The organism is Promicromonospora sp. NPDC090134 (assembly GCF_044746965.1).
GTDB lineage: Bacteria > Actinomycetota > Actinomycetes > Actinomycetales > Cellulomonadaceae > Promicromonospora.
Map to the genome: position 1 here is coordinate 54299 of NZ_JBIVCZ010000014.1, position 55337 is coordinate 109635.

At 72.6% G+C, this 55337-nt stretch carries 55 protein-coding genes and 1 tRNA gene (2 of these 56 running past the window's edge); 24 read left to right on the top strand and 32 right to left on the bottom strand.

The window, feature by feature from the left end; genetic code table 11:
- The 4 genes from ACIPN7_RS27490 to ACIPN7_RS27505 all read left to right on the top strand — a co-directional run.
- A protein-coding gene (locus ACIPN7_RS27490; RefSeq protein WP_400549988.1) for a hypothetical protein crosses the window boundary here: on the top strand, window positions 1-72 show its 3' end. It extends 1245 nt beyond the left edge of the window; the window shows 72 of its 1317 coding nt (coding positions 1246-1317); its start codon lies beyond the left edge, outside the window; it ends in the stop codon at window positions 70-72.
- Window positions 73-232: 160 nt separating this feature from the next.
- Window positions 233-1378, top strand: a complete 1146-nt coding sequence (locus ACIPN7_RS27495; protein ID WP_400549990.1) for a glycosyltransferase family 4 protein — start codon at window positions 233-235, stop codon at window positions 1376-1378.
- 1 nt (window position 1379) lies between these two features.
- Window positions 1380-2585 carry a glycosyltransferase gene (locus tag ACIPN7_RS27500; protein WP_400549992.1) on the top strand — a complete coding sequence of 402 codons (1206 nt, stop codon included), beginning with the start codon at window positions 1380-1382 and terminating at the stop codon, window positions 2583-2585.
- Window position 2586: 1 nt separating this feature from the next.
- Window positions 2587-3480, top strand: a complete 894-nt coding sequence (locus tag ACIPN7_RS27505) for an SGNH/GDSL hydrolase family protein (protein ID WP_400549994.1) — start codon at window positions 2587-2589, stop codon at window positions 3478-3480.
- Here ACIPN7_RS27505 and ACIPN7_RS27510 read toward each other — a convergent pair.
- Window positions 3425-4360 (bottom strand): NAD(P)-dependent oxidoreductase, encoded by a 936-nt coding sequence (locus tag ACIPN7_RS27510; RefSeq protein ID WP_400549995.1) that lies wholly within the window; start codon window positions 4358-4360, stop codon window positions 3425-3427. The two genes, ACIPN7_RS27505 and ACIPN7_RS27510, sit on opposite strands and share 56 nt — an antisense overlap.
- Window positions 4357-5247: an NAD(P)-dependent oxidoreductase gene (locus ACIPN7_RS27515; RefSeq protein WP_400549997.1), complete on the bottom strand. Its 891-nt coding sequence runs from the start codon at window positions 5245-5247 to the stop codon at window positions 4357-4359. Before ACIPN7_RS27515 ends, ACIPN7_RS27510 begins: the two co-directional genes overlap by 4 nt.
- A 124-nt stretch (window positions 5248-5371) precedes the next feature.
- Between ACIPN7_RS27515 and ACIPN7_RS27520 the strand changes: the two genes are divergently transcribed.
- Window positions 5372-5752 (top strand): helix-turn-helix domain-containing protein, encoded by a 381-nt coding sequence (locus ACIPN7_RS27520; protein ID WP_357481569.1) that lies wholly within the window; start codon window positions 5372-5374, stop codon window positions 5750-5752.
- Here ACIPN7_RS27520 and ACIPN7_RS27525 read toward each other — a convergent pair.
- Window positions 5749-6639 carry a helix-turn-helix transcriptional regulator gene (locus ACIPN7_RS27525; protein WP_400549999.1) on the bottom strand — a complete coding sequence of 297 codons (891 nt, stop codon included), beginning with the start codon at window positions 6637-6639 and terminating at the stop codon, window positions 5749-5751. The genes ACIPN7_RS27520 and ACIPN7_RS27525 overlap by 4 nt on opposite strands.
- Before the next feature lie 103 nt (window positions 6640-6742).
- Between ACIPN7_RS27525 and ACIPN7_RS27530 the strand changes: the two genes are divergently transcribed.
- A complete protein-coding gene (locus ACIPN7_RS27530; protein WP_400550001.1) occupies window positions 6743-7663 on the top strand; it encodes an oxidoreductase in 921 nt (306 codons plus the stop codon).
- Window positions 7664-7707: 44 nt separating this feature from the next.
- On the opposite strand, the gene ACIPN7_RS27535 is transcribed toward ACIPN7_RS27530, so the two are convergent.
- A complete protein-coding gene (locus ACIPN7_RS27535; RefSeq protein WP_400550003.1) occupies window positions 7708-8115 on the bottom strand; it encodes a carboxymuconolactone decarboxylase family protein in 408 nt (135 codons plus the stop codon).
- Between the two features lie 281 nt (window positions 8116-8396).
- Between ACIPN7_RS27535 and ACIPN7_RS27540 the strand changes: the two genes are divergently transcribed.
- From ACIPN7_RS27540 to ACIPN7_RS27555, 4 genes are read left to right on the top strand one after another with little or no spacing between them, the layout of a single operon-like run.
- Entirely contained in the window at window positions 8397-8858 is a 462-nt protein-coding gene (locus tag ACIPN7_RS27540) for a hypothetical protein (protein WP_400550006.1), read from the top strand.
- Entirely contained in the window at window positions 8855-9064 is a 210-nt protein-coding gene (locus ACIPN7_RS27545) for a hypothetical protein (RefSeq protein WP_400550008.1), read from the top strand. The genes ACIPN7_RS27540 and ACIPN7_RS27545 overlap by 4 nt, the downstream gene beginning before the upstream one ends.
- 9 nt (window positions 9065-9073) lie before the next feature.
- Entirely contained in the window at window positions 9074-9439 is a 366-nt protein-coding gene (locus tag ACIPN7_RS27550) for a hypothetical protein (protein ID WP_400550009.1), read from the top strand.
- Between the two features lie 59 nt (window positions 9440-9498).
- The gene (locus tag ACIPN7_RS27555) at window positions 9499-9690 is read left to right on the top strand and encodes a hypothetical protein (protein ID WP_400550010.1); all 192 of its coding nucleotides are present in this window, start codon (window positions 9499-9501) and stop codon (window positions 9688-9690) included.
- A gap of 17 nt (window positions 9691-9707) precedes the next feature.
- Here ACIPN7_RS27555 and ACIPN7_RS27560 read toward each other — a convergent pair whose 3' ends face one another.
- From ACIPN7_RS27560 to ACIPN7_RS27570, 3 genes are all read right to left on the bottom strand, one after another.
- Window positions 9708-10631, bottom strand: coding sequence for an LD-carboxypeptidase (locus ACIPN7_RS27560; protein ID WP_400550012.1), 924 nt, complete (start codon window positions 10629-10631; stop codon window positions 9708-9710).
- A gap of 36 nt (window positions 10632-10667) precedes the next feature.
- Window positions 10668-11102, bottom strand: coding sequence for a VOC family protein (locus ACIPN7_RS27565; RefSeq protein ID WP_400550014.1), 435 nt, complete (start codon window positions 11100-11102; stop codon window positions 10668-10670).
- A gap of 881 nt (window positions 11103-11983) precedes the next feature.
- Window positions 11984-12616, bottom strand: coding sequence for a hypothetical protein (locus ACIPN7_RS27570; RefSeq protein ID WP_400550017.1), 633 nt, complete (start codon window positions 12614-12616; stop codon window positions 11984-11986).
- A 65-nt stretch (window positions 12617-12681) separates the two neighbouring features.
- Between ACIPN7_RS27570 and ACIPN7_RS27575 the strand changes: the two genes are divergently transcribed.
- Both ACIPN7_RS27575 and ACIPN7_RS27580 read left to right on the top strand, forming a co-directional pair.
- On the top strand, window positions 12682-13086 hold the full coding sequence (locus tag ACIPN7_RS27575) for a hypothetical protein (protein ID WP_400550020.1): 405 nt from the start codon (window positions 12682-12684) through the stop codon (window positions 13084-13086).
- A 111-nt stretch (window positions 13087-13197) separates the two neighbouring features.
- A complete protein-coding gene (locus ACIPN7_RS27580) occupies window positions 13198-13698 on the top strand; it encodes a tyrosine-type recombinase/integrase (protein ID WP_400550022.1) in 501 nt (166 codons plus the stop codon).
- Between the two features lie 69 nt (window positions 13699-13767).
- Here the strand turns inward: ACIPN7_RS27580 and ACIPN7_RS27585 are convergent.
- Window positions 13768-13854, bottom strand: a tRNA-Ser gene (locus ACIPN7_RS27585).
- A 222-nt stretch (window positions 13855-14076) separates the two neighbouring features.
- Here ACIPN7_RS27585 and ACIPN7_RS27590 point away from each other — a divergent pair.
- The 4 genes from ACIPN7_RS27590 (at window position 14077) to ACIPN7_RS27605 (ending at window position 18158) form a co-directional block, all read left to right on the top strand.
- Window positions 14077-14700, top strand: coding sequence for a DUF4956 domain-containing protein (locus tag ACIPN7_RS27590; protein ID WP_400550024.1), 624 nt, complete (start codon window positions 14077-14079; stop codon window positions 14698-14700).
- The gene (locus tag ACIPN7_RS27595) at window positions 14697-15512 is read left to right on the top strand and encodes a polyphosphate polymerase domain-containing protein (RefSeq protein WP_400550026.1); all 816 of its coding nucleotides are present in this window, start codon (window positions 14697-14699) and stop codon (window positions 15510-15512) included. Before ACIPN7_RS27590 ends, ACIPN7_RS27595 begins: the two co-directional genes overlap by 4 nt.
- The gene (locus ACIPN7_RS27600) at window positions 15509-17110 is read left to right on the top strand and encodes a carbohydrate-binding domain-containing protein (RefSeq protein ID WP_400550027.1); all 1602 of its coding nucleotides are present in this window, start codon (window positions 15509-15511) and stop codon (window positions 17108-17110) included. Before ACIPN7_RS27595 ends, ACIPN7_RS27600 begins: the two co-directional genes overlap by 4 nt.
- Window positions 17111-17201: 91 nt before the next feature.
- Window positions 17202-18158 (top strand): transglutaminase domain-containing protein, encoded by a 957-nt coding sequence (locus tag ACIPN7_RS27605; protein WP_400550029.1) that lies wholly within the window; start codon window positions 17202-17204, stop codon window positions 18156-18158.
- On the opposite strand, the gene ACIPN7_RS27610 is transcribed toward ACIPN7_RS27605, so the two are convergent.
- Together ACIPN7_RS27610 and ACIPN7_RS27615 are read right to left on the bottom strand one after the other, a co-directional pair.
- Window positions 18155-19039: a Sir2 family NAD-dependent protein deacetylase gene (locus ACIPN7_RS27610; protein WP_400550031.1), complete on the bottom strand. Its 885-nt coding sequence runs from the start codon at window positions 19037-19039 to the stop codon at window positions 18155-18157. The two genes, ACIPN7_RS27605 and ACIPN7_RS27610, sit on opposite strands and share 4 nt — an antisense overlap.
- An 86-nt stretch (window positions 19040-19125) precedes the next feature.
- Window positions 19126-19560, bottom strand: a complete 435-nt coding sequence (locus ACIPN7_RS27615; RefSeq protein WP_400550127.1) for a nucleoside deaminase — start codon at window positions 19558-19560, stop codon at window positions 19126-19128.
- A gap of 178 nt (window positions 19561-19738) precedes the next feature.
- On the opposite strand from ACIPN7_RS27615, the gene upp reads away from it, so the two are divergent.
- On the top strand, window positions 19739-20374 hold the full coding sequence (gene upp, locus ACIPN7_RS27620; RefSeq protein WP_026366119.1) for a uracil phosphoribosyltransferase: 636 nt from the start codon (window positions 19739-19741) through the stop codon (window positions 20372-20374).
- A gap of 36 nt (window positions 20375-20410) precedes the next feature.
- On the opposite strand, the gene ACIPN7_RS27625 is transcribed toward upp, so the two are convergent.
- Window positions 20411-23878 (bottom strand): sigma-70 family RNA polymerase sigma factor, encoded by a 3468-nt coding sequence (locus ACIPN7_RS27625; RefSeq protein WP_400550034.1) that lies wholly within the window; start codon window positions 23876-23878, stop codon window positions 20411-20413.
- Between the two features lie 271 nt (window positions 23879-24149).
- Here ACIPN7_RS27625 and ACIPN7_RS27630 point away from each other — a divergent pair, with 271 nt between their 5' ends.
- Window positions 24150-24917 (top strand): hypothetical protein, encoded by a 768-nt coding sequence (locus ACIPN7_RS27630; RefSeq protein WP_285107839.1) that lies wholly within the window; start codon window positions 24150-24152, stop codon window positions 24915-24917.
- An 11-nt stretch (window positions 24918-24928) separates the two neighbouring features.
- Here ACIPN7_RS27630 and ACIPN7_RS27635 read toward each other — a convergent pair whose 3' ends face one another.
- The 5 genes from ACIPN7_RS27635 to dnaK all read right to left on the bottom strand — a co-directional run bounded on the left by ACIPN7_RS27635 (window position 24929) and on the right by dnaK (window position 29558).
- Window positions 24929-25237 carry a DUF1540 domain-containing protein gene (locus ACIPN7_RS27635; RefSeq protein WP_400550036.1) on the bottom strand — a complete coding sequence of 103 codons (309 nt, stop codon included), beginning with the start codon at window positions 25235-25237 and terminating at the stop codon, window positions 24929-24931.
- A gap of 163 nt (window positions 25238-25400) precedes the next feature.
- Complete coding sequence (locus ACIPN7_RS27640) at window positions 25401-25853, bottom strand: heat shock protein transcriptional repressor HspR (protein ID WP_400550038.1); 453 nt, start codon at window positions 25851-25853, stop codon at window positions 25401-25403.
- Between the two features lie 89 nt (window positions 25854-25942).
- On the bottom strand, window positions 25943-26947 hold the full coding sequence (locus ACIPN7_RS27645) for a DnaJ C-terminal domain-containing protein (RefSeq protein WP_400550040.1): 1005 nt from the start codon (window positions 26945-26947) through the stop codon (window positions 25943-25945).
- A gap of 77 nt (window positions 26948-27024) precedes the next feature.
- Window positions 27025-27696: a nucleotide exchange factor GrpE gene (gene grpE / locus ACIPN7_RS27650; RefSeq protein WP_400550042.1), complete on the bottom strand. Its 672-nt coding sequence runs from the start codon at window positions 27694-27696 to the stop codon at window positions 27025-27027.
- Window positions 27693-29558: a molecular chaperone DnaK gene (gene dnaK / locus ACIPN7_RS27655; protein ID WP_400550044.1), complete on the bottom strand. Its 1866-nt coding sequence runs from the start codon at window positions 29556-29558 to the stop codon at window positions 27693-27695. The genes grpE and dnaK overlap by 4 nt, the downstream gene beginning before the upstream one ends.
- Window positions 29559-29707: 149 nt before the next feature.
- Here dnaK and ACIPN7_RS27660 point away from each other — a divergent pair, with 149 nt between their 5' ends.
- Both ACIPN7_RS27660 and ACIPN7_RS27665 read left to right on the top strand, forming a co-directional pair.
- Entirely contained in the window at window positions 29708-30250 is a 543-nt protein-coding gene (locus tag ACIPN7_RS27660) for a GNAT family N-acetyltransferase (protein ID WP_400550046.1), read from the top strand.
- Between the two features lie 197 nt (window positions 30251-30447).
- Window positions 30448-30720, top strand: a complete 273-nt coding sequence (locus ACIPN7_RS27665; protein ID WP_026366117.1) for a hypothetical protein — start codon at window positions 30448-30450, stop codon at window positions 30718-30720.
- A gap of 1 nt (window position 30721) precedes the next feature.
- Here the strand turns inward: ACIPN7_RS27665 and ACIPN7_RS27670 are convergent, their stop codons facing one another.
- The 9 genes from ACIPN7_RS27670 to ACIPN7_RS27710 all read right to left on the bottom strand — a co-directional run bounded on the left by ACIPN7_RS27670 (window position 30722) and on the right by ACIPN7_RS27710 (window position 43257).
- Complete coding sequence (locus tag ACIPN7_RS27670) at window positions 30722-31861, bottom strand: dipeptidase (protein WP_400550048.1); 1140 nt, start codon at window positions 31859-31861, stop codon at window positions 30722-30724.
- A 10-nt stretch (window positions 31862-31871) separates the two neighbouring features.
- Entirely contained in the window at window positions 31872-32267 is a 396-nt protein-coding gene (locus ACIPN7_RS27675) for a hypothetical protein (protein ID WP_400550050.1), read from the bottom strand.
- A gap of 117 nt (window positions 32268-32384) precedes the next feature.
- On the bottom strand, window positions 32385-35438 hold the full coding sequence (locus tag ACIPN7_RS27680; protein ID WP_400550052.1) for a S8 family serine peptidase: 3054 nt from the start codon (window positions 35436-35438) through the stop codon (window positions 32385-32387).
- A 157-nt stretch (window positions 35439-35595) separates the two neighbouring features.
- Window positions 35596-35952, bottom strand: a complete 357-nt coding sequence (locus ACIPN7_RS27685; protein WP_285107820.1) for an RNA-binding S4 domain-containing protein — start codon at window positions 35950-35952, stop codon at window positions 35596-35598.
- Between the two features lie 26 nt (window positions 35953-35978).
- Complete coding sequence (locus ACIPN7_RS27690) at window positions 35979-37565, bottom strand: glycoside hydrolase family 43 protein (protein WP_400550055.1); 1587 nt, start codon at window positions 37563-37565, stop codon at window positions 35979-35981.
- On the bottom strand, window positions 37562-39991 hold the full coding sequence (locus ACIPN7_RS27695) for a beta-glucosidase (RefSeq protein ID WP_400550057.1): 2430 nt from the start codon (window positions 39989-39991) through the stop codon (window positions 37562-37564). Before ACIPN7_RS27695 ends, ACIPN7_RS27690 begins: the two co-directional genes overlap by 4 nt.
- A 67-nt stretch (window positions 39992-40058) precedes the next feature.
- Window positions 40059-40931 (bottom strand): carbohydrate ABC transporter permease, encoded by an 873-nt coding sequence (locus ACIPN7_RS27700; protein WP_400550060.1) that lies wholly within the window; start codon window positions 40929-40931, stop codon window positions 40059-40061.
- Window positions 40931-41953: a carbohydrate ABC transporter permease gene (locus tag ACIPN7_RS27705; protein WP_400550062.1), complete on the bottom strand. Its 1023-nt coding sequence runs from the start codon at window positions 41951-41953 to the stop codon at window positions 40931-40933. Before ACIPN7_RS27705 ends, ACIPN7_RS27700 begins: the two co-directional genes overlap by 1 nt.
- An 8-nt stretch (window positions 41954-41961) precedes the next feature.
- A complete protein-coding gene (locus tag ACIPN7_RS27710; RefSeq protein WP_400550065.1) occupies window positions 41962-43257 on the bottom strand; it encodes an ABC transporter substrate-binding protein in 1296 nt (431 codons plus the stop codon).
- A gap of 182 nt (window positions 43258-43439) precedes the next feature.
- Between ACIPN7_RS27710 and ACIPN7_RS27715 the strand changes: the two genes are divergently transcribed.
- On the top strand, window positions 43440-44546 hold the full coding sequence (locus ACIPN7_RS27715) for a LacI family DNA-binding transcriptional regulator (protein WP_400550067.1): 1107 nt from the start codon (window positions 43440-43442) through the stop codon (window positions 44544-44546).
- Here the strand turns inward: ACIPN7_RS27715 and ACIPN7_RS27720 are convergent.
- Window positions 44543-45142, bottom strand: a complete 600-nt coding sequence (locus ACIPN7_RS27720; RefSeq protein ID WP_400550069.1) for a TetR/AcrR family transcriptional regulator — start codon at window positions 45140-45142, stop codon at window positions 44543-44545. The genes ACIPN7_RS27715 and ACIPN7_RS27720 overlap by 4 nt on opposite strands.
- 109 nt (window positions 45143-45251) lie before the next feature.
- Between ACIPN7_RS27720 and ACIPN7_RS27725 the strand changes: the two genes are divergently transcribed.
- Together ACIPN7_RS27725 and ACIPN7_RS27730 are read left to right on the top strand one after the other, a co-directional pair.
- A complete protein-coding gene (locus ACIPN7_RS27725; RefSeq protein ID WP_400550071.1) occupies window positions 45252-45878 on the top strand; it encodes an NAD(P)-dependent oxidoreductase in 627 nt (208 codons plus the stop codon).
- A 65-nt stretch (window positions 45879-45943) separates the two neighbouring features.
- Window positions 45944-47080: a GNAT family N-acetyltransferase gene (locus tag ACIPN7_RS27730; RefSeq protein WP_400550073.1), complete on the top strand. Its 1137-nt coding sequence runs from the start codon at window positions 45944-45946 to the stop codon at window positions 47078-47080.
- 127 nt (window positions 47081-47207) lie between these two features.
- Here ACIPN7_RS27730 and ACIPN7_RS27735 read toward each other — a convergent pair whose 3' ends face one another.
- Window positions 47208-49583, bottom strand: a complete 2376-nt coding sequence (locus ACIPN7_RS27735) for a glycoside hydrolase family 3 C-terminal domain-containing protein (protein ID WP_400550075.1) — start codon at window positions 49581-49583, stop codon at window positions 47208-47210.
- A gap of 71 nt (window positions 49584-49654) precedes the next feature.
- Here ACIPN7_RS27735 and ACIPN7_RS27740 point away from each other — a divergent pair, with 71 nt between their 5' ends.
- Window positions 49655-50779 carry a GNAT family N-acetyltransferase gene (locus tag ACIPN7_RS27740; RefSeq protein WP_400550077.1) on the top strand — a complete coding sequence of 375 codons (1125 nt, stop codon included), beginning with the start codon at window positions 49655-49657 and terminating at the stop codon, window positions 50777-50779.
- Between the two features lie 6 nt (window positions 50780-50785).
- On the opposite strand, the gene ACIPN7_RS27745 is transcribed toward ACIPN7_RS27740, so the two are convergent.
- The 5 genes from ACIPN7_RS27745 to ACIPN7_RS27765 all read right to left on the bottom strand — a co-directional run.
- The gene (locus tag ACIPN7_RS27745) at window positions 50786-52279 is read right to left on the bottom strand and encodes a M81 family metallopeptidase (RefSeq protein WP_400550079.1); all 1494 of its coding nucleotides are present in this window, start codon (window positions 52277-52279) and stop codon (window positions 50786-50788) included.
- Window positions 52280-52385: 106 nt separating this feature from the next.
- Window positions 52386-52814, bottom strand: coding sequence for a hypothetical protein (locus tag ACIPN7_RS27750; protein WP_400550081.1), 429 nt, complete (start codon window positions 52812-52814; stop codon window positions 52386-52388).
- Window positions 52815-52953: 139 nt separating this feature from the next.
- Window positions 52954-53619, bottom strand: coding sequence for a response regulator transcription factor (locus ACIPN7_RS27755; RefSeq protein ID WP_400550083.1), 666 nt, complete (start codon window positions 53617-53619; stop codon window positions 52954-52956).
- On the bottom strand, window positions 53616-55094 hold the full coding sequence (locus ACIPN7_RS27760; RefSeq protein ID WP_400550085.1) for a sensor histidine kinase: 1479 nt from the start codon (window positions 55092-55094) through the stop codon (window positions 53616-53618). Before ACIPN7_RS27760 ends, ACIPN7_RS27755 begins: the two co-directional genes overlap by 4 nt.
- Window positions 55091-55337 carry the 3' end of a phosphotransferase gene (locus tag ACIPN7_RS27765; protein WP_400550087.1) on the bottom strand. The gene runs 1007 nt beyond the window's last position, so only the last 247 of its 1254 coding nucleotides appear in the window; its start codon lies off the right edge, out of view; it ends in the stop codon at window positions 55091-55093. The genes ACIPN7_RS27760 and ACIPN7_RS27765 overlap by 4 nt, the downstream gene beginning before the upstream one ends.

Consider the following 55337-nt stretch of genomic DNA (forward strand, 5'->3'; position numbering starts at 1 on the left):
CTCCTGGTCGGCGCGCTCGTCCGCCTGTCCCAGCTCGCCTTTGCCCGCAAGGTGCCGACCAGAACGAGTTGAGGGTCACTTCAGGGGTGTTCCCCATGCCAGGGGCCTGGTGGCTCCGCTACGGTCAGGATTGTGACATCGTGTGTAGCGGTTACCGTCTCGACGCCACCCGTTCCCCGACTCGCCGCACGGAGGACTTCGTCCGGACATCGACGACCGGCAGGTTCGTAGCGTGCGAGTAGCCATCGTTGCGGAGAGTTTCCTCCCGCAGGTGAACGGGGTCACCAACTCCGTCCTGCGGGTCCTCGAGCACCTTCACGAGCGAGGGGACCAGGCCATGGTCCTCGCGCCCGACGCCGACGCGTCGATCGGCCACGTCCCGCCCTTCGTGAGCGGCGCCCCCGTGGTCGAGCTCGGCTCCATCGGCTTCCCGGGGTACCCGGACGTGCGCCTGGTCGTGGGCAAGAAGTGGCGCACCGAGCGCACGCTGGCCACGTTCGCGCCCGACGTCGTCCACCTGGCCTCCCCCTTCATCCTCGGCTGGCGCGGCATCCTCGCCGCCGAGCGGCTGGGCCTGCCGAGCGTCGCCGTCTACCAGACCGAGGTGCCCGGGTACGCGGCACGGTACGGCCTGGGCCACTTCGAGCCGCTGCTCTGGAAGCGGGTCAAGGACATCCACGAGCGCGCGACGATGACGCTCGCGCCGTCGACCGCGACCATGCGCCAGCTCGAGAACCACGGCATCCCCAACCTGCGCCTGTGGGGCCGCGGCGTCGACACGCGCGCGTTCCACCCGCAGTTCCGGGACGAGGCCTGGCGCCGCCGGGTCGGCGCCGGGCGCGAGATCCTCGTGGGCTACGTGGGCCGCCTGGCCGCCGAGAAGCAGGTCGAGGCGCTGCGCGTGGTGCAGGACCTGCCGAACGTGCGCCTCGTGATCGTCGGCGACGGGCCCGAGCGGGACGAGCTGCGGCACATCCTGCCGGCCGCCCACTTCACCGGGCTGCTGCGCGGGGCCGAGCTGTCGCGGGCGATGGCGAGCCTCGACGTGTTCGTGCACCCGGGCGAGCTGGAGACCTTCGGCCAGACGCTGCAGGAGGCGCACGCCAGCGGCGTCCCCGTCGTCGCGCCCGCCGCGGGCGGCCCGCTGGACATCGTCCGGCACTCCCACGACGGCTGGCTGTACCCTCCAGGTGACCACGAGGCGCTCCGCGCCCGCGTCGTCGACCTGGTGGGCGACGAGCGCAAGCGGCGGGCCTTCGGGACCGCGGCGCGCGAGCGCGCCGAGGGCCGCACGTGGCACGACATCTGCTCCGAGCTCATGGGGCACTACGACGACGCGATCCGGGTGCACGCGAGAGCCGGCTCAGCGGAGGTATAACTTGCGAATCGTCCACGTCGCGAACTTCTACAGCCCTCGTTCCGGGGGCATCCGAACTGCGATGCACGCCATGGCCGGGCAGTACCTCTCCCGGGGGCACGAACCCGTGCTCGTCGTGCCGGCCAGGCGGGACGGAGTGACGCACGTGGACGGGGTGCGGGTGGTCAGCCTGGCGGCGCCACGCGTGCCGTTCTCCGGCGGGTACCGCGCCGTGGTGCGGCCCGGCAAGATGCGGGGCCTGCTGGAGACGCTGGCGCCCGACCGCCTCGAGGTGAGCGACCGCACCACCCTCGCCGGCCTGGGCGACTGGGCCCGCGAGGCCGGAATCCCGTCGCTGATGATGCTGCACGAGCGGGTCGACGGCGTGCTGCGGTCCTGGCTCCCCGGCGGCGCCGAGGGCGGCTGGGCGGCCGACTTCGGCGCGGCCGCGACGCCCGCGCTGGCCGACCGGTACAACCTCGCCACGCTCACCCGGTTCGACCGGCTCGTGGCCACCACGCACTTCGCCGCGGGCGAGGTGGAGCGCCTCGCCGAGCGCATGCGGGGCACCACGCTGCCGCCGCTGTACCGCGTGCCGCTCGGCGTCGACCTGGAACGCTTCCGGCCCGACCGGTACTCGGCCGAGGCCCGCGCCGAGTACGCGCCGCCCGGCACCGCGCTCATCGTGCTCGCGAGCCGCCAGTCCACGGAGAAGCGGCCCGACCTCGCGATCGACGCCGCCGCCCAGCTCGTACGCGACGGCCGCCCCGTGCGGCTCGTCGTGGCCGGCTCCGGACCGCTCCTGCCCAAGATGCGGCGCCGGGCCGAGGCCGCCGGGCTCCCCCACCGGTTCCTCTCGTTCATCCCCGACCGCGACCGGCTCGCAACCCTGCTGACCTGCGCCGACGCTGTCATCGCCCCGGGGCCGATCGAAACGTTCGGCCTCGCGGCGCTGGAGGCCCTGGCCTCGGGGACGCCCGTGGTCTGCAGCTCGTCGAGCGCACTCCCCGAGGTGGTCGGCACCGCCGGGGCCGCCGCCCCGCCGGAGGCGTCGGCGCTCGCCCTCGCCCTGCACGAGGTGCTCGACCGCGACGTGGAGGTGCGGCGCAAGGATGCCCGCGCCCGCGCCGAGCTCTTCCCGTGGAGCGCCACCGGCGACGCGATGCTCGACCTGCACTCGCGCAAGGCCTTCGACCTGGCGGACGTCGGCACCGGGGGGCGACGGTGAGATGACGGCGCCGGCGGGACGCGAGAGCTGCTTCCGACTGGTCGCCCTCGGTGACTCGATCACCGCGGGCGTGGGTGACACCGTCGGCCCGGACGCCGCTCACGGCCCCGGCTGGGCCGCGCACCTCGCCGCCGTGCTCGGCGTGGCGGAGTTCTCGAACCTCGCCACCAACGGCGCCCGCTCCCGCGACGTCGCGGACACCCAGCTCGACGCCGCGCTCGCGCTCCGCCCCCGGCTCGCCACCGTGCTGGTGGGCGGGAACGACGTGCTGCGCAGCGACTTCGACGCCCGGTTCACGCTCGCCGACCTGCACCGCTGCGTCGGCGAGCTGCGCCGCGCCGGGACCGACGTGGTGCTCGTGCGGCTCCCCGTGATCGGCCTGTTCGAGCTCACGCCCCGGCTGGTCCGGCACGTGATGCGGCGCCGGGTCGCCGCGATCAACGCGGCGGTCGACGAGGTCGCGGCGTCCGCGGGCGCGGCAGCGACGGCCGCCGCGGACGGCCGCGTCGTCGTGATCGACGCCGCGGCGGCGATCGCCCCGGCCGGGGCGAAGGCCTGGCACGTCGACCGGGTGCACCCCTCGCCCGCCGGGCACCGGCGGCTGGCGCTCGGCGTCGCGACGGCGCTGGCGGACCTCGACCCGGCATACGAGGTGGCCGCCCGCGCCGCCCGGCTGCCCGCGGCGCCCGACCCGCCGTCGGCGCGGCAGCGACTGGTCTGGCTCCTGCGGGCCGGGCTGCCGTGGTGCGTGCGCCGGGGACGGGACTTTCTCCCGGGCCTGCTCCGCTCCGTGGTGCACGACCTGCGGTCGGAGCGGGCGTTCGAGCCCGGGAGCATGGTCACGAGCCTCGCCGACTCGGGTCTGGACCCCCGCCGGAGGATCGGCCGGGGCTGACCGGCCGCATGGCGTCGATGATGCGCGTCCAGTTGTCGCCGCCGTGGCCGTGGTCGCGGGCCCACGTGTAGTACGCCCGGACGGCGGCGGGCAGTCCGGTGTCGACCCCCGCGGCCTCGCTCGCGGTCACGATGTGGTCGGCGGTCGCGCCCATCATCGTCACGGTGCTCAGGTGGCCCGGGTGCTCGCCGGCCTCGAGCTGCGCGGCCGGGTTCTCGCCGATCTCCAGCATCTCGGCGGTACCGGACAGGGTCTGCACGAGCTCCGGCAGCGCCGCCGTCGGCCGCACGCCCGCGGTCTCCAGCAGGGCCGTCGCGTGCATCAGCGCGGCGAGCGACGTGAGGAACACGTCGAGGTTGGCCTGGTACATGAGCTGCGCCAGCCCGGGGTCCGCCCCGAGGTAGCGCGGCGCGCCGATCGTGCTCAGCGCCGCCCGGTGGGCCTCCAGCAGCTCGGCCGGGCCGCTGTAGTAGACGTACGCCGCCTCCGTGCCCACCATCGGGGCGGGGTTCATCACCCCGCCGGTCAGGAAGCGCGCGCCGTGCTCCGCCGCCCAGGCGGCGCCCTCGCGGGACCGGTCGGGCGAGTCCGAGCTGAGGTTCACGAGCGTGCGGCCCGCGAGCGCCGTGGGCGCCGTCGTCGTCGCCGGTCCGAGGATGTCGTACATGGCCTGGTAGTCGGTGAGGCTGAGGATCACGAGCTCGCTCGCGGCCACGGCGTCGGCGGGCGTGGCCGCGAGGTGCGCGCCCGCGGCGACGACGTCCGCGGCGCGGCCGGGCGTCCGGTTCCAGACGGTGACGGGGTGGCCCGCGGCGAGCAGCGACCGGACCATGGCCTGGCCCATGGGCCCCAGGCCGATGAGGGTGACGGGGGCGCTCATCGCACGACCTCCGCCCGGCCCGCCCGGAGGCTCTCGTAGAGTCGTGCGAACCCCTCGGCGCCGTGGCCGGCCGCTCTCTGGCGGCTGATGAGCTCCTGGACGGCGGCGACGGGTGCGGGGTCGACGCCCTGTTCCTCGCTGGCGCGCACGATGTGGCCGAGGTCGGAGAAGTCCAGGCTCTGCTGGCCGGCGACGGTGTAGTCGCCGCCGTCGACCACCGCGGCGTCGTGGGCGAAGCCGGCCGTCATCGCGCTGAGGAACGGCGTGGCGCGGGCCGCGAACTCGGTGGCGCTCACGCCGACGGAGCCGACCATCGCGGCCCCGTGCAGGAAGCCCGCGAACATCGTGTACATGCCCGAGAGCATGGCGAGGTCGTACAGGGAGGCCAGGCCGCTGTCGGCGCCGTCGTACGTGCTGGTGGCCCAACGGTCGAGCACGGGCCGGGCGGCGTCGAACACCTCGGCGGAGCCGCTGTACAGGATCGACGCCTCGGCGGTGCCGATCATCGGCGGGGTGGCCATGACCGCGCCGTCGAGGTAGTCGACGCCGTGCCGTGCCGCCCACTCGGCGAGCTCGCGGGCCTCGTTCGGCGTGGTGGTCGTGAGGTTGACCAGCGCGCTCCCTCGCATGGTCTCGACGACCGGGTCGAGCGTCTGGTGCACGGAGGCGTGGTCGAGCAGGCAGGCCACGACCAGCGAGTGCGCGGTCACGGCACCGGCGACGTCGGACGGCGCCGTGGCCCCGCGGGCGACCAGGCCGGCGGCGCGGGCGGGGGTGCGGTTCCAGACGGTGGTGGGATGGCCGGCGTCGAGCAGCGCGGCGGCCAGGGCGCTGCCCATCGCGCCCAGTCCGAGCACCGTGACGCCGGTGCGTGCGGGGGTGGTCATCGGGGGATCTCCTCAGGTCGTGGGGACCTGACCATGCTCACCGGGCGACGTACCATCGCGGAAGTACCCACTATTTACTGGGGTACTTACCTTTTGGTACGTACCCCGACCCGAGGAGCGCACGATGGCGAAGGCACCCCGCAACGGCCCCTACATCTGCGGCATCGACGCCGCGCTCGACGTGGTGAGCGGCAAGTGGAAGGGCCTGATCCTCTGGGAGCTCGACGAGCACGGCGTGCGCCGGTTCGCGGAGCTGCGGCGCGGGCTCCCGGGCGTGAGCGAGAAGATGCTGACGCAGCACCTGCGCGAGATGGAGGCGGACGGGCTGGTGCACCGGCGGGTGCACGCCGAGGTGCCGCCGCGCGTCGAGTACACGCTGACGGAGCACGGCCGCACGCTCAACGCCGCGCTCGCGCCGCTCGGGGCCTGGGGTGTGGACCGGCTCAGGCGGGAGCGGTCGGAGCTGGTCGAGCACCGCGACGCGGCGGCGCTGCCGCGGCCCTAGCAGCCCTGGGTCGAACCCTGCCGAGCCGGCGCGGGGCGGTCCGCGTCCATGCCGGCGAGCGAGGCGAGCAGGCGGAGCTGGTCGTCGGCGGCGCCAGGCTGCGGCGTGAAGACGACCATGACCGGGCCCGGGTTGCCGGGCAGCGGGTACGCGTCCCACTCCATCGCGATGTCGCCGACCCTCGGGTGGTGGATCACCTTGGCGCCGTGCACGCTCTCGCGCACGTCGTGCCGCGCCCACAGCCGGCGGAAGTCCGCGCTGCGGATGCTGAGCTCCCCCACGACCGCGACGGCCCGGGGATGGTCCGGGTCGGCCGCGACGGCGGCGCGCAGCATCCCCATGTAGTCGAGGGCGGTGGCCTCCCAGTCCGCGCAGTGCAGCCGCGCCCCGTCGTCGTCGAACAGGGCCATGAGGAAGTTGCGCCGCTCCGGCGCGTGGTCCGCCGGGTCGCCGAGCAGCTCGGCGGCCAGGTCGTTCCACGCCAGCACGTCGAGGTGCCGACCGAGCACGAGCGCGGGGACGCCCATCAGCGGCAGCAGCCGCGCGGTGCTGGCCGGCACCCGGTCCGGACGCCGCTGCACGCGCACGTCGGGCTGCCGTGTCGCCCGCGCCAGCATGAGCATGTGCCGCCGCTCGATCTCGTCCAGCGCCAGGGCGTCGGCGATCGCGTCGAGCACGGCGTCGGACGGGCGCACGTTCCGGCCCTGCTCCAGGCGCTGGTAGTAGTCGGCGCTCAGGCCGGCGAGCAGCGCGAGCTCCTCGCGCCGCAGTCCTGCGACCTTGCGCCGCGGGCCGGGCTCGAGCCCGAGGTCCTGCGGTGTGGTGCGCTCGCGGCGGGACCGCAGGAAGTCGCCGAGCTCGCGCGCGTAGGGCTGTTCCGTGGCCATGGCAACCAGTGTGCGCCTCCGCCCCACGGCCAGGGTGGTCCTGCCAGACCGAGGGAGGCGAGGCCGCGTGGGGGCGGGCCGGCGCCGCCTAGCGTCGCCGACCATGAACACGTGGAACACCTCCGACATCCCTGACCAGACCGGCCGGCTCGCCGTCGTGACCGGCGCGAACTCCGGCCTCGGCCTGGTGACGGCGACCGAGCTCGCGCGGCACGGCGCCGACGTCGTCCTCGCCGTCCGGAACGTAGCGGCGGGCGACGACGCCGCGCACGCCATCGCGGCGGCCGTACCGGGCGCCAAGCTCCGGGTGCGGGCGCTCGATCTCGCCTCGCTCGTGTCGGTGCGGACCTTCGCCGCCCGGATCGCCGAGGAGCTCGGCCAGATCGACCTCCTCGTCAACAATGCCGGGCTCGTGCTCCTGGGGCCGCGGCGGACGACGTCCGACGGCTTCGAGCTGCACCTCGGCACCAACATGCTGGGCCACTTCGCGCTCACCGGGCTGCTGCTCCCGCTGCTCGCCCGCGGGGACGCGCCGCGCGTCGTGTCGCTCAGCTCGATCACCCACAAGACCGCGCACCTCGACTTCGACGACCTCATGGCCGAGCGCGACTTCCGCGCCTCCCCGGCCTACGGGGCGTCGAAGCTCGCGACCACGGTGTTCGGCGTCGAGCTGGACCGGCGCCTGCGCGCCGCGGGCTCGCCGGTGATCAGCACGCTCGCCCACCCCGGGCTCTCCGGCACGAACCTCACACCGCGCGCCTGGGAGGACCGGGGCCGTGCCGGCGGCTGGGTGGCGCGGCTGGGCCTGCTCGTGACCCAGCCGGTCGAGCGCGGCGCGCTCCCCCAGCTCCACGCCGCGACGGCGGCCGGGGTGCGCGGCGGGCAGTTCTTCGGCCCCGCCGGGTTCCGGGAGATCCGCGGGCGCGTCGCGGAGGTGCGGGCTTCCGCCGAGGCGACCGATCCCGCCGTCGGACGGCGGCTGTGGACAACCGCGCAGGAGCTGACCGGGGTGGCGTTCCTCTAGGCTGCCGGGGCGGGCGGCGGACGGTCGCGGGCTTGCGGACCGGATCAGGCCAGCGGCAGCAGGCCGCGCTCGGCGAAGACGCGCTTCGCGGTGGCGACGGCGTTCAGCGCCCGCGGGAACCCGCAGTAGACCGAGCTGTGCAGAAAGACCTCGATGATCTGCTGCGGGGTGAGGCCGACGTTGAGCGAGGCGCCGATGTGCACCTCGAGCTGCGGCTCGCTGCCGCCCAGCGCGGTGAGGATCCCGAGGGTCACGAGCTGACGCTGCCGTGGGTCCAGCTCCGGCCGGGACAGGATGTCTCCGTAGCCCCACGCGACGATCTGGTGCCCGAGCTCAGGAGCGACGTCGGACAGCGACTCGATGACCCCGTGGCCCGCGTCGTCGTGGATCGCGTCGAGGGCCGCCTTGCCCGATGCGAACCGTTCCGCGCGCAACGTCTCGTTCTCCGTCATCGTCTTCTCCTCCTGAGCTACCGGCATGGGTGATGTGGGCTCGATCGATGGGCACCAGGGCAAGCGCCGGTGGGCGCGGGCCCAAGTCCAGCCCATGACAGGCCGGGGATGCAAGATCTCGCGGGTGATATATGCCCTGGTCAACCAGTCTTTCCGAGGTCGCATTCCACCCCGGGGCGGAGGGCGGCCCAGGTCAGGCGGCCCAACGTTCCTGGTCAGGGCCGAACCCGGCATCTCAGTACATCTCGACACCGGGCAAGTCGCGCAGAAAGAATCACCCCATGGACGCGGCGTTGCGGGGGACGGCGGAGCGGGCGCTGGAGCGAGCCCTGGGCCACCAGCGATGGCGCGTCGACGGGGAGAAGGTGATCGCCACGTTCGCGTTCGGTGGCTCCCTCGCGATCAACGCCACGGCCTGGGAGGCCGGCGCCACGACCGGCCTCTGGCCGACGGTGGGCGTTGCGATCCTGGCCCTGGCGGGCGCCGCGACGGTCGTGCTGTACATGGCCGACCGCATCCGCGAACCGGACGTCACGGCCACGCTCGCCCGGTCCCGGCGCGAGCAGTGGGACGCCGCCCGGACCGAGCTCGAGTTCTTCCGCGCCCTGTACGTCCGGGTCGCCTTCAACGAGCACGTGCTCCGGACGACGTACGCGCTGACCTGGGTGTGCGTGGCGCTCTCGGTGCTCGCCCTGGTCGCGGGCTCGCTGGCGATGCTCACGCTGCCGGCCGGGCGCGCATGAGGGACGACGGCCTCAGGCGGGCGGGCTGGGGTCCGCTGCGCTGGCCCTGGGAACGGTGCTGGATCCGGCGGGCCGAGGAGCTGGTGGACCGCGAGCTGGCGCGGTGGATCGACCCGCCGAAGGATGCGCCCTCGGAACCGGACGTCGAGTCGGACGTGGCCGAGCACGTCGAAAATCCTGACGGCTCGGGCGCGCGGCCGGGCTAACGTCGTCCGGTGCACAGGGTGTCGGTGGTCGGAGCGGCCGGGTCGGGCAAGTCCACGTTCGCGCGACGGCTGGCGGCACGCCTCGACGTCCGGCACGTGGAGCTCGTGATGGCGCAGGTGTACCGCCGCACGCTGTCGCTCGCGGTGAGCCGCGCCGAGCTCTGGCCGGGCACGGGCAACCGTCAGCCCTGGGGCGACGCGCTCGCGCCCTGGCGGGAGGGCACGATCGTCCGGTGGTCGTGGGACCAGCGGAAGAGCCACCCCGAGCGCTACGGCGCCGCGATGACCGACCCTGCGAACGCCCACCTGACGTTCCACCGGCTGCGGTCGCGGCGGGAGGCGGACGCATTCCTGGAACGGGCGGCGCTGGGCTGAGTGCGGGACTCGGCGAGACGGCTACGGAGTCACACCGCTCCCGCCAGTACGATCCCTCCATGCCTGCGGACGACGCGAAGTTTGAGGGACAACAGCTCAGTCGATTCGGAGACTCGCCCCGAGAAACATTTGCGAGACGCCAGGTCACCGTGCTCCGGACGCAACTGGGGCAGTTTCGCTATCTTGCCGCCGACTTCCGCAAGGCCGGACGCTGGCTGGCGAACAAGCTGTCGGGCAGCCGCAGGGCCTAGCCTCTGCCGCCCCGGGGTCAGGCGCTCAGCGCCGCGACAGTCAGCGTCCCGGCGTCGGCGTCGAGCTCACACTCGACCCCTAGCGGCACGGACACCGGGTCGTCCAGGTGCCCGAGCGGGAGCCCCGCGAGGATCGGCACGCCGAGCGGGCTCAGCCGGTCCCGGAGCACGTCCAGGACGTTCCATCCGCGGTCCTCGTAGTCGTCGAACCCTTCGAGCGTGCCCACCGCCACGCCCGAGATGCCCGCGAGCGCGCCGGACAGCAGGAGCTGGGTCAGGGCGCGGTCGACCATCCCGAGGCCGACCGTCCGGTTGAGCTCCAGCAGCAGGACGTGACCGTCGAGATCGTTGTCGACGATGCCGACGCTGCGGGCCAGCATCTCGAGGTTGCCGCCGAACAGCGGTCCCGAGGCCGTGCCCGTCGTGGTGAGGTACGCGCCGTACTGGCCGTTGTCCCTGCGCACCGGCTCGCCGCTCCCGCCCGTCAGGAGCCGCCGGACCGTGTCCGCGCGCGTCCCGGCCACCGCGCCGTGGACCGACGGGACGCCGGCCTGGTGCCAGACCTGGTGCAGGGCGGTGATGTCGCTGAACCCGACGAGCGGCTTGGGATCCGCCCGGAGCGCGCCGGTGTCGACGTCGCGCAGGAGGCGGAGGCTCCCGCTTCCCCCGCGCAGGGTGAGGATGGCGCGGACCTCCGGGTCCCGGATCGCGTCGTTGAGGTCCGACGCACGCTCCCGGTCGCCGCCGGCCATGTAGCCGAACCGGTCGTCGGCGTGCTTGCCCAGACGCGCCTTGAAGCCCCATGACTCGACGGTCGCGACGCTCTCCGCCAGCCAGGACTCGTCGCTCCAGCTCGCCGGCGAGACGAGCGCGACGGCGTCGCCGGGCTCCAGCTTCCGGAGGGGTGCTACCTGGGGCCGGGGCTGTGCGACGCGCGACATGCCCCGGACGTTACCCGCTCGGCGCAGGGGCGCCGATCAGTCCGCGGTGATCCCGTGCAGCAGGCCGGTCGTCTGCCCGATCTCGACGAGGTAGCCGTCCGGGTCGCTCAGGTAGCACCGCAGCTCAGCCCCACGATCCTGGGGTTCGGTGAGGAAGTATGCGCCCTTCGCCCGCGCGTCGGCGTAGAACCGTGCGATGTCGGCGACCCGGACGTTGAGGAACGCCGAGACCGGGTCGCCGGGTTCAGGCGGCGTGAGGACGACGTCGGGCTTGTCCGGGGTGGGCCCACCGCCGGGATTCATGATGATCCACGTGTTCGCGACCCGGACGGTCGCGGGGTTCTCCGCCCGGACCACCTGTCCGCCGAAGATGTCGGCGTAGAACTCACGCGACACCGCGACGTCGCGGACGGTCAGAAAGTGGGTCACGACCAGCCCCTGCTCAGGGGCCGGAAAATCGTCGGTGCTCACGCTGCTGCTCCTGTCCTTCGCGGCCTCGGTGAGCCGCCGAGATGTTGACCGGACAGGCGCCGCATCTGTGACCGCTCGGCGGCTTGCTCCATGCGGCTCGTCGTGCGGGGCACTGGAATCACCCCGGACATTCGGGCGGGCGATCTCTCCGACACGTCCTGACCGACCTTCGAGCACACGGTCCTGGCCACCGAACCAGGTTCGTGTCTGATGGATTCGGGGCACGAGAAAGGCCCCCGACCGGCGAAAGCGTAGGTCAGGGGCCTTTCTTACTCGGGTGCGGTAGCGGTGGGGTTGGAGAGGGCCCTTGTACGGCGTTGCACGTGGAACGACACAACCCGGCTGACCTGCGCAGATACCGCAATCACGCTCCGACCGGCTTGGATGCGTTGGCACTGCCTTCGATCGCAAACCGGAGCGAAAACGGGGACTTCCTGGTGCGTTCGGGGTGGGCCGTCGTTCGGCTCCCTGCCACGTTCTTTGTCGGCGTGGTGCCGGGTCAAGGCTGGCGCTTGCGCCATCACGCAGTGACGCGGAGCGGCCTTGACGCGGTGCCTCGTCGATGAAGATCCTCCGAGAGCTGGACGTCGTTCCACTGTTGAGATGACACACTTGCCCCCCCCCCGGCCACGTGTCCGACGTTGGATGGTCTGGCTCGCCGGCGTCGTGCGGGTGGTTGTTAGGCGGGCGCTCGACGTGGCCGGTTACGGGTGCCGGCCGCCGTGACCGTCCGCGATCTGCAGTCCGCCACCGAGGTGCGACTCGCCTGGTGTTCGCCCGCTCGTGGACAACCTCGCGCGGGAACGGCGGGGGCCCGCGGCGGGCGTGCCGGGGCGCGGTGATACTGAAATCGGCCTAGATCCCCCTGACCCCCAGGACGCCTAGTCCCGGAGCACAGAGGAAACCGCGTGCAACAGTCGGTCCTCCAGGACTCCGTGCACCTGGTCGACCCTCAGGTCAACCGCCAGGGCCTCGAACGTCTCATCGTGGAACATGAAGAAGTAGTGCTTAAGCCTCTGCGACCACCCACCTTGGTGGAGGGGGTGGACTGAGTTGATGCGTTCCGCTTCGGCGATCCAGGGCGAGTTGTGGACGATGTGAGGTCCGTATGGTTCGAGTCCTCGGCTGAACAGAGGGTGGCCGCTGATCACTTCGTCGTTCGGGCCGCCGAACTTGGTCGCGTGGCAGCGCTCGAAAGTGAACTCGAGCAGTTGCGCGGGCATTGGATCGGTCGGCGACACGACCGCGGCGTAAGTGCCGTCCCAGCTCGGGTCGACCGCAGATGCGTAGCAGATCAGCACGGCGGCGGACCCGTTCGAGACGAGGTGCGGCAGCGGCGCTCCTGTGTCCCACTGCGCAGCCAGGTCAATCGGTTCGGCCCAGGATTCGCCTCGTGCTGCCGCGAGCTGCCTCTCGGCTTTGGTTAACTCTCTATGGGCGTCACGGTCGGTGTAACCCGAGGCCACCAGCCGATCTCGTGCCGTCTTCACGGCCCGTTTGAGCTCTCGTGTCACCTGCGCATCCTCGCACGTGCCCCTCAACCGCCGGAGGTGTTGAAATCTGGAGCAGGGAGGTCGGTATGTGGTTCCGTCGCACGCCTCGGGTAGAGCCGCTGCCTGAGCCGGACTTTGGGCCGGAATTGGAGCGGTTTCACAACGGGCTGGCGGTTCTGCTGCGCGACGGGGAGCCCGTCGGCCACGTGGCGTCCTCGCTGGGTTACTTCACCACCCGTGGGGGCCGTCAACCGTGGGTATGGCTCGTGGTGGTGTGGAGCGACGGGACGAAGGAGGACTCGGTCGAGGACTACGCGCCGTGGACTTACGTGGCGGAGATGCGTGCGGGCTACTTCGAGTGGACGGATGGCTTCGGGAGGGTGAGGGGCCGTAAGCACAGCCACGTCGGCCGCTATGAGATCGAATGGCTTCCGCGAGACCGCGCCCTGGCGGAGCGAGAACAACTCGGAGTCAGACTCAAAGATTTCTAGGTCGGCGGGGTGCGGCGGGGGTGCGCGTAGGGCGCGCAGCGCCCGGAGCGCGGGGGTCCCCGCCGCGGGCCCCCGTCGGCCGCGCCGCGAAGCGGCGCGCTTGATGCGGAGGTGCCGACGCTCACCGTGACCGGCACGGTGGTTCGAGTCGAGGAGATGACTCCGGCGGGAACGGTCAAGGGTCGACTGGCGCGACAGTCCAAGCCGAAGTCGGACACCTCGCGACGCACGATCACGCTTCCGGACTTCGTGGTCGCGGCTCTCCGAGAGGCGATCGGCCTGGGCCTCGATGGTGGGCCGGACAAACTCGTGTTCCCCTCGACGGAGGGCACGCCCCGCTCCCCCGGCCGCGTTCGTGAGCAGCTGCGCCAGGCTCGCGAGGGAACGGGGATCACAGTGACTCCGCACGACTTCCGTCGGACGATCGCAACGCGGGTCGCGAATGAGACGACCATCGCGAACGCGACGGCGCTACTCGGTCACGCTGACGAAGGAACTACCGTGCGGCACTATGTGAGGCGGACGCACATCGCCCCGGACCTGCGGATCGTCATCGATCAACTCGTCCAGCAGGCAGAGGCCGAAGCCGTCCCGGAAGCCAATCCGGAGTGAAAACGGAGTGCCCGGCATGACGAAGGCCCCCAGATCCGCATGATTCTGCGGTTGGGGGCCTTCGGGGTGCGGTAGCGGTGGGATTTGAACCCACGGTGGACTTTCACCCACACACGCTTTCGAGGCGTGCTCCTTAGGCCGCTCGGACACGCTACCTTCGCCCGCTACCTCAGTAGCAGACCGTAGGAGGATACCCGGTCCGAGCCCGGTTCCACGAATCGGTTCCCCGACGGCGTCCGGCGCACCCCCGGCACGCCGGACAACCTGGCTCCCTGTCACCTCCCAGCGGGCCACAGGCTCAGCCCAGGCGTGCCCCAGGAACCGGCCGGGTCCATGCGTTTACCTCGTGTTCATCACCCCGATAACCCCGGAGATCCGATGAACCAGCTCATGCTCTACGCGGTCGACCTCGTCGCCGTCACCATCCTCACCTTCGCGCTCTACTTCCCGCGACACCGCCGGCGCGACCTCGTCGTCGCCTACCTCGGCGTCAACGTGGGGGTGCTCGCGGTGTCCGCGACGCTCTCCGCGAGCGCCGTCGCCGCGGGTCTCGGCCTCGGCCTGTTCGGCGTGCTGTCGATCATCCGGCTGCGCTCCACGGAGCTGTCGCAGCACGAGGTCGCCTACTACTTCGCGTCGCTCGCGCTCGGTCTGCTGGGCGGGCTCGGGACGAGCGCCGGCTGGCTCGGGCTCGCGGGCAGCGGTCTGATCCTCCTGGTCATGGCGCTGGCCGACCATCCCCGCCTGTTCGCGAGGCACCACAGCGAGCTGGTCGTCCTCGATCGCGCGATCCCCGACCAGAGGGAGCTGGTGGCGCACCTGGAGCAGCTTCTCGGAGCCCGGGTGCACGCCCTGTCGGTGCAGCGCCTGGACCTCGTGAACGACTCCACCTGGGTGGACGTGCGCTACTCCGAGGCGCGTCGCCTGCCGATCGTGACCGACGACGGCACCGGCGCCCCCACCACCCTGCACGAACGTCCTGAGCTGGCGGCGGCCCGATGATCGACGCCCTCGCCCCCGTGACCCTCGACGAGCTGAACGAGGCCGCCGCGCTCCAGACCCGGCGCGACCGCAAGTACGTGCTGACCCCGGACGAGCTCGACGACCTGCTCGCGGCCCTGCCGCCGGCCCGGGTGCTGGAGATCGACGGGTCCCGCACGTTCGCCTACGACTCCACCTACTTCGACACCCCGGAGCTGGACGCGTACCGCCTCGCGGCGACACGTCGCCGTCGGCGGTTCAAGGTCCGCACGCGAACCTATGTGGACACCGGGTCGTGCTTCGTCGAGGTGAAGACCCGCGCGGGCCGCGGCACCACGGTCAAGGAGCGGCAGCCGCACGACGACGCCGACCACCTCGGCCTGGCCCGCGCCTTCGTCGCCGACCGCCTGGCGGACGCCGGGGCGCCGTCGGCCCCCGTGCTCACCCCGACCCTGCGGTCGCGGTACCACCGCACCACCCTGCTGCTCGACGACGCCCGCGTCACGCTCGACATCGGACTCGTCTGGGACCTGCTGGGCCCGCCCGACGCCAGCCACCACGGCACCGGCTCGGACGTCCGTCGCAGCGCCACGATCGGCGACCTCGTGGTGGTCGAGACCAAGACCGCCGCCGGCTCCGGGCCCTCGTCCGTGGACCGCCTCCTGTGGCGGGCGGGCCACCGGCCCGACCGCATCTCCAAGTACGCCACCGGGCTGGCCGTGCTGGAGCCCGGCCTGCCGGACGCGCCCTGGCGGCGCCTCGTCCGCCGTCTCGCCGTGAGCACGCCCACCACCGCACGACACATCCTGACCAGCGAGAGGACCTCAGCATGAAGATCCGCCGACCCCGCCCCGTCCTGACCGCCACGATCTCCGGCGCCCTGGTGCTCGGCGCCCTCGCCGGGTGCAGCGCGGCCACCGCCGGGACCACGAGCAGCACGGACGCGACCACCACGACGACGATCTCGGAGGTGGCGACGACCACCGACGACGCGCTGGCCGACAACGAGGACTACACGGACCTCGCGGCCCTCGCCGACGAGACCTGGGACACCGCGGACGAGACCACCGTCTCGCTCGCCGGCGACAGCGCCACGGTCTCGGGCGACGGCGCCACCGTCGACGGCTCCACCGTCACCATCACGGCGCCCGGCACCTACCGGATCAGCGGCACCCTCGACGACGGTCAGGTCGTGGTGAGCTCCGAGGCCGACGGCCTCGTGCGGCTCGTGCTCGACGGTGCCGACATCACCAGCTCGACGGGTTCCGCCGTCGCGGTCACGCAGGCCGACGACGTGTCCGTGGTGCTCGCGGACGGCTCCTCCAACAGCCTGACCGACGCCTCGACGTACGCGGACACCAGCGAGGACGCGCCGAACGCCGCCCTGTTCTCGGCCGACTCGATGGTCGTCTCGGGCACGGGGTCGCTGGACGTCACCGGCAACACGAACGACGGGATCTCCTCGAAGGACGGACTCGTGATCGCGGGCGGCGACATCACCGTCACCGCGGTGGACGACGGCGTGCGCGGCAAGGACTTCCTGGTCGTCACCGACGGCACGCTCGACGTCGACGCCGAGGGCGACGGCCTCAAGGCGGACAACGAGGACGGCACGAACGACGACGGCGAGACCGTCGGCTACGCGGCGCTCCTCGGCGGCACCGTCACCGTCGCGTCCGGCGACGACGGCGTCCACGCGGAGAGCGACCTCGTCGTCGACGGCGCCGCGGTCACCGTCGCCGAGTCCGTCGAGGGCCTGGAGGCGGCGCACATCCTGGTCGTGAGCGGCACGGTGGACGTCACGTCGTCCGACGACGGCTTCAACGCCGCGGGCGGCACGAGCACGACGACCGACGAGGCCCAGGGTGAGGCACCCACGGGAGGCGAGCCTCCGGCGTCGGGCACCATGCCGGACGGCGAACCGCCGCAGGGCGGTGGCGGTGGCGGCGGGGGCGGCATGCCGGGCGAGGCCGCGGGCGACTACTCGCTGGTGATCACCGGCGGCGACGTCACGGTCGACGCCGGGGGCGACGGCCTGGACTCGAACGGGACCCTGACGGTCTCGGGCGGTGACGTCACGGTGCTCGGCCCGACGGACGGCGGCAACGGCACCCTGGACAGCGCCGGCGCGCTCACGGTGCAGGGCGGCACGCTGCTCGCCGTCGGCACGTCGAGCATGCTCCAGACGCCGGGCGACGGCTCGGAGGGCTGGGTCGCCGCGACCTTCGACACGCTGGCCGCGGGCACGGACGTCACCGTGGTCGACTCGTCCGGCACCACGGTGGCCAAGGTGGCCCTGACCAAGGACACCCAGTCCGTGGTGCTGGCCGCCGAGAACGTGACCACGGGCGAGGACTACACGATCCAGGCCGACGGCGCGGACGTCACGACGGCCACGGCGGGCGAGGCCCCGGCCACCACGGGGCGCTGAGACACCTCACCCGGCGGAATCCCCGGAAAGGGGGTGGGATTTCGCCGGGGGTGCGGGGTAGTGTTCCGGACACCGCCGAGGGAGGACACCGATGCCCGCGCCCACGCTCTTCGACTACGCGGACCACAGTCCGTACTCGAACCCCGGACACCACACCGGATATTTCACCGAGCTGAGCACCGACCCGGAGTCGCTGCACCGGTTCGCCTGCACCGCCGTCGTGCACTACCGGGCCGACAGCCCCACGCTGACCGAGGCGCAGAAGAGCGACCCCGACCGGCGCTGGCTCACCTCGATCCTGGACGCCGCGGAGCTGCGCGCGCCCCTCGACGGGCCGCGCACGCAGGCGCAGCAGGTCGCCGGGTGCTGCCGGGACCACACGCTGCTGACGCTCGGCGTGCTGCGCACGCACGACGTGCCAGCGCGGTCCCGGATCGGCTTCGCCACGTACTTCGTGCCGAGCTGGAACGCCGACCACGTGGTGGGCGAACGCTGGGACGGGAAGCGCTGGGTGCGGTTCGACTCCGAGCTCGACCAGAAGGACTTCGACTTCGACGTGCACGACATGCCCACCGGGCCGGAGTCGCCGTTCGTGACGGCGGCGGAGGCGTGGCTGGCGATCCGAGCCGGGAGCGTCGACCCCGCGACGTACGGCGTGACGGCGGACGTGCCGTACCTGCACGGCAAGGACTTCGTGCGGTACTACGTGCTGTACGAGGTGGCGCACCGGCACCGCGACGAGCTGCTGCTCTGGGACCTCTGGGGGCCGGAGCTCGGCACGTCCTACGTCCGCGAGGCCGCCGGCGGCCAGGCCACGGCGTGGGTCCAGGAGGCCGGCCTGCCGGGCGCCGAGATGTCGGACGCCGAGTTCGACGCCGTGGCCGACGAGCTCGCCTACCTGCTCGTGGCAGCCGACTCCGGGGACGGCGAGGCCGCCGACCAGCTCGCCGAGCTGTACCACGGGGACTCGCGGCTGCACCCGGGCAACCGCGTGCTGACGCTCTCCCCCACGGGCCACGGCGGCATCACGGACCTCACCACGCGCTAGGCGGGCGGCGGTAGGCGACGGACCAGCTCCTGCAGGACGTCGCTCGTCCCGGCGTCGACCTTGACCGTCGCGTACTTGTCCCCGCGGGTGATGCCGCGGTTCACGATGACGACGGGCTTGCCCGCATCGGCCGCGTGCCGCACGAACCGCAGCCCGCTCATCACGGTCAGCGACGAGCCGGCGACGAGCAGCGCGTCGGCGGAGTCGACCAGCGCGAACGCCCGCTCGACCCGCTCGCGCGGCACGTTCTCGCCGAAGTAGACGATCTCGGGCTTGAGCACGCCCCCGCAGAACTCGCAGGGGGCGGGCTTGAAGTGCGCGGTCGACTCGATGACGGCGTCGGCGTCGGGCGCGATCTCCACGTCCGCGACGTCGCCCACGGACTCCAGGAAGCCCGGGTTGAGCTCGGTGAGCCGCTCGGCGAGGTGGGTGCGCGAGATGACCCGGCCGCAGTTCAGGCAGATCACGCGGTCGTATCGTCCGTGCAGGTCGATGACGTTGCGGGAGCCCGCGTCCTCGTGCAGCAGGTCCACGTTCTGCGTGATGATCCCGGCGAGGATCCGGCGCTCCTCCAGCTCGGCGAGCGCGCGGTGCCCGGCGTTCGGCGCGGTGCGGTCCACGTGCTGCCAGCCCACGTGGTTGCGCGCCCAGTAGTGCCGGCGGAACTCCTCGTCGCCCACGAACTGCTGGTAGGTCATGGGGCTGCGGGGCGGCGAGTCGGGGCCGCGGTAGTCGGGGATGCCGGAATCCGTCGAGACCCCGGCGCCCGTGAGCGCGGTGATCCGGAGGCCCGAGAGCACGTCCACGGCGTCGTCCACGGTGGTGCGGGCGACCTCGACGGGCTCGGGCTGCCACGTGGTGGGGCGAGCTTGAGGGAACACGCCTACGAGGGTATGCCGCCGAGTGCCCGGCGCACCCGTGGTGTGTTGGATTTCGCACCGTGGTCCGTGGCGCCGGTCGGTGTGACTCAGCCCCGCCGCGCCTCGAAGAACTCCCGGAGCAGCGCCCCGCACTCGTCCTCGCGGAAGCTGCCCAGCACCTCGACCTCGTGCAGCGCCCGCTGGTCGCGCACGAGGTCCCACACCGAGCCCGTGGCGCCGGCCTTCGGGTCCCACGCGCCGAGGACGAGCCGCCGCACCCTCGACTGCACGAGGGCGCCCGCGCACATCGGGCACGGCTCCAGCGTGACCACGAGCGTGCAGCCGGACAGCCGCCATTCGCCGCGCGCGGCGGCGGCCGCCCGCAGGGCGAGCACCTCGGCGTGGGCGGTCGGGTCCCCCGTCGCCTCCCGCTCGTTGTGCCCGACGCCGATCACCTGCCCCGCCTCGTCGAGCACCAGGGCACCCACCGGCACGTCGCCGGTGTCCAGGGCACGCCGGGCCTCGTCGAGGGCGACGCCCATCCACCGTTCCCAGTGCGCGCGGCGCTCGGCGGCGCTCAGGCCTGCTGTGTCAGACACACAGGTCACCCTAGTGACCCGCGGGTCTGACAACGCGGCGTGCGGGGCCGGAGTGTGGGACTGGCGACTTTCCGGGCCTCCGCACCGCGCCGCCGTTCGACCGCCCGGTAGCGTTGGCCCCATGCGCCTTCACGTCGTCGATCACCCCCTGGTCGCCCACAAGCTGACCGTCCTGCGGGACGAGACCACGGACTCGCCCACCTTCCGCCTGCTGGTCGACGAGCTGGTGACGCTCCTGGCCTACGAGGCCACGCGCGAGATCGCCACCGAGCCGCACGAGGTGAAGACGCCGATCACCACCATGACAGGCACGCGCCTGGCGTCCCCGCCGCCGCTGGTGGTGCCCATCCTGCGGGCCGGCCTGGGCATGCTGGACGGGATGAGCCGCCTGCTCCCGACGGCGGAGGTCGGCTTCCTCGGCCTGGTGCGCGACGAGGAGACGTTCAAGGCCGTCACGTACGCGAACCGCCTGCCCGACGACCTCACCGGCCGGCACGTGTTCCTCATCGACCCGATGCTCGCCACGGGCGGCACCTTGGTCGCGGCGATCGACTACGTGCTGGAGCGCGGCGCGCGCGAGGTCACGGCAGTCTGCCTGCTGGCCGCCCCGGAGGGCATCGCACTCCTGGAGGAGCACGTGGGCGACCGCGCGAACCTGTCGGTCGTGGTCGCGGCCGTGGACGAGCGCCTCAACGAGAAGGCCTACATCGTGCCCGGCCTGGGCGACGCCGGGGACCGGCTGTACGGCATCGTCTGACGCCGGCGTGGCGCCCCGCCCGGGGCGCCCCGGGCGCTAGGCCTGCTCGGCTTCGGAGTCCGCGGGCTCGCAGCCGTGGCGGTCGAGGCCCATCAGCCGCCGCCAGGGGCTGTCCGTCGGCGCCCTGTTCAGGGTCCGGGTCGTGAGCGCGGCCGGCTCGGCGGACGGGTCCGCCGTCGGCTCGCAGGTGGGCTCGGGGAGCACGCAGTTCTCGCCCTTGACGGCGAACGACTTCTCCACCGTGAAGGAGGTGCCCTCCAGCTCACGGGTCAGCCGGACGGTGACGTTGCCGTCGAGGGTGAACAGGGGCTGGTGGGGCAGCACGAACGTCGTCGACCCGGCGGGGACCACCTGCTCCTCGCTCGTCGCACCGGTGGCGTCCTGCACCAGCACGCCGCGCCACTCCCGGCCGGTGCCGTTCTGCACCGTCGCCGCGATCTGCACGTTCTGGTCGACACACTCGGCCGCGGTCTCCACCGTGAGCTGCTCGGCCGTCGGCCAGGTCACGTCGGCACAGGACTTGAAGGCCACGTCGAGCTGGTCGAGCGTCTGGCCCGCCGCCGTCAGCGCCACGGTGCCGGTGCCCCAGACCACCGGGAACTCGATCACCTCGGTCTGCCCGGCGGGCACGGTCCGGGTGACGTCCCCGACGTGGAACGGCACGGGCAGGGTCGAGGCCGTGTTGTCGGCGGTGACCTGGAAGGTCTGCACCGAGCGGTCCTGCTCGGCGTCGAACACGCAGGGCTCGGCCGCCATGGTCTGCTCGCCCGCTGCCGGCTGGATCTGGGCGGCGGCGAAGGACCGCGTCGGGTTGTTGGCGGGGGTGCTCACGGCGTCGGCCAGGTCGCCGTCCGAGTCCGCGACCTCGCGGGAGAGGTGGAACGTGACGTCGCCCGCCGGCATGTGGGTGCGGTCGGTGTTCACGGAGAGATCCATTGAACCGCCCGCCGCGACCGGCACCTTGACCGACTTGAGCGTGTCACCGCCCACCGGCACCGACATGACGGCCAACACCGACTCGCTGCTCTTGTTCGTGATCGTGCCGACGACGCCCACGGTGCCGCCGGAGTTGGCGGTCTGCACGCTCGTCTCCGTGTCCCACGCGGGCTGGTAGCAGTCCACCGAGCGGTGGTCACCGGCGGCGACGCGGGTCTCGTAGGCGTTGCCGTCCACGTCCGTGGTCAGCACGAACGTGGCCTGGCCGGCCGGGACGCGCAGGCCGTCGTGCACCGTGACCCGCGCGGACTCGCCGGGCGCCACGTCCTTGCCCGTGGCCTCGCGGCTGCCGGCCGCCTCGAGGGCGACGCGCACGACGCGCTGGGTCGTGTTGGTGTAGCTGCCGATCACGGCGGCGTCGGCCTTGTCGACCCCGCCCTCGGCGAGGCAGGACGCGGTCACGGTGCCCACGCCGGCACCGGCATTGGCCCAGGCCGAGGTGGCGACCAGCGTGGCCGAGGCGGAGCGTGCGCTGCCGGCGAGGACCGGCCGGACGTTCGCCACGCCCAGCTCGGCGGGCTGCGCCGTGGACGACGCCGCGGTGGTCACGTTCAGCGACAGGTCGACGGCGCCGTTCGGCTCGATCTGCGCCGACGACAGGTAGGACCCGGAGACCGGCGTGCAGAGCCAGGAGTTCGGCAGGTCACCGGCCCCGCACGAGAGCTGCGCCTGCTCCGACGCCGGCTTGACGCCGTCGGGCAGGGAGACCTCGACTGCCCAGCCGGGGCCTACCGTGCGGTCACCGGTGCTGACCAGGGTGACGGGCAGCGGGGCCGAGCCGGGGCTGGACAGCGAGACGTCCCTGGTCTGCGCGGACAGCTCCGGACCGAACGCTGCGACCGTGCGGCTCGGCAGGTCGGCGTTCATCGGCTGGAGGCCGTCGGCCCAGACCTTGGCGCTCACCGGGTAGTCTCCGCCGGCGTTGGCCTGCACCGGCACGACGACGCTGCGCGTCGCGCCCTGCGCGAGCTCGCCGATCGAGCAGAGCACGACGTTGGCCCGTTCGGTCGGCGCGCAGCCGACCGGGGCCTCGACCGGGACGGAACCCTCGGTGGCGGGCGTGCTGGGCGACGCGCTCGGCGACGTCGGCATCTCGATCTCGCTGGTGGACGAGCCCGCCGAGGCGTCGGCCTTCGACCCGGACGACGTGTCGCCGGCCGCGCCGGGCGTCGGCGTGGCCTCGGGGGTGGGCGTCGCGCTCGCCGCGGGGCGCACGGTGCCGGCGACCAGACGGCCGCCGATCCCCGTGCCGAAGGAGCCCTCCGGCTTGGCGGCAGCGAGCCCGTCCGGGAGCGTGACCTCGACCTGGGTGCCCGTCGCGTCGGCGGCGCCCGTGTTCTCCACGGTGAACCACAGGTTCTGGTTCTGCCGGGGTGTCAGCGGCTGCGCGGCGTCCGCGTAGTCGACCTCGATGTACGCGGTGTTCTCGTTCGGCACCACGTCGGTGGGCAGCACGGGCTCGCCGCCCTTGACCCCCTCGGCGGGACCACCACCCGGCAGCTCCCGGGCGTCGTTGGTGGCGATCACCGTGTCGATCAGCGGGTCTGCCTCGGGCGGCGCCGTGATCTGCAGCGCCGCGACCAGGCCGACGGCTGCGACGGCGAGCGCGCCCGCGGCCACGCTGCCACCCGTCGCGGCGGCCGCGGCCGAGGCGACGGCACCTGCGGTGGTGGACACGGCGGACGACACCGCGCCGGAGAACGAGCCGCTCGACGCCGCGCTCATGGCGGAGGCGGAGTGCGCGCCACCGGCCGCGGCGCCCGCGCCGGCCTTCCCGGCGACGACCATGCCGCCGATCGGGGCGCCGGCGCCGACCAGGGCGAGGCCGCCCGCGCCCAGCACCAGCGGGGCGATGACGGTCTTCATGCCGTGCGCCACGTCGTGCAGCTCGAGCACGAGGGCGCTGCAGGTGGCGCAGGTGGACAGGTGCTCGTCGATCTTGATGGTCTCGCGCTTGGACAGGCTCGCTCGCACGTACCCGCCGAGCAGCGGGTTGACGGTGCGGCAGGTGTCGGACGGCGCGTGCGTCAGGTGCTGCTGGAGGTACCCGGCCCGCAGCGCCTCCTTGGCACGGTAGAGCAGGGCGGACACCCCGTTGGGGCTGAGGCCGAGCACGGGTGCGACCTGGGCGGGCTTGAGCTCGTCCACGAGCACGTACCAGAGGACCTCACGCCACCGCTCCGGCAGGTCGACGTAGGCCTTGGCGATCACGCTGCGCTCGAAGCCCTGGAGTGTCGGGTCGTCCTTCGAGGCCACCCGGCCGAGGACGGACTCGATCTCGTCGTCGGTGCTCGGACGGGTGCGCGCGGCGCCGCGCGACACGTCGAACGACCGGTGGCGGACCATCGTGTACAGGTAGGGGCGGAACCCGGCGTCGGGGCCGACCCCGCGGCGCAGCATCTCGAACAGCTTGCTGAACGCGTCGGCGACGACGTCCTCCGCGTCAGCGGCCGGGACGTACTGGCGGGCGAGGGCCCGAGCGGCGGCCGAGTGACGCTCGTAGAGCACGCCAAAAGCATCACGGTCACCTGACCTGACCTGCAGAATCAGTTCCGCGTCACTCGGGGTTTCCCCTGCGCTGCTCTCGACTTGCCTCACGTCTACCCATGCTTTCGCGGTGGTCGCGCTGCCGTTGACTGTCGCCGTCCTGCCAAGACTATAGAGCCAGGCGGAGGTTTGAGGGGGTGGAATTCCAGATTCCGGGGTGATGCCCGGGTGAAGTCCCGCACGTCACACCCGAAGGTGCGTCATGATTGATCCCCGTGAGGGTCCCATCAGCATGAGCGAGGCACAGCAGGAGGCGCGGGTGCGTGTGCACGACCTGCGCGAGCGGTGGCGCGCTACGAGTCTGGCGTCGGTATGGATCCGGCCGAACGACTGGGAGCACCCCGCCGCAGAAGCGCTAGCGGAGGCACTGGCCGAGGGCCGTGGCGTGATCGCGCCGGCCGAACGGCTCGGTGCGGCGCGCGCCGGCGTGGGTGCCGGGATCACCGAGGCCCTGGACGACGTCGCCTGCCTCTATGCCGCCTTCGGGCGCCCCACGGATGTCGGCGCGCTGCGTGCCGCGGCGATCGGCTGGGTCGGGGAGCGCGAGCGCGTGCCCTACCAGATCGCCACGCACGACCCCTCGACCGGCCTGCCCACGGGTGAGTACCTGGGCGAGCGGCTGCGCGAGACCTACGGCGTCGCCCAGCGCACCGGCTCGACCGCGGGCGAGTCCCACTGTCTGCTGGTGCTCGACGTGGGCCTGGAGAACCTCGACACCTGGCAGCGGCTGGCGCGCTCCGCCGCGATCGGCCGCACCCTGCACCAGGTGTTCGGCGAGGGCCACCCGATGGCGGCCGTCGGCGACGGCACGTTCGTGGTGCTGTGCGAGCGCGGCCCGACGACGGCGGAGCTCGGCCAGTCGCTGCGCCGCGTCGTGGAGCGCAACGCCGAGGTGCTCGGCCTGACGACAGAGGTGCGCCGCCCGACCCGGGTGTGGGTCGAGCGGCTTCCCGGGACGCACGGCGACGCGCTGCTCCTCCTGGACCACCTGGCTCGCTGAGCCTCGGAGGTTCAGCCCTGCTCGAAGGTGAGGCAGTCGGCGTGCCCCGGGTCCTCGGGGCCCGGTCCCACGCGGATCGACTGCGCGTTGCACTCCAGGTGGTCGTTGTGGGTGCACTCCTCGCGCTGGCACGCGCCGACGTGAGCGATCACCTTCTCCAGCCCACCCTTGGTGGTCAGCGGGATGAACGTGGCGCAGGAGGCGTCGCCCGCGTGCCCCGCGATGGTGACGGCGCCGGCGTGGCAGCCGTGGTCGTGGTTGTAGCCGCAGCCGTCGATCGAGCACTCGACGACCTCGGGCATTTCCATCAGCGTGCTCATGGCATCTCTCCTCGCTCGGTGCGTCGCCCCCGCGGAATACACCGATCGTATTCCGAAATGGCAGATCGTGTAGAGCAAGGAATGCCTTACCTACATTTCAGCGGGCATTCCCGATTAACGAAAGAATGGCATTGCTGAAATCAGCCGCCCACCGCGGACGTGGTCACTCCTCGCGCCGCGGAGCCGGCCGCCAGAGCACCACTGCACCCCCGCCGGCGGCGCGGTGCTCCAGGTCCACGCGCACCGCCGCGCTGCGGACGCGCTGACCTCGCTGAACCACCACGACGTCGCCCGCCGCCGGACCCGCGGCGAACACACGCCCCTCCTCCTGGACCCGCATCAGCAGGTCACCGAGGCGCTCCTCCAGCACGGAGACGTGCGCCTCCAGGTCGAGGATGCGCTTGATCCCGGCGAGGTTGATGCCCTCGCCCTGGGCGAGCTGCTGCACCTGCAGCAGGCGCGCCACGTCGCGGCGCGAGTACCGGCGGCCGCGGCCGCGCGTGCGCCGGGGCACCACCAGGCCGAGGCGGTCGTACTGCCGCAGCGTCTGCGGGTGCATGCCCGCGAGCTCGGCGGCCTTGGACACGGTGAGCACGGGTGTGTCGTCGTCGACCATGCGCACCTCCGAAGTCTCTTTTGCACGGTTCGTGCGGGCAGGTTAGCCGAACCCGGTGCGGCAGGGCAGCCGCCCCACCGCACCGGCCGTCATTCCGCCGCGCGCGCGGTCAACCCGGCGCGCACGTCCTCGCCGTCGCTCTCGGCGGCAAACGCCTCGAGCGCCTGCCTGGCCTTCTTGCTGAGCTTCTGCGGCACGGCCACCTGCACGGTGAAGAGCAGGTCGCCGGTTGCCTTCGCCGTCCGCACGCCGCGCCCCTTGACGCGCAGCGCCCGGCCCGACGGCGTGCCCGCGGGCACCTTGAGCCGCACGGTGGCGCCGTCCAGGGTGGGCACCTCCAGCGTCGTGCCGAGCGCAGCCTCCGCGAACGTGACGGGCACGGTCATGCGCAGGTCCACGCCGTCCAGCGTCCAGACCGGGTGCGGCGTGACGTGCACCGTGACGACGAGGTCGCCCGCCGGACCGCCGGCCACCCCGGGCCGGCCCTTGCCCCGCAGCCGGATCTTCTTGCCGTCGTTGATCCCCGCGGGGATCCGGGCCGTGATGGTGCGGCCGTTGACCTCGAGCTCCGCCGTCGTGCCCTCCACGGCCGCCCGGAACGGCAGCGTGACCTGGGCGACGACGTCCGCGCCCGGCGTCGGCGAAGCGTACCCGGTGGTCCCCGCGCCGTAGGCCGTCCGGCCTCCGCCGAACATGGAGCCGAGGATGTCCTCGAAGCCACCGTTCCCGCCCTGCGAGTAGCGCACGCGCGGCGCGCCCCGGCCGCCGGTGCCCTGGGCGCCGCCGAACATGGCGCCCATGATGTCCTCGAACCCGCCGGCCCCGGCACCGCCGGCACCCGCCGAGAAGCGGGCACCGCCCGCCATGGCGCGCACGGCGTCGTACTGGCGGCGCTGCTCCGCGTCGGAGAGCACTGCGTACGCCTCGCCGATCTCCTTGAACTTGGACTCCGCCGCCGCGTTCCCCTGGTTCTGGTCGGGGTGGTACTGGCGCGCGAGCTTGCGGTAGGCCTTCTTGATGGCCGCGTCGTCGGCGTCCTTGGACACGCCCAGCACGGCGTAGAAGTCCTTCTCCATCCAGTCCTGACCGGTCATGGCACCTCCTTCCGCACTGTGGCCCCGGAAGCCGGGCCCGCCCCGTCAGGGTCGGGCCCGGCCACCGGGAACCGGGACTACTCCGGTCCGACGACGCCCACGCGCGCCGCCCGGACCACCTTGTCGCCGATCTTGTACCCGGGCTCCACCACGAGGTTCACCGTGGCGGCCGTCGCGTCCGCGTCGGTCGAGTGCATGAGCGCCTCGTGCAGGGTGGGGTCGAACTCCTCGCCCACCTTGCCGAACCGCTCGACGCCGAACTTCTGCAGGCTCTGGTCGAGCTTCTCCGCGATCGCCGCCATGGGACCGCTCAGCTCGCCGTGCTGCTTCGCGCGCTCGACGTCGTCGAGCACGGGCAGCAGCGCCGCCAGCACGTCCTGCACGCCCCGGTCGCGCGCGGCGTCCTGGTCGCGCAGCGCCCGGTTGCGGTAGTTCGTGAAGCTGGCCCGCTCGCGCTGCAGCGCGTCCAGGTGCTCCGCCGCCTCGGCCTTCGCCTTGAGGACCGCGGACGCCTCGGCGGCGTCACCGGAGGGCTCGAAGTCGAGCCCGGCCAGCGGGTCGGCCGGCGCGTCCCCCTGGGCGGGGGTCGCGGCGGACTCGTCCGCCGTGTCGGCGTCGTCCGCCGGAGCGGGCTCGGCCGGGCGCGCCTCGTCGCCGGAGGCGTTCACCTTGCGCTTGTCCGTGAACTGGAAGGGGTGCTCCCCCGAGCCCTCGGGCTCGGGGGGTCCCTGCTGGTGCTCGTCCGTCACTTGCGCTCGTCCTCGTCGTCCACGATCTCGGCGTCCACGACGTCCTCGTCCTTGGCGGACTGGGCGTTCGCCGTCTGCGGGGCGCCCTCGGCACCCTGCGCCGCGGGCTGCTCGGCCGCGTACAGCGCCTCGCCGATCTTCTGCGACGACGTGCCGAGCTTCTCGTACGACCTCTTCACGGCGTCGGCGTCCTCGCCCTCGAGCGCGGACTTCACGGCGGCGATGTCCGCCTCGACCTCGGTGACGACCTCGGCCGGGAGCTTGTCGCGGTTGTCCGCGATCTGCTTCTCCATGGAGTACGCGAAGGCTTCGGCCTGGTTGCGGGTGTCCGCCTCCTCGCGCCGCTTCTTGTCCTCCTCGGCGTGCGTCTCGGCGTCCTTGACCATGCGGTCGATGTCGTCCTTGGGGAGCGCGGAGCCGCCGGTGATCTTCATCGACTGCTCCATGCCCGTGCCGCGGTCCTTCGCGGACACGTGCACGATGCCGTTCGCGTCGATGTCGAAGGTGACCTCGATCTGCGGCACGCCGCGCGGCGCAGGCGCGATGCCGGTGAGCTCGAAGACGCCCAGCGGCTTGTTGTCGCGGGTGAACTCGCGCTCGCCCTGGAACACCTGGATCGCCACGGACGGCTGGTTGTCGTCGGCCGTCGAGAAGACCTCGCTGCGCTTGGTCGGGATCGCGGTGTTGCGCTCGATGAGCTTGGTCATCACGCCGCCCTTGGTCTCGATACCGAGAGACAGCGGGGTGACGTCGATCAGCAGGACGTCCTTGCGGTCACCGGAGATGACACCGGCCTGCAGCACGGCGCCGACGGCGACGACCTCGTCCGGGTTCACGCCCTTGTTGGGCTCGCGGCCGCCGGTGAGCTCCTTGACGACCTCGGTCACGGCGGGCATGCGGGTGGAACCACCCACGAGCACCACGTGGTCGATGTCGGACACCGAGATGCCGGCGTCACGGATCACGGCGTGGAACGGCGCCTTGGTGCGGTCGATGAGGTCCTGCGTCATCTGCTGGAACTGAGCCCGCGTGAGCTTCTCGTCCAGGTGGATGGGGCCGTTCTCGCTCATCGAGAGGTACTGCATCGAGATGTTGGTGCTCGTCGCGGACGAGAGCTCCTTCTTGGCCTGCTCGGACGCCTCACGGAGACGCTGCAGCGCGATCTTGTCCTTCGACAGGTCGACGCCCGAGGAGTTCTTCACCTGCTTGATGAGGTGCTCCACGACGCGCTGGTCCCAGTCGTCACCACCGAGGCGGTTGTCACCGGAGGTGGCGCGCACCTGGATGGTCGAGAAGTCGTCCTCGTCCTTGCCCACCTCGAGCAGGGAGACGTCGAACGTGCCGCCACCGAGGTCGAAGACCAGGATGAGCTCGTCCTCCTTGCCCTTCTCCAGGCCGTAGGCGAGCGCGGCCGCGGTGGGCTCGTTGACGATGCGCTTGACGTCGAGGCCGGCGATCTGGCCGGCGTCCTTGGTCGCCTGGCGCTCGGCGTCGTTGAAGTACGCCGGGACCGTGATCACGGCCTCCGTGACGGGCTCGCCCAGGTACTCCTCGGCGTCGCGCTTGAGCTTGCCCAGGATGCGGGCCGAGATCTCCTGCGCGGTGTACTTCTTGTCGTCGATGTCCACGGTCCAGTCGGTGCCCATGTGGCGCTTGACCGAGGAGATGGTGCGGTCGACGTTGGTGACCGCCTGACGCTTGGCGACCTCACCCACGAGGACCTCGCCGGTCTTGGAGAACGCGACCACCGAGGGGGTGGTCCGCGAGCCCTCCGCGTTGGCGATGACGGTGGGCTCCCCACCCTCGAGGACCGCCACCACCGAGTTCGTCGTGCCGAGGTCGATACCTACTGCGCGTGCCATGTCTGCTGCCTTCCTTCGACAGATTGAGTCTGCTGCACTCAACTTAAGCCGGAGCTCGCGAGGAAGCAAGCCGACCTCGCAAAGTTGAGTCCACTCCACTCAACTACGAGTGGGGCTGAAAAGTTCCCGGCGGGATTATCGTGGGCCGCATGCCCTTCCATGCCGCACTGACGGCCGACGTCGCGCTGCGCGAGCTCAGCAAGGACGACGCCGTCGCGCTCGCCGACGCCTACGTCCGCAACCGCGCGCACCTCGCCCCGTGGGAACCCGAGCGGCCCGAGGAGTTCTACACCGCCGACTGGCACCGGGAACGCCTGTGGACACAGGTCCTGGAGAACTCGACCGGCCGCGCGCTGTACACCGTGCTCGAGTCGGACGGCCTGATCGTGGGCCGGCTGAACCTCACCGACGTCGTGCACGGGGCCTTCGAGAACGGGCACCTCGGCTACTGGCTGGACGCCGGGTTCACCGGGCGCGGCCTGATGACCAGGGCCGTCGGGGCGCTCGTGGCCCACGCGCGGGACGAGCTGGGCCTGCACCGGCTCCAGGCGGCCACGCTGCCGCACAACACGGCGTCGCAGGCGGTGCTGACGCAGGTCGGATTCGAGCGCATCGGGTTCGCGCCCAGCTACCTCAAGATCGCCGGCGAGTGGCAGGACCACGTCGTGTTCCAGCTCATCCTGCACGGTTGACCCGGCCGGCCGAACCTCCGCGACACCCCGCCGTCCGCCATCTTTCGCCCCTGTCAACAGGCGCGGCGCCCTCACGTGCGGTACACAAGGGTGCACGGCCGAGGCCACAGGGGGTGGGGCATCGGACGAGTACCCCGCGGGCCAGCCCGCGGGTGCCTGATGCCCGGGACTCCGGGCCCCGACCGGGGGAGACCACCATGGCAAGCATCCACGGGAGCTCGTTGTCGATCGCGCTCCTGACAGCGCTGCTCGATCCCGAAGAGGACGGCCTCAGATCACCTCACGTCCAGGACCTGCTGCAGGAGGCGCTCGAGACGCGCGAGGACGCACGCGACGTGATCGTCGCGCTGCTCGCGTCGTCCGGGTCGATGCTGCGGCAGATCAGCTACCACAACGAGCAGGAGCCGCTCGAGTCGCTGCAGAAGGTGGCCCTGGGCTTCCAGCGCAAGGTGGTCCAGCTCCCGAGCTGAGTCACCCCCGTGCGGTCCGGGCCGCCACCGACTCCGCGTCGCGCAGCACCCGCAGCGTGTTGCCGCTGGTCAGCTTGCCGAGGTCGGCGTCGGACCAGCCGTTGTCCGCCAGGGCCGCGAGCAGGCGCGGGTAGCCCGTGACGTCCTCCAGGCCCTCGGGCAGGTTGGGCGTGCCGTCGTAGTCGCCGCCGAGGCCCACGTGGTCCACGCCGGCGACCTCCCGGACGTGCTCGACGTGCGCGACGACGTCGGACAGGGTGCTGCGCGGCTGCGGGTGCTCGCCGCGCCACCTCGCCATGAACGGCTCGAACGCGCCGAGGTCGGTGTTCGCGATGCCCTCCTCCGCGGCGGCCCGGGCCCCCTCGGCCCGCCACTCCGCCACGGCGGGCGACACGAACTGCGGCACGAACGTCACCATGCACACGCCGCCGTTGGCAGCGAGGGTGCCGAGCACGTCGTCGGGCACGTTGCGGGGGACGTCGCAGACGGCGCGGGCGCTGGAGTGGCTGAAGATCACCGGGGCCGAGGTGACGCGCAGCGCGTGCCGCATGGTGCCCGCGGAGGTGTGCGAGAGGTCCACCAGCATGCCGATGCGGTTCATCTCACGCACGACGTCCTCGCCGAACGGCGAGAGACCGCCGAGCACCTCCTCGTCGGTGGCGGAGTCCGCCCACGGCACGTTGTCGTTGTGCGTGAGCGTCATGTACCGCACGCCGAGCGCGTGGAGCATGCGCAGCACGCCCAGCGACTCGTCGATCGAGTGGCCGCCCTCTGCGCCCATCAGGGAGGCGATCCGGCCGTCGCTCCATGCCTGCTCGACGTCCGCGGCGGTGCGGGCGAGCCGCAGGCTGTCCGGGTACCTCTCGACCAGGCGGTGCACGCAGTCGACCTGCTCGAGCGTGGCCGTCACGGCGGCGCCGCCCTGGAGCTCCGAGGGCACGTACACGGACCAGAACTGGGCGCCCACGCCGCCGTCGCGCAGGCGGGGCAGGTCCGTGTGGGTCGTGGTGAGGCGCTGGGCGATGTCGACGGCGGAGAGGTCGTAGGACGACTGCTCGCGCAGCTCCCACGGGAGGTCGTTGTGCCCGTCCCAGACGGGGTGCTTCTCGAGGAGCGCTGCGAGGCGGTCTGCGGTCGTCATGCGGGCGACGCTACCGCGCCGCCCGGACCCTGCTGAGCCGCTCCCGGAGCTCGTAGGTCGTCAGGAGCTCGCCCGCGTGCCGCACGAGCAGGCCCGTCCGGGCCTCGACGTACGCCAGGTCGGTCTGCTCGGTCGCGACGGTCGTGTACCCGGCCTGCGCCTCCCGCACCTGCCGCCGGGCCGCAGACCGGTCGAGCAGGCCGCCGGCGGCGATCCCGGCGACGGCTACCGCGGAGGGCACGAGCGCCCAGACCCAGAGTCGCGCGTCGACGAGCAGCAGGACCAGGACGAGCACGGCGGCGGTCATCCCGGCCACCGCCGCGCCGAGCGAGAGCCCGGCGAGCTCGGCCTCGGACCGGCCGGGCAGGAGCTCGCGCCGGATGCCGGGGCGCCACTCGTCGGCCAACGTGCCTCCAGGTCTCCGTGCGGGTCTCGGTGGGCGAGTCTCGGCAGACAGGTCTCGGCAGACAGGTCAGGCCTGCAGGTCACCCTTCGGTGACCTGCAGGCCTGACGGTAGCGACGTCAGCTCACCCGCTGCCAGGTGCAGTTGGCCGTCTCGAACCCCTTGGCCGTGGACGGCAGCGTGACCGTCGTCGGCTCGGTCACCGAGGCGTACTCCACGAGCTGGTCACGGTTCGCGTCGGCGGTGAACTCCTTGATGATCGCGTAGTAGCAGCCGCCCCCCTCCCCGTTGGCCGGACCGGTGGTCACGTAGGTGCCGCGCTGGAGCTGGTCGCCGAGCACGTACACGCCGTTGTTGAACGTGCGCGTCTTCGGCGCCGCCATGCCCGAGTAGTACTTGCTCCACGTGCCGCAGTCGTCGGACCAGAAGCCGTAGTCGGTCGACTTCACGGTGGCGATCCGCTGCCCGAACCCGTAGTCCCAGCCCAGGACCTCCGAGCGGGACTCACGCTGCCAGGAACAGAAGCGCGTGCCTGCCTGGGCCACGTAGGTGCCCGCGGGGACGCTGCCGCTGCCCACGAGGTACCCGCCGTTCGCGGGGATCGTCGCGGCCGGCTTGGCGACGGCGCCGGTGGGACCGCCGGTCCGGACGACGGTCGCGTACCCGAACTTCCGGGCGGTGACGACCACCGAGATCTTCTTGCCGAGCTGCGGCCCCTTGACGGTGTACGTCGAGCTGGTGGCGCCCGAGATCGGGACGCTGTCGGCGAGCCACTGGTAGGTGAACGCGGGTGACGGCTTCCACGTACCGGTCTTGACCGTGAGCTTCGCGCCCACCCGCGCGGAGCCCGAGATGGTGGGCGTGGGCGACGCCGAGAACTTGGCGTCGACCGTGGAGTGGGCCGAGGTCACGGACTTCGTCGAGATGCCCGGACGCTTGCCCGTCACGGTCACCGTGAGCTTGCGCCCGTCGTACGACGCCGGGATCTTGAACGTCGACCTGGTCGCGCCCGAGATGTTCTTGCCGTCGATCTTCCACTGGTACGTGGTGGTGGTCCGCGCGGGCGTGGCCGGCGGGGCGACCGCGGACACGGTGGCGCCCGGGTAGGACATCCCGGAGATGCGCGGCGCGGCCATCACGAACGCGCCGTAGCCCACCGTGACGGCCGGGCTCGTGCGCGCCTCGGGCGCGTAGCCCGCCCGCTTGCCGGCGAGGGTGACGGTCAGCTGCTTGCCGCGGTGCGTGCTGGTGGGCACGAAGGTGAAGCCGGTGGCGCCGGAGATCGGCGTGCCGTTCGCGAACCACTGGTACGTGAACGTGGTGCCCGAGGTCCAGGCGCCCGACTTCGCGTAGAGGGTGGTGCCCACCTTGGCGGTCGGGCTGATCGTCGGGGCGCTCGAGGCGAGGTCACCGATGCCGATCGGCTCGGTCGGCTCGCTGGTCACCGCGGTCGGGAGGTGGCCCTCGGCCGAGCCGACGACGGTCACGGTGATCCGGGCGCCCGCGTCCGCCGGCTGCGGCTGGTACAGGAACTTGTTCGCGCCGGAGATCATCGCGCCGTCACGACGCCACTGGTAGGTGAAGTCGGCCACGGGGTCCCAGACCGGGTCCGGGTCCACGACCAGCGCGCCGCCCACGGACGGCTCGATGGCGTTGATCACGGGTGCGGGCGTGGCGGCGAACGTCTGCCCCTGCGCCGCCTCGTAGGCCGCGAGGACGTCGAGCTTGCCCTCGCCCCACACGTTGTTGTCGTCGGCGTTCCCGCCGCAGGAGGTGTCGTTCACGTCCTTGGCGGAGCCGTCCAGGATCGCGCGGGTGGCCGGCACGTTGCCCACCAGCTCCGGCACCGCGTCCCACAGGAGCGCGACGGCGCCCGCGACGTGCGGGGCGGCCATGGAGGTGCCGTCCCACTGCTCGTACCCGCCGCCGGGGACGGCCGAACGGACCGAGCTGCCGGGCGCGGCGATGTCGGGCTTCACGGTCCCGCTCTGTCCGGGACCGCGCGAGGAGTAGGAAGCGATCCCGCCCGACGGCGTGAACGCGCCGACCGAGTACGAGGCCTGCCGCGAGCCCGGGCTGCCGGACGACTCGCAGCCGTACTCGCCGTCGTTGCCGTTGGACCAGGTGCTGAAGATGCCCGCCGCCTCCCAGGCGCCGATGACGTCCTCCATGAACGGGTCGCTCGACAGCGACAGGCCCCACGAGTTGTTCACGACGTGCGGGCGCTTGGCCGGGTCGGCGCCGGTGCCGTCGAGCCGGGTCGGCGCCAGGAGCCACTGACCGGACGCGATGAGCGTGGCGTCCGCGCAGTCGTCGGCGCAGCCGTTCGCCGCGATCCACTGCGCACCGGGGGCGACGCCGATGTTCATCGCGCCGTCGTCGGTGCCGACCATGGTGCCCATGGTGTGCGTGCCGTGCCCGTTGTCGTCCCGGGGGCTGGTGGCGCCGGCGCCCGTGGAGTCGAACCAGTTGTAGTTGCTGCCCGACGTCGCGCCGCGGTACTGCGCGGACAGCGCCGGGTGGGTGCGGCTCACGCCGGTGTCCAGGCCGGCCACGACGATGCCGTCGCCGGTGAAGCCCTCGGCCCACATGTCGTCGGCGTTGATCGCCTTGATGCCGTACGTCGAGGTGGCCGCCGCGTCGGGCACGGCGCCGTCCGTCGTCTCCGGCTCCTCGAGCGCGTGCCGCGTGGTCGGGCGCACCTCCAAGACCTGCACATCGGCCGCGAGGTCGGTCGCCAGCTCGAGCGAGCCGTCCTCGACCAGGATCGCGTTCGTGGCCCAGTACGAGGTGTACTCGGTGCCGGACTCCTCCAGGGCGTCGATCGCCTGCTCCTGGGACGCCTCGGCGGCCGCCTTGAGGGTCTCGTACACGTAGTCGCCGCGCTCGGACCAGCTCGTGATGCCGCCGGCCGCCGACAGGTCGGTCTCGCCGGCGAACCGCAGCCAGAAGTCGGTCTCCTCCTCGGCGCGGAACGCCTTGGTGGCCGCGGTGGTGATCTTGTCGGCCGGGTCGACGGTGCTGCGCGCCACCTGCGGGGCCGCGGTGGGCCGGGACGACGGTCCGCCGTCGTCGGCGGGGTCGGGCGCCGCCACGGCGGCGGCCGGGGAGGCGAGGAACGCGACGGTCGCCGCGGAGGCGACGGCGCGGGTCACTAACGTGCGACGAGACATAGGGCCGCTCCGAAAGGGTGATGGGGTGCCCCGTCACGGGCGGAGACCCCGCCGGTCACGGCAGGGAAGACAGCCGCACACTAGCGGCCGGACCGCCCGCAGACCGCGTAAATTGCCAGAAATCACCCGCTCGGGCTCCCGGCCGGGGGAAGCGCTCTCAGCGCCGTCCGCGCAGCCGGTCGATGTCGCGTCGCTCCCGCTTGGTGGGCCGCCCGGTGCCGCGGTCGCGCAGCCCGACTGCCTCGCGCTCCACCCGCGTCGGCAGGGCGGGGCTGTGGTCCAGGTACGCCTTGACGGCCAGGGGCGCCCCCACGCGCTTGAGCAGCAGCTCGACGACCTCGATGTCCCGGTCCCGGAGCGGGTCGCGCCACGTCACCCGGTCGCCGACGGCGACCGACGCCGACGGCTTGGCCACCTTGTCGTTGATCCGGACCCGGCCGCTCCGGCACAGCTCCGCCGCGACCGACCGGCTCTTGGTCAGCCGCACCGCCCACAACCAGACGTCGATGCGCACCGCCCCATCCTCCCACCGCTGCGCCGTCAGACGGACGGCTGGTACTCGAACCGTTCCACGGTCACGACCCCGGTCGACGGCGCGCCGTTGCTCGTCGCGACCAGGCCCAGCCACACGCCCAGGAAGCCTCCTGCCGAGACGCTGTCGAGGGTGCGCCCGTCGGCGGTCGCGACCGGGGTCGGCACCTCCTCCCCGAACCCCGCGAGCAGAACGTAGTCCTGCCCGCGCGCCTGCACGGCCAGGGTGACGGGGGCGTCGCCCGCGGGCAGCGGCCGCTCCCCGAGCACGGTGGCCACGCCCACCCGGTGGTGCACCGCGAGCACACGGCGGTCACCGGTGTCGAGCGCGCCCGCCACCACCAGGAGCACATGGTCACGTTCGGACTGCCGCACCGCGAGACCCGCGTGCTCGTCCGGCCCCGCCGGGTCGAACCGCAGCACGGTCCGCACCGTGACGTCCTGGTGCTGCTGGCGCACGCCCAGGAAGGCCGGCGTCGCCGCATCCGTCAGGTTCTGCGGGAGCACGCGCAGTAGCCAGCCGTCGCCGTACGGCTCGGCGAAGTCGGCGGGGCCACGCAGGCCGGTCCACCGCAGATCGCCGGGCAGCACCGGCCCGGCCGGCGGCCACTCCGCACCCAGGCCCAAACCCGAGCCCTGGGCCACGCCGTCCGCCCTGACACCGTCGGGCACCTCCACCACTGCCGGCACCCGGCCCTGTCCGGGCGCGAAGACCGGCCAGCCGTCCTCCCACGTCACGGGTACGAGGAACGTCTCACGGCCGAGGTTGTAGTGGTACCCGCCATAGGGGCGCATGGCGAGCAGCACGGCCCACCAGGAGCCGTCGGGCGCCTCCACCAGGTCGGCGTGCCCCACGCCGACGACGTCCATGTCCCGCCCCAGGTGCCGGTGCGTCAGCACGGGATTGGCCCTGTTGCCGACATACGGACCGGTCACCGACTCCGACCGGGCCACGGAGATCGCGTGGTGGAACTCGGTGCCGCCCTCCGCGGCGAGCAGGTAGTACGTCCCGTCCACCCGGTAGAGGTGCGGACCCTCCGCCCACACAGCACCCAGCACCGCGCCCCGCCAGAGCACGTGCTCGGGTCCGGTCAGCCGCATCGTGGCCGGGTCGAGCTCGCGCAGCCAGACCTCCGTCTGGTCGTGCCACTCAGGCTCGCGGGCGAGACGGGTACCGTGCAGCCAGACGCGGCCGTCGTCGTCGAAGAACAACGAGGGGTCGATACCGTCCTCGTCCAGCCACACGGGGTCGGACCACGGCCCCGCCGGATCGGTCGCGGTCAGCACGAAGTTGCCGCCCCGCGAGCTGTCCCGCTGGTCCACGAGGGTGCAGACCAGCCAGAACACCCCGTCGTGGTGCCGCAGCGTCGGCGCGTACAGCCCGCCCGACGACGCGATCCCCCGCATGTCGAGCTGGCCCGCCCGGTCGAGCGCGTGGCCGATCTGCTCCCAGTGCACCAGGTCGCGGCTGCGGAACACCGGCAGACCGGGAAAGTACTCGAACGTCGAGGTGACGAGGTAGTACTCCGCCCCGACCCGACAGATCGTCGGGTCGGGGTAGCAGCCCGGCAGGATGGGATTGCTGACAGCCGTCACGACACCACGGTGGTGTCGACCCACCGCCTGTCCGACGTCGTGACATCGTGCACGTCGCCCGTGATGGTGACGATCCGGCGGATCGGCGTGGCAGCGACAGGCGAAGCGGCGCCGAGCATGTCGTTCGGCTCGTCCAGGTCGGCGATGCCCTCGGCCACGACCCTGACAACGTTGTCAGCCGCGTGCGCACCGACCCAGACCTCGACGTCCCCGGGCTCGACGATCCGCACCATCTTGCGGTCGCTGAACGCGAACCGCGTGGTGGGCACGTCGAACGCGATGGTCGTCGACTCCCCCGGCGCCAGGTCCACCCGGTGGTAGCCGAGCAGCTGCGTCGTGGGCCGCGCGACCGAGCTCACCACGTCGTGCCCGTAGAGCTGCACGACGTCGGAGCCGGCCACCTCGCCCGCGTTCGTCACCGCGACGACGGCGCGGAACGTGCCGCCCGCCTCGACCGACGGGGCCACGGACACGAGCTCGCGCTCGAACGTCGTGTACGACAGCCCGAACCCGAAGGCGCGAACCGGCGTGGAGTCGGTCGACGTCACCTCGGACGCCCCGCCCAGGATCGGGTGCAGGTACGAGTAGGGCTGCGCGCCCGCCGACCGCGGCAGTGACACGGGCAGCCGCCCGGACGGGTTCACACGACCCGAGATCACGCCCGCGAGCGCCGTGCCGCCCTCCTCGCCCGGGAAGAACGCCTGGAGCACGGCGCCGGGCGTGCGCCCGCCGGACCCGTCGCCGTCGAGCGCCCAGCCGATCGCGTAGGGGCGGCCGGTGAGCAGCACCATGACGACCGGCTTGCCGGTGGCGAGCACCGCCTCGACGAGCTCGCGCTGCACGCCGGGCAGGTCCAGCGACTCGCTGTCGTTGCCCTCGCCCACGGTGCCGCGGCCGAACAGCCCGGCCTGGTCGCCCACCACGACGACCGCCACGTCGGCGGCCTCGGCGGCGGCGACGGCCTCGGCGAACCCGGAGGTGTCGTCGCCCTCGACGGCGCAGCCCCGCGCGAACGTGAGCTCGGGCGCACCCGTTCCGCCGAGCTCCGTGGCCAGGGCCTCGGCCAGGGACGGGATCTCGAACCCGGCCGGGACGCCGGGGTGGTGCGCCAGCACGTGGTTGGCGAACGAGTAGCAGCCCATCAGGGCCTCGGGGCGGTCCGCGTTGGGCCCGATCACGGCGACGCGGGCCGGCTTGTCGTGCCAGGACCCGAGCGGCAGCACGCCGTCGTTCGCCAGCAGCACCACCGACTCCTCGGCGAGGCGCCGGGCGACGTCGCGGTGCGCGGGCGAGTCGAGGTCCACGACCGCGGGCGGCTCGTCCTCGTACACGTCCGGCTCGAGGAGCCCGAGCTCCTCCTTCTGCTTGAGCGCGCGCAGCACGGCCCGGTCCACCACCTCGACCGGCACCTCGCCGTCCTTGACGAGCGCGGCCAGCGGCTCGAGGTACGCGTCACCGGAGGGCAGCTCGACGTCGACGCCGGCCTGCAGCGCGGCCGCCGCGGCGGCGCCCCGGTCGGCGGCGATCGCGTGCATCACGGTGAGGAACGCGACGCCGAAGTAGTCGGCGACCACGACGCCGTCGAACCCCCACTGCTCGCGGAGCAGCTCCGTGAGGTACTCGGACGACGAGTGCATCGGCACGCCGTCGACGTCGTTGTACGACGCCATGACGGACCGCACCCCGCCGTCGACCACGGCCATCTCGAAGGGCGGCAGGAAGACGTCGGCGATCTCGCGCGGGCCGGCGCTCACGGGGGCGTGGTTGCGCCCCGCCTTGGAGCCGGAGTACGCCACGAAGTGCTTGAGCGTGGCGTGCACGCCCGCGCCCTGCAGCCCGCGGACGTACGACGTGCCGACCGTGCCGACGAGGTACGGGTCCTCGCCGATGCACTCGTCGACGCGGCCCCAGCGGGGGTCCCGGACGACGTCGAGCACGGGCGCCAGGCCCTGGTGGATCCCCAGCTCCCGCATGGACTCGCCGATGAGGCGGCCCATCTCGGTGACCAGCTCCGGGTCGAACGACGCGCCCCACGCGAGCGGCGTCGGGAAGGTCGCCGCCTTCCAGGCCGCCAGGCCCGTGAGGCACTCCTCGTGGACCAGCGCGGGGATCCCGAGGCGCGTCTCGCGCTTGATCCTGCGCTGCTCGTCCCAGAGCCACGCCGCACGACCGGCCGGGTCCACCGGCCGCGTGCCGTACACGCGGGTGTAGTGCCCCAGGCCGTGCCTGGTGATGTCCGGGAGCGCGGTGGTCCCCTGACCCCCGGCCATCTCGCCCTGCATCGGTGCCACGACGTTGCCGCCCTGGTCCAGCCAGTACCCGACCAGCTGGGCCAGCTTCTCCTCGAGGGTCATCTGTGCGTGCAGGTCGCGCACGCGCTCCGACACCTCGGGCATCGCCCTCAGCGCCGACGACAGCTGCGTCATGGAACGTTTCCTTTCTCGGTCCTACGTGTCATGGCCTACTTGGTGGTGCGAGTGCCGGATGACCGGGTCAACCCTTGACCGCGCCCGTCAGGCCGCCGACGATGCGCCGCTCGAAGAGCGAGAAGAAGATCAGCGCGGGGATCATGGACAGCGACGTGAACGCGAGCACCCGCGCGGTGTCGACCGAGTACTGCGACGCGAACGCCTGGACGCCGAGCGGCAGGGTGTACGACAGCTCGTCGTTCAGGATGAACAGCGGCAGCAGGTACGAGTTCCAGGAAGCGACGAACGCCAGGATGCCGGTCGTGATGACACCTGGGAGCGACAGCGGGACCACCATGCGGAAGAAGAAGCCGAGCCGGCTCGCGCCGTCGATCGCGGCGGCCTCCTCGATCTCCTGGGGGATGGCGCGCAGGAACGGCACCAGGATGATGACCGTGGTCGGCAGGGCGAACGCGATCTGCGGCAGCACGATGCCGCCCATCGAGTTCATGAGGCCGAGGTCGCGGATCAGGATGTAGAGCGGGGTGATCGCCACCGTCATCGGGAACATGAGGCCGGCCGCGAACAGCGCGTACATCGCGCCGTTCAGCTTGAAGTCGTACCGCGCCAGCACGAAGCTCACCATGAGCCCGAGCGCGACCACGCCGGCAGTGGTCAGCACGCCCGCGACCACCGAGTTGCCGACCTGACGCCAGAAGACCTCGCTGACCAGCACCTCGATGTAGTTCTCGACGACCCACGGGCTCGGCAGCCCGGACGGGTCGGCGGTGATCTGCGCGTTCGTCCGGAATCCGCCGGTGCTGATGTAGAGCACCGGGGCGATGCACACACCGACGAAGAAGAACGCGATGACGTAGGTCATCGGGCTGCCCCAGGCCACTTTCGGCGTCCGCCGCAGCTGGGGCCCGGTCGTGGGAGCTTCGAGCAGCGACGCCATCACTTCTTTCCTTCCGTGAGCGCACCCGCCGTGTCCCGGCGCAGCACGTAGCGCTGGTAGACGAGGGCGACGACGAGGGAGACCAGGAACAGCACCACGGCGACGGCGTTGCCGTAGCCGTAGTTCCCGGCGAGCCGCCCGTTGAGAACCATGTAGGTCGCCATCGTCGACGTACCGGCGGTGGCCGAGACGTACTGGCCCCAGATGATGTAGACGAGGTCGAAGAGCTGGAGCGAGCCGATGATGGACAGGAACGCCCAGATCCGGATGGTCGGCCCCAGCAGCGGGAGAGTGATCGTGCGCTGGATCTGCCAGTAGGAGGCACCGTCGATCGCCGCCGCCTCCGAGAGCTCCTCCGGGATGCTCTGCAGCCCCGCGAGGAACAGGATCACGGCGAAGCCGATGTACTTCCAGGTGATGATGAGCATCAGCGACCAGATGGCGATACTGGGATCGGACAGCCAGTCGGCGGCCAGGAAGCCAAGGCCCATCTTTTCGAGCAGGTCGTTCACCGCACCGGAGGTCTGCAGCATGAGGCTCCAGCCGGTGCCCACGATGACCTCCGAGATCACGTAGGGCACGAAGATCAGCACGCGGATGATCGACCGTCCGCGGATCTTCTGGTTCAGCAGCAGCGCGAGCGCGACCGCGGCCGGCCCCTGCAGCACGAGGGACAGCACGACGATGAAGCCGTTGTGCATGAGCGCCTCGTGGAAGGCGGTGTCCCGGAAGATGATGAGGTAGTTGTCGAGCCCGACGAACTCCGTCGGCGGCCCGTAACCCTTCCACTTGAAGAAGCCGTAGTACGCGGCCAGCACGACGGGAAGAATCACGAACGCCACGAACACGGCGATCGCGGGGCCCGAGAGCACGGTGATCTCGAAGGTCTTGCGCCAGTCCATCCGCGCGCCCCGCCTCGGCCGGCGGGCCGGGGACGACGTCACGTCGCCCCCGGCCGCCGAGTGCCCCTCGGGCGAGGTGGTCACGGTCGTCGCTGAGTTCTCGCCCAGGGAGTGAGTCATCGGATCCGTTACTCCATCGCGGCCGCGGCGTTCACCGCGTCGACGATGCTCTGCGGGTTGCCGTTGCCGGCGAGCATGTCGACGACGCCCGCGTTGAGCGCGTTACCCACGTTCTGGCCGTACAGGGTGTCCAGCCAGACGGACACGTACGGCGCCTTGTTGTACGCCTCCAGCACGGACTTCAGGGCGGGGTCCGTCACGACGCCCTGGGCGTCCTTGCTCGCGGGCAGGGTCACGAATGCCTCGGCATACCCCTCCTGGTACTCCTTCTGCATGAAGAAGTTCAGGAACTCCGCGCACTCGGGCGGGGCCTCGACGAAGCAGGAGTAGCCGTCGACTCCGCCCATGAACGCGGCCGGGTCGCCGTCGCCACCGTCGGTGGCCGGGAACGGGAACCAGCCGAGGTCGGCCAGCGGCTTCTGGTCCGGGGTCAGCGACGCGATCACGCCCGGGTCCCACGCACCCATGAGCTCCATGGCGGCCTTGTGGTTCGCGATCAGGCCGGCCGAGGAGCCGGCGCCCTGCTGTGCGGACGTGGTGAGGTAGCCGTCGTTGAACGGCTCGGTGTTGGCCAGGGCCTGGAGGTCCTCGCCGGCCCGCAGCCAGCACTCGTCGTCGAAGCTCCGGGAAGCGGCGGCGGACTCCAGGGTCTCCTGCGAGCACTCGCGCAGCGCGAAGAAGTAGTACCAGTGCGCGGCGGGCCACGCATCCTTGGCACCGAGCGCGATGGGGGCGATGTCGGCCGCCTTGAGGTCGGACACCGCGGCGTCGAGCTCCTCCACGGTGGTGGGCGTGCCGGAGACGCCCGCCTCGTCGAAGAGGTCCTGGCTGTAGTAGATGCCGCCCGGCAGGATGGCCGTCGGCATGCCGTAGATCGCACCGTCAACGGTGAACGCGCTGAAGCCGGCGTCTCCGACGGCGGTCATCGTGGCGTCGTCGATCGAGTCGCTGAGGTCCATGACCTGGCCGGCCTCGACGACATCGGCGAGCTTGCCGCCACCGCGGGCCATGAAGATGTCCGGTGCGTCGCCCGAGTTCAGGGCGGTCTGCAGCTTGCCGTCCATCTCCTCGTTCTGGACGGCCTGGACGTTGATCGTGACGCCCGGGTTGGCCTCCTCGAAGGCCGCGACGGTGTCTTCCCAGTACGCCTTGCCGGCGCCGGTGGTCGAGTTGTGCCAGAAGGTCATCGTGACGTCGCCGTCCGACCCTCCCTCGTTGCTGCCGCCGCCGGAACAAGCCGTGGCCAGCAAGGCAACGGTGGCGCTCAGGGCGAGAATGCCCGAGGCCCGCGTCTTCCTCATCATTGTGGAACCCCTTGAAGTCGTCATCGACGGTCGGCAGGAGCCTGCCGGTTCGACGGACTCCGGAGCCCGTCACCAAGGAGACTGGCAGTCGGGTCATGGTTTCGTCAAACGGTTTCGATATCGATTTCGAAACGAATGGCTCCGTCGCACACGGCACTGCGCCCGGATGTACTGTCTCTTCCGTGCACAGTGGGACAGGCTCACCCGGGTCCACCGCCGGACCGGGTGACGGCGTGACGGACGACTCCGAGACCTTCGGACCGTCCGCCACCGAGGAGCGCGCGACCGGCCGCGCCACCATCACCGACGTCGCCCGCGTCGCCGGGGTCTCGGTCGCCACCGTGTCGAAGGTCGTCAACGGCCGGTACGGCGTGGCCGCCGCCACCGCCGAGCGCGTGCTCGCCGTCGTGGCCGACCTCGGGTACGAGTCGTCCCTGGTCGCGCGCAGCCTGCGCCGCCGGCAGACCAACGTGATCGGCGTGCTCGTGGCCGAGTTCGAGCCGTTCAGCACCGAGCTCCTCAAGGGCATCTCCGCCGCGATCGCGGGCACGGGCTACGAGCTCCTCGCCTACTGCGGCGACGCCGGCCGCTCGGACCACGTGGGCTGGGAGCGCCGCTCCCTGTCCCGCCTCGCGGGCACCCTGATCGACGGCGTGGTCATCGTGACGCCCACGCTCGCGCTCCCGCAGCACGACGGCGTGCCCATCGTCGCGATCGACCCGCACACCGGCCCCACGGGACCGGCCACCGTCGACTCCGACAACCTGGGCGGCGCCCGCACCGCCACCGAGCACCTGATCAGCCTGGGCCACACGCGCATCGGCTACCTGGGCGGACGCGCCGACCTGGAGTCGGCCCGCCTGCGCGAGCTCGGCTTCTTCGAGGCGATGGAGGCGGCGGGCCTCACCCCGGACCCGAGCCTGGTGCTGGAGGGCGGGTACCGCCCGGACCGGTCCGACCGGCCCACGCACGACCTGCTCGAGCGCGCCGACCGGCCCACCGCGGTCTTCGCCGCGAACGACCTGTCCGCGATCCACGTCCTCCAGGTGGCCCAGGAACTGGGCCTGCGCGTCCCGGAGGACCTGTCCGTCATCGGGTTCGACGACGTCCCCGAGGCCGCGGGGGCGACGCCGCCCCTGACGACGGTGGCGCAGTCGCTGCACGAGATGGGCGCCGAGGCGCTCCGCATGGTCATCGCGATGCTCGAGTCCGGCCCGTCGGCCGGCCACCACACCCGCCTGCCCACGCGGCTGGTGCAGCGGTCGAGCACGGCTCCCCCGCCGGCCTAGCCCACCAGCAGCGCCGGCAGGACCGGCACCACGAGGCGCCCGGCCAGGCCGGGCTGGTCGACGCCGCCTTCGCCGGTGATGCCGCGGTCGTCCTCGCCCCAGAACGTCGCCAGGAACGCCTGGTACAGCGCCGCGCCCACGAGCAGGCGGGCGACTGCCTCGACGTCGGCGTCCGCGCGCACCCGGCCGGCGTCACGCTCCGCCTCCAGGTAGGCCTGCAGGCGGAGCTGGGGCGTCTGCGGGCCCGCCCCCTTCGCCGCGATGGACTCGCGGTGGCGGGCCAGGAGCACGCTGCTGGAGAAGATCGAGGCCGAGATCGGAAAGCTGCCGACGTAGAAGTCGAGCAGCCCCGAGACGAACCGCACGAGGTTGGCCTCCACGGTCGAGGTGCCCACGACGTCGTCGGGCAGGGCGAAGCGCGGCAGGCGCTCCTGCAGCACCGCCATGAACAGTCCCTGCTTGTCGTCGAAGTGGCGGTACAGCAGCGCCTCCGAGCAGCCGGCCGCCCGCGCGATCTCCTTGGTCGTCGCGTGCGCCACGCCTTGCTCGCGCATCACGCGCGCCGCCGCGTCGAGGATCCGCTCCCGTGTGCTCATGCCAGACATTCTCCCTGCTCCCTTGACCTGCGGCCCGACCCCGTGGCACGGTGTTAGTAAGTATTCACTCACCCCCTGTCGAACACCACCCTGGACCTGAGGAGATGCCATGCAGATCGCAGTCGTCGGAGCGAGCGGCCGCACCGGCCGCGAGCTCGTGAGAACCCTGACGGAGGCCGGCCACGACGTCGTCGCCGTCGTGCGCGACCCGGCCCGGCTGGCCGGCGAGCCCGGACCGCCCGTCCGGGTCGCCGAGGCCACGGACGTCACGGCCCTCGCCGCCGCGTTCGAGGGGGTCGACGCCGTGGCGAGCTGCCTGGGTCCGGTGCCCGGCGAGTCGCCGCACGTCCTGCGCGACGGGATCACGGCGGTCATCACCGCCATGGACCGCGCGGGCGTGCGCCGGCTGGTCGCGATCAGCGCGAGCGGCTGGCTGGTCGACGGCGACGACCCGCTCTCCCGCTGGGTCGCCAAGCCGATCCTCAAGCGGGCGCTGGCCGTGGCGAACGCCGACCTGGAGGCGATGGAGCAGGTGATCCGGGCCAGTCATGTGGACTGGACGATCATGCGACCGCCGCGCCTCCAGGACCGCCGGGGCACCGGCCGCTACCAGGCCCGGCGGGACGGCAACGTGCGGTGGGCCTGGACCATCGCCCGCCCCGACCTGGCCCTGGCGATGCGCGACGCCCTGACCGACCGGACCGCCGTCGGGCAGGCCATCTCCGTCGCCGCCTGACCCGGGGCCCCGCCCGCCGCAGATAATCCCTCGCCGCCCGGCGGAGGGCGGGGCACCCTGGTCGTATGACCTCCCCGACCGGCTTCGCGCCCGAGCCGACGACGTGGCGCATCGTCGAGGTGCCGGCAGCACCCGCGACCGACCACCCCGACGCCTGGGCGTACCACGGCATGGCTGCCGTGGACCGCGCCGTCGAGACCGCGAACCTCGGGTACGACGACCTCGCCCGCACCGAGCAGCAGCTCGTCAGCAGCATGCTGCACCAGGAGTACTCCGAGAAGCGGTGCTTCGTCGCCGTCCTGGACCGGACGGACGGCGCCGCGCCGACCGCCGACGATGTCGTCGGGTACGGGTACGCGTCGATGACGCGCGACCACAACACGCACACCGCCGACCTCTACCTGGGCGTCCACCCGGACCACCGGCGCCGCGGCATCGGCAGCGCCCTGGCGGAACAGGCGGAACGGGTGGCGACCGACGCGGGCCGGACCACGTTCTTCAGCTGGTCGCTCTCGGCCCGGGAGGCGGCCGACGGCGAGGACGCGCTCGTGCCGGCCACCGGCGCCGGGCGGCTGCCGTCCGACGCGGCCGGTGTGCGCTTCGCGCTCGGCCGCGGGTACACCCTGGAGCAGGTGGAGCGCATGTCGCGGCTCGACCTACCGGTGGACCCGGCAGCGCTGGCGACGTTCGAGGCGGAGGCGCGCGCAAAGGCCGGCCCGGACTACGTGACGCACACGTGGGAGGGCATCCCCGAGGAGTGGCACGAGGGGTACGCCCAGCTCATGACCCGGATGTCCACGGACGTGCCGCAGGGTGAGCTCGACTTCGGCGAGGAGACCTGGGACGCCGAGCGCGTACGCGTCTACCTCGAGGAGCGCGAGAGCGGCGGCCAGCGCCTGCTGACCACGCTGGTGGAGCACGTCCCGTCCGGCGAGGTCGCGGGCGGCACCTCGTTCCTGCTGCAGGACGGCAAGCCGGCGTACGTGTTCCAGGAGGAGACGATCGCGCTCAAGACCCACCGCGGGCACCGGCTCGGGATGCTCGTCAAGGCCGTGAACCTGCGCGAGCTGGCCGCCCGGTACCCGGCCACGGAGCGGGTCCACACGTTCAACGCGGAGGAGAACGCGCACATGCTGAACATCAACGTGGCCCTGGGTTTCCGCCCCTCGGGCGCGGAGGCGGCCCTCCAGAAGCGCGTCTGACCGTCTCGAACGTGCGAGTCCTGGGCTACAGATCTCGCACCATCTACGCTCCAGATCCTGCACATCGGACGCTACATCTCGTGCACGTCGCCAGCGATCGCAACGCGTCCGATAGCGCGAGCGGCGCTCAACGGTGCCGGGACGGGCCGCGGCGGGACGGCAAGGTCAGGAGCCTCTCCGCCGCGCGGGTGAGGGGGCCGCCCGTGCCGTTCGCGATCCCGAGCAGATGGCGGAGCCGTCGGTGGGTCACGCCCGATCCCGGCTGGTACGGGAGCCGTTCCAGGGGCATGGCCTGCGTCATGATCATGACGTCGTCCGACAGGCCCGCCGCCCTGAGCAGCGCGGTGACCGTGGGGCCGACGACGGGGTGCGCCATCGCCTCGCCCACCGAGGACCCCGCGGTCAGCAACGTCGCGACGGCGTCCCCGGGCACCTCGACCTCGGCCGCGACACGCAGGTCGCGGCTCGACGCGCCCACCTCGACGCGGTAGGCGCCGCCCTCCACGTGCCACCGGTCGGCGCGCACGTCCCAGAACGCGAGGTCGGAACGGTCCACGACCAGCTCGACCTCCCGGGACTCCCCCGGCGCCAGGTCGACGACGGCGAACGTGGCCAGCGCGCGCGGGGCCCGCGGCACCGCTGATCCCGGCTCGGACACGTAGCACTGCACCACCTCGCGCCCGGCCACGCCGCCGGTGTTGGTGACGGTCAGTCTCGCGGTGAGGCCGACGACGCCGTCGGCCGGCCCGGGAGCGACCGTCAGGTCCGCGTAGGCGAACGTCGTGTACGAGAGCCCGTGGCCGAACGGGTACTGCACGGCCAGGTCCCGCGCGTCGTACCAGCGGTAGCCCACGAAGATGCCCTCGCCGTAGGTGACGTGCAGCCCGGTCCCGGGAAAGCCGGTCCACGCGGGGGTGTCCTCGAGGCGCAGCGGGACCGTCTCGGCCAGCCGGCCCGACGGGTTGACCCGGCCGAACAGGACGTCGGCGAGCGCCCCGCCGCCCGCCTGGCCCAGCAGCCAGCCCTCGACGATCGCGGGCACCCGGTCCGCGGAGCCGGACAGCCGCACCACCGAGCCGTTGGAGAGCACCACGACCACCCGCGGGTTGACCGCCAGCACCTGGTCCAGCACATTGAGCTGGTCGGCCGGGAGCTCGATGTGCTCGCGGTCGCGACCCTCGGCCTCGGCCGACTGCGGCAGACCCGCGAAGAACAGCACCACGCCGGCATCCCGGGCCGCGGCGGCGGCCTCGGCGGCGAGCGCCCCATCCGTGCGCGACTCGTCCGCGAGCGCCCCGCCCGCCGAGCCCGCCCCCAGCCCGTACCCCGGCGCGAACACGACGTCGGTCGCGGAGTCCCGGATCGCCGCGAGGGCGTCGTCCACGTGGGTCGGGACGATCTGGGAGGAGCCCGCGCCCTGGAACCGCGGGGTCCGCGCGAGCTCGCCGATCACGGCCAGGCGCGTGCGCGGGGCGAGCGGCAGCAGGCCGCCGTCGTTCTTGAGCAGCACGATCGCGCGGCTCGCGGCCTCGCGGGCCAGCGCGTGGTGCGCGGCGTCGTGCCAGGCCTCGGGGTCGTCGCCCCGCTCCGCGAGGAGTGCTCCGGGCGCGGGCGCGGCGTCCGTCCCGTCCTCGGCCGGCGCCCGCGCGGCCCGGGCCGCGAGCGCCAGGGCGACGACCCGGGCGGCCGAGCGGTCGACGTCCGCCGGGTCGAGCACGCCGGACCGGACGGCGGCGACGATCTCCGCGACCCGGGCCTCGCCGGCGCCGGGCATCTCCAGGTCGAGGCCCGCGCGGATGCCGGCGAGGCGGTCGTGGACGGCACCCCAGTCGGACATGACCAGGCCCTCGAAACCCCACTCGCCGCGCAGCACGTCGGTGGTGAGCCGGCGGTCCTCGCCGGTGTGCGTGCCGTTGACGCGGTTGTAGGACGACATGAGCGTCGCGGGCCGCGCCCGCGTCACCACGCGCTGGAAGGCGCGCAGGTAGATCTCGCGCAGGGTGCGCTCGTCGACGTCGGCGGAGACGCGCATGCGCTCGGTCTCCTGGTTGTTCGCGGCGAAGTGCTTGACGCACGCGGCCACGCCGCCGCCCTGGATCCCGGTGACCAGGGCCGCGCCGATCTCGCCGGCGAGCAGCGGGTCCTCCGAGACGTACTCGAAGTTGCGCCCGCACAGCGGGCTGCGCTTGATGTTGATGCCGGGGCCGAGCACCACGTCGACGTCGCGCGCCCGCGCCTCGGCGGCAACGGCCGCCCCGACCCGCGCCACGAGGCCGACGTCGAAGGTGCTGCCCAGCGCCACCGCGGGCGGGAAGCACGTGGCCGGGACCGCGCCCTCGATGTCGCCGACGTCGGGGGCGAGCCGGCGCACGCCGTGCGGCCCGTCGGCAAGGTAGACCGGCGGGACGCCGGGCGCCTCGGCCGTGGACCAGAACGAGGCCCCGGACAGGAGCCGGGCCTTCTGCTCGACGGTGAGCGCCCGGGCGCGCGACTTCTTCGTCATGCGGTCACGCTAGCGGCAGCAGGCCGAATAAAAGCCGTGCGCCCCTCGACCGCCCGGAGCACCCTGGGTCCATGACCACATCCTCTGCAGCACCCGCCCCGGCGACGTCGGCGTGGCGGCTCATGGACCCTCCGCACGCGACCTCGCTCGACGACGCCGACGCCTGGGCGTACCGCGGCATCGCCGAGCTGCACGCCGCGGCCGCGGTCGTCGACCTCGGCAACGCGGACGCCGCCCCGACGCCGATCGGGATCCTGGTCGGGATGAACAACCAGAGCTACGTGCGCAAGCTGCGGCGGATCGCGGTGGTGGACACCCCCGCCGGCCCGCGGGTGGTGGGCGAGGCGACGGTGTTCCTGCAGGTCCGCGCCAATCCCGAGCTGGCGATCGGGGGCATCGTGGTGCATCCGGAGCACCGGCGGCAGGGCATCGCCTCGGCCCTCGCGCAGTGGTCGCGCGACACGGCCCGGGCGGAGGGCCGGACGTCGTTCATGACGTACGTCGACTTCGGCCCGGACCGGCCGGCGGGCGAGACGCTGGCCCCGGCGTCGGGCAGCGGCGAGGTCGCCGCCGACCTGCCGGGCGTCCTGCTCGCGCAGAAGCTGGGCCTGACGCTCCAGCTCATCGAGCGCCGCTCCCGGATCGACCTGCCGGTGCTGCCGGAGGCGGTGTCCCGCTTCGAGGCCGAGGCCCGTGCCGTGGCGGGCGACGCGTACCGGGTCCGCACCTGGACGGCACCCACGCCGGAGGAGTGGATCGAGCAGTACGCGGCCCTGGAGCAGGCGCTGTCCGACGACGAGCCGCGCGGCGGCCTGGAGGTCGAGTCGGACGTGTGGGACGTGGAGCGGATCCGCACCGAGGAGGCGGCGATCGCCGCCAAGGGCGACCAGTACGTGGTGACGGCGGCCGAGCACGTGGCCACGGGCGAGCTGGTCGCGATGACCATGCTCCAGTGGAACGACCTCCAGCCCGAGCACACCAACCAGCAGGCGACGGTGGTGCTCAGGTCGCACCGCGGTCACCGGCTGGGGATGCTCGTCAAGGCCGTGAACCTGCGCGAGCACGCCCGGCTGCGCCCGGAGGCGCAGCGGATCTACACCTGGAACAACGAGGAGAACCCGCACATGCTCGCGATCAACATCGCGCTCGGGTTCGTCCCGGCCGGCGGCTGCGCCAACTTCCAGGGCTCGCTCTGAGCAGGGTCAGAGCAGCTCGGGGGTGAGGTCCGGGCCGTCGCCGAAGGCGGCGTCGTCGTCGAAGGGCCACACCGGCCCGCCCAGGCCGGTGTGGCGCAGCCGGCGCGGGTCCTGGTCCACGCCGCCCGGCGTGAGCATCAGCATCCAGTCCTCGGCCATCTCGTAGAGCTCGGTCTCGAGGTTGCCGATCTTCACCACCACGACGTCGGTGCCCCGTGGGTCCAGGCCGATCGCGGTGAAGTCCGACTCCAGGTGGTACGCCCTGCGGCGCTCGGTCAGGACCACCCGCAGGCCGCCCACCGCCACGACGCACACGATGCCGGCGAGCGGGTCGTCCGCGCGCACGTGCTCGACGACGCCCCGCAGCGTGACCGGTCCGTGCGGGCCGTCGTCGACCCGCGCCCCGGCCGCCACCTCGACGGTGGCGCCCACCCCGGCGGCCGCCACCGTACGGGCGGCGTCGGCGTCGGGCAGGGCGGCGTAGATCGCGCTGCGGCCGCCGTCGGCGGGCGGCGTCGCGAAGGCGGGCTCCGCCAGGAGCCGCGCGAGGGTCCAGGTCACGTCGCCCGCGCCCCCGGCCATGGGGTTGTCGCCGGTGTCCGACAGGACGAACGGCCGCGCGTCGCTCGCCCGCACCGCTCGCAGGCACTCCTCGTAGGACCCGGCGGGTGCCACGAAGCCGAACTCCGCGCGGGCGTCCCAGTACCGGCGGGCCAGGCGTTCGGCCTCCCGGGAGATGACGGCGTCGTCGTCGCCCATGACCACCACGGCGGCCCGGCAGCGCGGCTCGTCCGCCCACGCGTAGCCGACCCAGACCGAGGCGTCCAGCACGCCGTCCAGCGTCCCGACCCGCGCGACGTCCTCGTAGAGGCCCTTCGCGGGCTCCTGCCGGGTGCTCGTCCGCTCCCCCGGCAGCAGCACGGGCACCTGCACCCAGGCCTTGCGCGGCCGCCCCGCGCCGTCGGCGCGCCGCAGCAGGTCGGTGGCCGCGCGCTCGCGCGCCTCGTCCTCGTCCTCGTGCGGCGCCGTGCGGTGGCAGGCGATGAGGTCGACGGTCGCGGCCAGGTCGCGGGACACGTTGCCGTGCAGGTCCATGGACGCGGAGACCAGGCAGTCCGGCCCGACGGCGGCGCGCACCGCCCGCGCGAGGTCCGCCTCCGCGTCGGTGTACCCGAGCACGGCCATGGCCCCGTGGATCTCCAGCAGCACCCCGTCGAACGGGCCCTGCGCCTCCAGCGCCAGGCCGATCTCGGTGCGGACCGTCTCGTAGACGTCCGCCGGGACCGCGCCGCCCGGCAGCGCCCCGGCCCGCAGGATGCCCACCCACTCGGCCTCCCGGCGCAGGGCCGTGCCGTCCCGCAGGAACGGGTACCGCCGAACCAGCTCGTTGCCGCGCAGCAGGGTGAACGCCTCCCAGCCCGAGCGGTGCGGGGAGAACGTGCTGGACTCGATCGCCATGCCGCAGATCGCGATCCGCGGTCGACGGTGGATACGGGTCACGCGCGCAGTGTAGGCGGGTCGGGTTACTACTTCCGTACATCTGCCGACATGTCGGAACCTCAGGCCACCGGGGTGACCTGAGGTTCCGACACGTGGCGAACGCGGATCAGTCGTCCAGGTCGTCCGGGGTGTCGTCGTTCGGGGTGTTGTCGGCCGGGGACTGGTAGTTCGCGTCGTTCGGCGAGTCCGCCGACTGCGCGGAGCCCGCCGTGTCGTGCGCCGACTCGTTCGGCGAGTCCGCCGACTCCGGCGACGGGTCGTAGTTCGCGTCGCCCGGCGAGTCCGCCGACTGCGCGGACCCCGGGGTGTCCCGCGCCGACTCGTTGGGCGAGTCCGCGGACTCCGGCGAGTCGTCGGCGGGCGCGGCGGCCGTGCCGCCGGCGGGGGCGGTCCCGCCGGACAGTGCGACGGCGGCGGTCGACTCGGCCCGCGGGGCGGGGTCGTTGAGCGCGGCGGCCGTGCTCGCGCCCGCGATGCCGATCACGGCGGCCGTCCCGACGACGGCCCAGCGCTTCTTCATGGTCGAGGGGTTCATGCGACCGACCTCCCGGGTCTCCCGGCACCCCCGTCGGGTGCCTGCTGACGACGAGTCTGCTGCGCCAGGATGAGGCGACGAGGAGAGCCGGATGAGACAGCTCTCATGTGGTCCGGGCGGCCGCGGCGCCGTCGGGGCGTCATCCCCGGAACCGGTAGCCCGCGCCCCGCACGGTCTCGATCCGGTCCGCGCCCAGCTTTCTGCGCAGGTACCGCACGTACACGTCCACCACGTTGGACCCGGGGTCGAAGTCGTACCCCCACACGCGCGACAGGAGCTGTTCGCGCGACATGACCTGCCCCGGGTGCTGGAGGAACACCTCCGCGAGCGCGAACTCCCGCGCGGACAGCTCCACCTCCCGGCCCGCCACGGTCGCGGTGCGCGTGCGCAGGTCCAGCCCGACGCCCCCGTGCTCCAGCCGGTCCGACGGCGCGGCGTCGTACGCCGCCTTGCGCAGCCGCAGCCGGATCCGGGCGAGCAGCTCGTCGAACCCGAACGGCTTGGACATGTAGTCGTCCGCCCCGCCCTCCAGGCCCGCCACCCGGTCCGACAGCGAGTCGCGCGCGGTGAGGATGACCACGGGCAGCGTCGAGCCGACGTCCCGCAGCCGCTGCAGGACCGTGAACCCGTCCAGCACGGGCAGCCCGATGTCCAGCACCATCAGGTCGTAGCCGCCCGACATGGCGTGGCCGAGCGCCGAGGCGCCGTCGGACACCACCGTGGGCTGGAACCCGTGCGCCTTGAGGCCCTTGCGCACGAACTGCGCGATGCGCTCCTCGTCCTCCGCGATCAGGATCTGGTTCACGCCGCCTCCTCCTCCGTCGCGCCTCGTGCCGCCGGTCGCTCGCCCTGCCCGGGTCCGGCCACGGGCCAGGTCATCACGAACCGCGCGCCGCCCCCGTCGGAGCGTTCCACCACCACGTCCCCGGCGTGCCCCTGCGCGATGGCCCGCACGATCGCGAGGCCCAGGCCGGAGCCCGAGACGCCGCCCGCCGTGCTCCCCCGCGCGAACCGGTCGAAGATGCGGTCCGCCTCCTCGGGCGGCACACCGGGCCCGGTGTCCCGCACCCAGAGCCGGACGACGCGGCCGGAGGCGCCGTCGAACACCTGCGTGCCGATCCCCACCTCGTCGTCGGCGCCGGTGAACTTGACCGCGTTGTCCGCGAGCTGGAGCACGGCCTGGGTGAGCCGGTGCGCGTCGGCGGAGACCTCGACGTCGGCGCGCGCGTCCACCACCCAGCGGCGGTCGCCCAGCGCCCGCGCCTTGTCGTGCACGTCGTCCGTGAACCGGCCCAGGTCCACCGGGGCCGGGGCCACGAAGTCGGACCGCTCCGCCTTGGCGAGCAGGACCAGCTCCTCGACGATCTGCCCCATCCGGGAGGTCTCGTCCAGCAGCAGGTCCCGGGTCTCGCGCACGTCCGCCGGGTCGTCCGGGTCGAGCACCTCCAGGTGCCCGCGCAGCACCGTCAGCGGCGTGCGGAGCTCGTGCCCGGCGTCGTCCAGGAACTGGCGCTGCGTCTCGATGGCCGTGGACAGGCGGTCGAGCATGGTGTTGAAGGCGCCGGCCAGCTCGCCGAGGTCGTCGTCGGTCGCGACGGGCACGCGCTGGGACAGGTCGGTCTCGGTCACCCGGGTCGCGGTGGCGCTGAGCTGGCGCAACGGGCGCAGCAGGCGGCTGACCACGAGCCAGGCGAACAGGCCCAGCAGCACCAGCGCCACGCTGCAGACGATCGCGTACGTTCGCATCACGGCGGTCTCGGCCTCGAGCGACTGGTCCAGCGCGGACGCCATGACGTAGGCGCCCACCTCCTGCCGGTCCGGCACGGTCACCGGGACGACGACGAACCACACCCGGCCGATCTCCGTCTCGATCTCGCGCTGGACGGTCGTGGACGACTGCGGCGTCAGCCCGTCCACGACGTCCTGGACCAGCTCGCTCTCCACGACAACCCGGCTCGCCGCGGGCGGGTTGGACTGCTGGTGCGCGCCGTCCAGGTAGCTCACGAACATCTCGTTGGAGCCGGGGACGTTGCGCTCCATGGCCACGCTCATGAGCCGTCCCGCGCCGTGGAAGTCCTCGCCCGTCTCCGGGTCCACGCCGTCGGCCGCGAGGCGCTGCAGCTCGCCGATCTCCTGGTCGAAGTCCTCGGAGATGTCGTCCATGATCTGCTGGGACTGGATCGCGTGGGTGAGCAGGCCGGCCCCGAGGAGCCCGATGGCGGTCACCGCCACGACCACGGCCACGACCTTGGCCCGGACCGACGGACGGCGCAGGCTCATGCGCCGCCCACGCCGGCGGTCGCGAGGCGCGACCCGTCGAGCCAGGCCGCCACGACGTCCAGGCGGCGCGACGTCGCCGCCTGCCAGTGCCGCTCCTGGACCCGGTGCGGGCCGGTGGCCAGGGAGAGCAGCACGCCCGCGACGCGGGCGGCGAGGTCGCTGCGGTCCGCGCCCCGGGTGCCGGGTGCCGTCACGAACCCCGCCGCGTAGTCGGCCGCGAGCCGGCGCATCCGGGACGCCCGG

Bases quoted from the DNA above. Each gene is read 5' to 3' on its own strand.
- ACIPN7_RS27505 (WP_400549994.1), top strand. From the start codon at position 2,587: ATGACGGCGCCGGCGGGACGCGAGAGCTGCTTCCGACTGGTCGCCCTC.
- ACIPN7_RS27510 (WP_400549995.1), bottom strand. From the start codon at position 4,360: ATGAGCGCCCCCGTCACCCTCATCGGCCTGGGGCCCATGGGCCAGGCC.
- ACIPN7_RS27515 (WP_400549997.1), bottom strand. From the start codon at position 5,247: ATGACCACCCCCGCACGCACCGGCGTCACGGTGCTCGGACTGGGCGCG.
- ACIPN7_RS27520 (WP_357481569.1), top strand. From the start codon at position 5,372: ATGGCGAAGGCACCCCGCAACGGCCCCTACATCTGCGGCATCGACGCC.
- ACIPN7_RS27525 (WP_400549999.1), bottom strand. From the start codon at position 6,639: ATGGCCACGGAACAGCCCTACGCGCGCGAGCTCGGCGACTTCCTGCGG.
- ACIPN7_RS27530 (WP_400550001.1), top strand. From the start codon at position 6,743: ATGAACACGTGGAACACCTCCGACATCCCTGACCAGACCGGCCGGCTC.
- ACIPN7_RS27535 (WP_400550003.1), bottom strand. From the start codon at position 8,115: ATGACGGAGAACGAGACGTTGCGCGCGGAACGGTTCGCATCGGGCAAG.
- ACIPN7_RS27540 (WP_400550006.1), top strand. From the start codon at position 8,397: ATGGACGCGGCGTTGCGGGGGACGGCGGAGCGGGCGCTGGAGCGAGCC.
- ACIPN7_RS27545 (WP_400550008.1), top strand. From the start codon at position 8,855: ATGAGGGACGACGGCCTCAGGCGGGCGGGCTGGGGTCCGCTGCGCTGG.
- ACIPN7_RS27555 (WP_400550010.1), top strand. From the start codon at position 9,499: ATGCCTGCGGACGACGCGAAGTTTGAGGGACAACAGCTCAGTCGATTC.
- ACIPN7_RS27560 (WP_400550012.1), bottom strand. From the start codon at position 10,631: ATGTCGCGCGTCGCACAGCCCCGGCCCCAGGTAGCACCCCTCCGGAAG.
- ACIPN7_RS27575 (WP_400550020.1), top strand. From the start codon at position 12,682: ATGTGGTTCCGTCGCACGCCTCGGGTAGAGCCGCTGCCTGAGCCGGAC.
- ACIPN7_RS27590 (WP_400550024.1), top strand. From the start codon at position 14,077: ATGAACCAGCTCATGCTCTACGCGGTCGACCTCGTCGCCGTCACCATC.
- ACIPN7_RS27595 (WP_400550026.1), top strand. From the start codon at position 14,697: ATGATCGACGCCCTCGCCCCCGTGACCCTCGACGAGCTGAACGAGGCC.
- ACIPN7_RS27600 (WP_400550027.1), top strand. From the start codon at position 15,509: ATGAAGATCCGCCGACCCCGCCCCGTCCTGACCGCCACGATCTCCGGC.
- ACIPN7_RS27605 (WP_400550029.1), top strand. From the start codon at position 17,202: ATGCCCGCGCCCACGCTCTTCGACTACGCGGACCACAGTCCGTACTCG.
- ACIPN7_RS27615 (WP_400550127.1), bottom strand. From the start codon at position 19,560: ATGGGCGTCGCCCTCGACGAGGCCCGGCGTGCCCTGGACACCGGCGAC.
- upp (WP_026366119.1), top strand. From the start codon at position 19,739: ATGCGCCTTCACGTCGTCGATCACCCCCTGGTCGCCCACAAGCTGACC.
- ACIPN7_RS27630 (WP_285107839.1), top strand. From the start codon at position 24,150: ATGAGCGAGGCACAGCAGGAGGCGCGGGTGCGTGTGCACGACCTGCGC.
- ACIPN7_RS27635 (WP_400550036.1), bottom strand. From the start codon at position 25,237: ATGAGCACGCTGATGGAAATGCCCGAGGTCGTCGAGTGCTCGATCGAC.
- ACIPN7_RS27640 (WP_400550038.1), bottom strand. From the start codon at position 25,853: ATGGTCGACGACGACACACCCGTGCTCACCGTGTCCAAGGCCGCCGAG.
- ACIPN7_RS27645 (WP_400550040.1), bottom strand. From the start codon at position 26,947: ATGACCGGTCAGGACTGGATGGAGAAGGACTTCTACGCCGTGCTGGGC.
- dnaK (WP_400550044.1), bottom strand. From the start codon at position 29,558: ATGGCACGCGCAGTAGGTATCGACCTCGGCACGACGAACTCGGTGGTG.
- ACIPN7_RS27660 (WP_400550046.1), top strand. From the start codon at position 29,708: ATGCCCTTCCATGCCGCACTGACGGCCGACGTCGCGCTGCGCGAGCTC.
- ACIPN7_RS27665 (WP_026366117.1), top strand. From the start codon at position 30,448: ATGGCAAGCATCCACGGGAGCTCGTTGTCGATCGCGCTCCTGACAGCG.
- ACIPN7_RS27670 (WP_400550048.1), bottom strand. From the start codon at position 31,861: ATGACGACCGCAGACCGCCTCGCAGCGCTCCTCGAGAAGCACCCCGTC.
- ACIPN7_RS27680 (WP_400550052.1), bottom strand. From the start codon at position 35,438: ATGTCTCGTCGCACGTTAGTGACCCGCGCCGTCGCCTCCGCGGCGACC.
- ACIPN7_RS27695 (WP_400550057.1), bottom strand. From the start codon at position 39,991: ATGACGCAGCTGTCGTCGGCGCTGAGGGCGATGCCCGAGGTGTCGGAG.
- ACIPN7_RS27700 (WP_400550060.1), bottom strand. From the start codon at position 40,931: ATGGCGTCGCTGCTCGAAGCTCCCACGACCGGGCCCCAGCTGCGGCGG.
- ACIPN7_RS27705 (WP_400550062.1), bottom strand. From the start codon at position 41,953: ATGACTCACTCCCTGGGCGAGAACTCAGCGACGACCGTGACCACCTCG.
- ACIPN7_RS27710 (WP_400550065.1), bottom strand. From the start codon at position 43,257: ATGATGAGGAAGACGCGGGCCTCGGGCATTCTCGCCCTGAGCGCCACC.
- ACIPN7_RS27720 (WP_400550069.1), bottom strand. From the start codon at position 45,142: ATGAGCACACGGGAGCGGATCCTCGACGCGGCGGCGCGCGTGATGCGC.
- ACIPN7_RS27725 (WP_400550071.1), top strand. From the start codon at position 45,252: ATGCAGATCGCAGTCGTCGGAGCGAGCGGCCGCACCGGCCGCGAGCTC.
- ACIPN7_RS27730 (WP_400550073.1), top strand. From the start codon at position 45,944: ATGACCTCCCCGACCGGCTTCGCGCCCGAGCCGACGACGTGGCGCATC.
- ACIPN7_RS27735 (WP_400550075.1), bottom strand. From the start codon at position 49,583: ATGACGAAGAAGTCGCGCGCCCGGGCGCTCACCGTCGAGCAGAAGGCC.
- ACIPN7_RS27740 (WP_400550077.1), top strand. From the start codon at position 49,655: ATGACCACATCCTCTGCAGCACCCGCCCCGGCGACGTCGGCGTGGCGG.
- ACIPN7_RS27750 (WP_400550081.1), bottom strand. From the start codon at position 52,814: ATGAACCCCTCGACCATGAAGAAGCGCTGGGCCGTCGTCGGGACGGCC.
- ACIPN7_RS27760 (WP_400550085.1), bottom strand. From the start codon at position 55,094: ATGAGCCTGCGCCGTCCGTCGGTCCGGGCCAAGGTCGTGGCCGTGGTC.